Origin of the sequence: Saccharothrix luteola (genome assembly GCF_020859565.1) — a bacterium.
GTDB lineage: Bacteria > Actinomycetota > Actinomycetes > Mycobacteriales > Pseudonocardiaceae > Actinosynnema > Actinosynnema luteola.
The window spans coordinates 57,672-105,003 of record NZ_JAJHUO010000001.1; the positions used below are offsets into that span (position 1 = coordinate 57,672).

39 protein-coding genes (1 of these 39 running past the window's edge) are annotated in these 47,332 nt (G+C 69.9%); 28 read left to right on the plus strand and 11 right to left on the minus strand.

Annotation, left to right across the window (positions count from 1 at the left end):
* The 9 genes from LNK82_RS00210 to LNK82_RS00245 form a co-directional block, all read left to right on the plus strand.
* A protein-coding gene (locus tag LNK82_RS00210; protein WP_230564811.1) for an ABC transporter substrate-binding protein crosses the window boundary here: on the plus strand, positions 1-1,385 show its 3' portion. It extends 154 nt beyond the left edge of the window; only the last 1,385 of its 1,539 coding nucleotides appear in the window; its start codon lies off the left edge, out of view; it ends in the stop codon at positions 1,383-1,385.
* Positions 1,386-1,389: 4 nt separating this feature from the next.
* The gene (locus LNK82_RS00215) at positions 1,390-2,331 is read left to right on the plus strand and encodes an ABC transporter permease (protein ID WP_230564812.1); all 942 of its coding nucleotides are present in this window, start codon (positions 1,390-1,392) and stop codon (positions 2,329-2,331) included.
* Positions 2,328-4,115 carry a dipeptide/oligopeptide/nickel ABC transporter permease/ATP-binding protein gene (locus LNK82_RS00220; RefSeq protein ID WP_230564813.1) on the plus strand — a complete coding sequence of 596 codons (1,788 nt, stop codon included), beginning with the start codon at positions 2,328-2,330 and terminating at the stop codon, positions 4,113-4,115. Before LNK82_RS00215 ends, LNK82_RS00220 begins: the two co-directional genes overlap by 4 nt.
* Positions 4,112-4,975: an ABC transporter ATP-binding protein gene (locus LNK82_RS00225; protein WP_230564814.1), complete on the plus strand. Its 864-nt coding sequence runs from the start codon at positions 4,112-4,114 to the stop codon at positions 4,973-4,975. The genes LNK82_RS00220 and LNK82_RS00225 overlap by 4 nt, the downstream gene beginning before the upstream one ends.
* 236 nt (positions 4,976-5,211) lie before the next feature.
* Positions 5,212-6,807, plus strand: a complete 1,596-nt coding sequence (locus LNK82_RS00230) for a family 20 glycosylhydrolase (protein WP_230564815.1) — start codon at positions 5,212-5,214, stop codon at positions 6,805-6,807.
* A 297-nt stretch (positions 6,808-7,104) separates the two neighbouring features.
* Complete coding sequence (locus tag LNK82_RS00235; RefSeq protein WP_230564816.1) at positions 7,105-7,359, plus strand: hypothetical protein; 255 nt, start codon at positions 7,105-7,107, stop codon at positions 7,357-7,359.
* A gap of 229 nt (positions 7,360-7,588) precedes the next feature.
* A complete protein-coding gene (locus LNK82_RS46430) occupies positions 7,589-7,711 on the plus strand; it encodes a hypothetical protein (RefSeq protein ID WP_268995563.1) in 123 nt (40 codons plus the stop codon).
* Positions 7,712-8,167: 456 nt separating this feature from the next.
* On the plus strand, positions 8,168-9,286 hold the full coding sequence (locus tag LNK82_RS00240; protein ID WP_230564817.1) for a carboxylate-amine ligase: 1,119 nt from the start codon (positions 8,168-8,170) through the stop codon (positions 9,284-9,286).
* Between the two features lie 244 nt (positions 9,287-9,530).
* Positions 9,531-10,754, plus strand: a complete 1,224-nt coding sequence (locus LNK82_RS00245; RefSeq protein WP_230564818.1) for a metal-dependent hydrolase family protein — start codon at positions 9,531-9,533, stop codon at positions 10,752-10,754.
* A 29-nt stretch (positions 10,755-10,783) separates the two neighbouring features.
* Here the strand turns inward: LNK82_RS00245 and LNK82_RS00250 are convergent, their stop codons facing one another.
* Positions 10,784-11,929: a histidine decarboxylase gene (locus LNK82_RS00250; RefSeq protein ID WP_230564819.1), complete on the minus strand. Its 1,146-nt coding sequence runs from the start codon at positions 11,927-11,929 to the stop codon at positions 10,784-10,786.
* Positions 11,930-12,215: 286 nt separating this feature from the next.
* Between LNK82_RS00250 and LNK82_RS47475 the strand changes: the two genes are divergently transcribed.
* The gene (locus tag LNK82_RS47475) at positions 12,216-13,427 is read left to right on the plus strand and encodes a zinc-dependent alcohol dehydrogenase (protein ID WP_230564820.1); all 1,212 of its coding nucleotides are present in this window, start codon (positions 12,216-12,218) and stop codon (positions 13,425-13,427) included.
* A 646-nt stretch (positions 13,428-14,073) separates the two neighbouring features.
* Positions 14,074-14,799 (plus strand): nucleotidyl cyclase domain-containing protein, encoded by a 726-nt coding sequence (locus tag LNK82_RS00260; RefSeq protein WP_230564821.1) that lies wholly within the window; start codon positions 14,074-14,076, stop codon positions 14,797-14,799.
* 235 nt (positions 14,800-15,034) lie between these two features.
* On the opposite strand, the gene LNK82_RS00265 is transcribed toward LNK82_RS00260, so the two are convergent.
* Positions 15,035-16,393, minus strand: coding sequence for a vanadium-dependent haloperoxidase (locus LNK82_RS00265; RefSeq protein WP_230564822.1), 1,359 nt, complete (start codon positions 16,391-16,393; stop codon positions 15,035-15,037).
* An 808-nt stretch (positions 16,394-17,201) separates the two neighbouring features.
* Complete coding sequence (locus LNK82_RS00270) at positions 17,202-18,155, minus strand: helix-turn-helix transcriptional regulator (protein WP_230564823.1); 954 nt, start codon at positions 18,153-18,155, stop codon at positions 17,202-17,204.
* Positions 18,156-18,257: 102 nt separating this feature from the next.
* On the opposite strand from LNK82_RS00270, the gene LNK82_RS00275 reads away from it, so the two are divergent.
* The gene (locus tag LNK82_RS00275) at positions 18,258-18,992 is read left to right on the plus strand and encodes an alpha/beta fold hydrolase (protein WP_230564824.1); all 735 of its coding nucleotides are present in this window, start codon (positions 18,258-18,260) and stop codon (positions 18,990-18,992) included.
* A 94-nt stretch (positions 18,993-19,086) separates the two neighbouring features.
* On the opposite strand, the gene LNK82_RS00280 is transcribed toward LNK82_RS00275, so the two are convergent.
* The 5 genes from LNK82_RS00280 to LNK82_RS00300 form a co-directional block, all read right to left on the minus strand.
* On the minus strand, positions 19,087-19,419 hold the full coding sequence (locus LNK82_RS00280) for a hypothetical protein (RefSeq protein ID WP_230564825.1): 333 nt from the start codon (positions 19,417-19,419) through the stop codon (positions 19,087-19,089).
* The gene (locus LNK82_RS00285; RefSeq protein WP_230564826.1) at positions 19,407-19,739 is read right to left on the minus strand and encodes a hypothetical protein; all 333 of its coding nucleotides are present in this window, start codon (positions 19,737-19,739) and stop codon (positions 19,407-19,409) included. The genes LNK82_RS00280 and LNK82_RS00285 overlap by 13 nt, the downstream gene beginning before the upstream one ends.
* Positions 19,740-19,841: 102 nt before the next feature.
* A complete protein-coding gene (locus tag LNK82_RS00290) occupies positions 19,842-20,150 on the minus strand; it encodes a hypothetical protein (RefSeq protein WP_230564827.1) in 309 nt (102 codons plus the stop codon).
* Positions 20,151-20,724: 574 nt separating this feature from the next.
* Positions 20,725-21,102 carry a non-canonical purine NTP pyrophosphatase gene (locus LNK82_RS00295; protein ID WP_230564828.1) on the minus strand — a complete coding sequence of 126 codons (378 nt, stop codon included), beginning with the start codon at positions 21,100-21,102 and terminating at the stop codon, positions 20,725-20,727.
* 630 nt (positions 21,103-21,732) lie between these two features.
* Positions 21,733-21,894 carry a hypothetical protein gene (locus tag LNK82_RS00300; RefSeq protein WP_230564829.1) on the minus strand — a complete coding sequence of 54 codons (162 nt, stop codon included), beginning with the start codon at positions 21,892-21,894 and terminating at the stop codon, positions 21,733-21,735.
* A gap of 228 nt (positions 21,895-22,122) precedes the next feature.
* Between LNK82_RS00300 and LNK82_RS00305 the strand changes: the two genes are divergently transcribed.
* From LNK82_RS00305 to LNK82_RS00365, 13 genes are all read left to right on the plus strand, one after another.
* On the plus strand, positions 22,123-22,557 hold the full coding sequence (locus tag LNK82_RS00305) for a carboxymuconolactone decarboxylase family protein (RefSeq protein WP_230564830.1): 435 nt from the start codon (positions 22,123-22,125) through the stop codon (positions 22,555-22,557).
* Between the two features lie 48 nt (positions 22,558-22,605).
* Positions 22,606-23,907, plus strand: a complete 1,302-nt coding sequence (locus LNK82_RS00310) for an acyltransferase domain-containing protein (RefSeq protein ID WP_230565127.1) — start codon at positions 22,606-22,608, stop codon at positions 23,905-23,907.
* A complete protein-coding gene (locus tag LNK82_RS00315; protein ID WP_230564831.1) occupies positions 23,904-28,676 on the plus strand; it encodes an SDR family oxidoreductase in 4,773 nt (1,590 codons plus the stop codon). Before LNK82_RS00310 ends, LNK82_RS00315 begins: the two co-directional genes overlap by 4 nt.
* On the plus strand, positions 28,673-29,557 hold the full coding sequence (locus LNK82_RS00320; protein ID WP_230564832.1) for an SDR family NAD(P)-dependent oxidoreductase: 885 nt from the start codon (positions 28,673-28,675) through the stop codon (positions 29,555-29,557). Before LNK82_RS00315 ends, LNK82_RS00320 begins: the two co-directional genes overlap by 4 nt.
* Before the next feature lie 97 nt (positions 29,558-29,654).
* Positions 29,655-31,001, plus strand: coding sequence for a wax ester/triacylglycerol synthase domain-containing protein (locus LNK82_RS00325; protein WP_230564833.1), 1,347 nt, complete (start codon positions 29,655-29,657; stop codon positions 30,999-31,001).
* Between the two features lie 96 nt (positions 31,002-31,097).
* On the plus strand, positions 31,098-31,691 hold the full coding sequence (locus LNK82_RS00330; RefSeq protein ID WP_230564834.1) for a maleylpyruvate isomerase family mycothiol-dependent enzyme: 594 nt from the start codon (positions 31,098-31,100) through the stop codon (positions 31,689-31,691).
* A gap of 91 nt (positions 31,692-31,782) precedes the next feature.
* Positions 31,783-32,691, plus strand: coding sequence for an alpha/beta fold hydrolase (locus LNK82_RS00335; RefSeq protein WP_230564835.1), 909 nt, complete (start codon positions 31,783-31,785; stop codon positions 32,689-32,691).
* Entirely contained in the window at positions 32,688-34,325 is a 1,638-nt protein-coding gene (locus LNK82_RS47480) for a GMC oxidoreductase (protein ID WP_230564836.1), read from the plus strand. Before LNK82_RS00335 ends, LNK82_RS47480 begins: the two co-directional genes overlap by 4 nt.
* 353 nt (positions 34,326-34,678) lie before the next feature.
* A complete protein-coding gene (locus tag LNK82_RS48170) occupies positions 34,679-35,128 on the plus strand; it encodes a molecular chaperone TorD family protein (protein ID WP_372470387.1) in 450 nt (149 codons plus the stop codon).
* A gap of 168 nt (positions 35,129-35,296) precedes the next feature.
* Positions 35,297-37,588 carry a glycosyltransferase family 39 protein gene (locus LNK82_RS00350; protein WP_230564837.1) on the plus strand — a complete coding sequence of 764 codons (2,292 nt, stop codon included), beginning with the start codon at positions 35,297-35,299 and terminating at the stop codon, positions 37,586-37,588.
* Complete coding sequence (locus LNK82_RS00355; RefSeq protein WP_230564838.1) at positions 37,585-38,610, plus strand: glycosyltransferase family 2 protein; 1,026 nt, start codon at positions 37,585-37,587, stop codon at positions 38,608-38,610. Before LNK82_RS00350 ends, LNK82_RS00355 begins: the two co-directional genes overlap by 4 nt.
* Complete coding sequence (locus tag LNK82_RS00360; RefSeq protein ID WP_230564839.1) at positions 38,607-39,020, plus strand: GtrA family protein; 414 nt, start codon at positions 38,607-38,609, stop codon at positions 39,018-39,020. The genes LNK82_RS00355 and LNK82_RS00360 overlap by 4 nt, the downstream gene beginning before the upstream one ends.
* A gap of 64 nt (positions 39,021-39,084) precedes the next feature.
* Positions 39,085-40,551 carry a glycosyltransferase family 2 protein gene (locus tag LNK82_RS00365; protein ID WP_230564840.1) on the plus strand — a complete coding sequence of 489 codons (1,467 nt, stop codon included), beginning with the start codon at positions 39,085-39,087 and terminating at the stop codon, positions 40,549-40,551.
* 85 nt (positions 40,552-40,636) lie between these two features.
* Here LNK82_RS00365 and LNK82_RS00370 read toward each other — a convergent pair whose 3' ends face one another.
* Entirely contained in the window at positions 40,637-41,116 is a 480-nt protein-coding gene (locus LNK82_RS00370; RefSeq protein ID WP_230564841.1) for an RICIN domain-containing protein, read from the minus strand.
* Between the two features lie 131 nt (positions 41,117-41,247).
* On the minus strand, positions 41,248-42,393 hold the full coding sequence (locus LNK82_RS00375; RefSeq protein ID WP_230564842.1) for a glycoside hydrolase family 27 protein: 1,146 nt from the start codon (positions 42,391-42,393) through the stop codon (positions 41,248-41,250).
* A 115-nt stretch (positions 42,394-42,508) separates the two neighbouring features.
* Between LNK82_RS00375 and LNK82_RS00380 the strand changes: the two genes are divergently transcribed.
* The gene (locus tag LNK82_RS00380; RefSeq protein ID WP_230564843.1) at positions 42,509-43,669 is read left to right on the plus strand and encodes a hypothetical protein; all 1,161 of its coding nucleotides are present in this window, start codon (positions 42,509-42,511) and stop codon (positions 43,667-43,669) included.
* 143 nt (positions 43,670-43,812) lie between these two features.
* On the opposite strand, the gene LNK82_RS00385 is transcribed toward LNK82_RS00380, so the two are convergent.
* Entirely contained in the window at positions 43,813-44,862 is a 1,050-nt protein-coding gene (locus LNK82_RS00385; protein ID WP_372470377.1) for an NAD(P)-dependent alcohol dehydrogenase, read from the minus strand.
* On the opposite strand from LNK82_RS00385, the gene LNK82_RS00390 reads away from it, so the two are divergent.
* Both LNK82_RS00390 and LNK82_RS00395 read left to right on the plus strand, forming a co-directional pair.
* The gene (locus LNK82_RS00390) at positions 44,822-45,100 is read left to right on the plus strand and encodes a hypothetical protein (RefSeq protein ID WP_230564845.1); all 279 of its coding nucleotides are present in this window, start codon (positions 44,822-44,824) and stop codon (positions 45,098-45,100) included. The two genes, LNK82_RS00385 and LNK82_RS00390, sit on opposite strands and share 41 nt — an antisense overlap.
* 483 nt (positions 45,101-45,583) lie before the next feature.
* Positions 45,584-47,212 (plus strand): pectate lyase family protein, encoded by a 1,629-nt coding sequence (locus tag LNK82_RS00395; RefSeq protein ID WP_230564846.1) that lies wholly within the window; start codon positions 45,584-45,586, stop codon positions 47,210-47,212.
* The last annotated feature ends 120 nt before the right edge of the window (positions 47,213-47,332 follow it).

Here is a 47,332-nt window from a genome sequence, read left to right on the forward strand (position 1 = left end):
CGGTCACCGCGATCGGCGGGGCGCTGCCCTTCTTCCAGGCCACCTACGACTCGCTGCTCAAGCGCGAGCCCGACGGCGCGTACAGCCCGATGCTCGCCACGTCGTGGACGTGGGACGAGACCCGCACGAAGCTGTCGCTGACGTTGCGCGACGACGTGAAGTTCGACGACGGCTCGGTGTTCGACGCCGCGGCGGTCAAGGCGAACCTGGATCGCTTCAAGGCGAGCACGGGCGCGAACGCGAAGTGGTTCTCCGGCCTCAAGCAGGTCGAGGTCGTCGACGCGACGCACGTCGTGCTGCACCTGGACGCCCCGGACCCCGCCTACCTGCACTACCTGTCCGACGCGGCGGGCCTCATGGCCAACCCGGCCGCGTTCGCGGACGCGGAGAAGCTCAAGACCACCCCCGACGGCACGGGACCGTACGAATTGGACAGCGCACAGACCGTCATCGGGACGAAGTGGGTCTACCGCCGCACCGGGAGCTACTGGGGCGAGCGCCTGCCGTTCGACGGCGTCACGATGACCGCGTTCGACAACGAGACCGCCATCGTCAACGGCCTCAAGACCGGACAGGTCGACACGGCCGTCATCCAGGACGCCAACCAGCAGTCGAGCCTCGACGGCGCGGTCGGCCTCACCACCACCCCGGTGGACTTCGACTACCAGGGCATCCTGCTGTTCGACCGCGCGGGCAAGCTCACCCCCGAACTCGCCGACGTGCGGGTGCGGCAGGCGCTCAACCACGCGATCGACCGCAAGACCATGCTCGAGCAGATCCGCCGGGGCAAGGGCGCGATCACCAGCCAGGTCTTCGGCACCGACACCGCCGGGTACCAGGAAGAGCTGGACTCCCACTACGCCCACGACCCTGAGACGGCCAAGCGGCTCCTGGCGGAGGCCGGGCACGCCGACGGCTTCGAGTTGAAGATGCCGCGGATGAGCTCCATCGTCACGGAGGCCATCGCCTCCTCCCTGCAGTCCGACCTCGCCGACGTGGGCATCACCCTCACGTGGGTGGCCGTCGACCAGGGCGACGCGTTGCGCCGGATCTTCTCCGACCGCGAGTTCTCCGGGTTCGTGATGAACCTCGGCCAGTCCGCCAACGACTGGCTGGTCATCAAGGACCTCGTGCTGCCGGGTACGTTCAACCTGTTCGGCTACACCGACGACACGGTCAAGGCGCTGGTGCCGAAGATCCAGGCCGCGGCGGCCGGTGAGGCCGAGGACGACGCGCGCGCCCTCAACCGCCACCTCGTGGAGAACGCGTGGTTCGTCCCGTTCTACCGGATGTCCTACGCGCTGGTCACCGACAGCGGCGTCACAGCGCTGCCCCAGTCCGGCATGGCCGTCCCCTCGCTGTACAACTACAAGCCGGCCGGCTGACACCATGCCGGGGTTCGTGCTCCGCCGCCTGGCCGCGGGTGTCTTCCTGCTCTTCGTCATCTCCTTCGTCTCGTTCGTGCTGCTGTCGGTGCCGAACCTCGACGTGGCGCGGCAGCTCGTCGGTCAGGCCGCGCCGCAGGACGTCGTGGACGCCAAGAGCGCGGCGCTCGGCCTGGACCGGCCGGTCCTGGCCCGTTACGCGGACTGGCTGGGCGACGCGGTGACCGGCGACCTGGGCACCTCGTGGTTCACCAGCGAGAACGTGCTGACCGCCATCGGCCACCGGCTGCCGGTGACGCTGAGCCTGATGCTCGGCGTCACCCTGGTCACCGCCGTGCTCGCCTTCCTCTTCGGGGTGTGGGCGGGTGTCCGGCGCGGCGCCGTGGACCGGTTCGTGCAGGTGCTGGGCGTGGTCGGGTACGCCCTGCCGGGCTTCCTGGTCACCCTCGTCATCGTGCTGGTGTTCGCCGTGCAACTGCGGTGGTTCCCGGCGATCGGCTACATCCCGCTGACGACGTCCGTCCCGGGGTGGCTGTCCACGGTCGCCCTGCCGATCCTGTCGCTGTCCGTCGCGTCGGTGGCCGGTGTCTCGCAGCAGGTTCGCGGCTCGGTCATCGACGTGCTGCGACAGGACTACGTCCGAACGCTGCGCGCCCGCGGTCTGCCGCCCTGGCGCGTGCTGTTCCGGCACGTGCTGCGCAACGCCTCCGCGCCGGCGCTCACCGTGCTCGGCATGCAGTTCGTCGGGCTGCTCGGCGGGGCGGTGCTGGTCGAGCAGATCTTCGGCCTGCCCGGCATCGGGTCCATGACCGTCACCTACACCACGCGCGGCGACACGCCGATCATCATGGGCCTGGTCATGACGACGGTCGTCTGCGTCGTCGTGATCAACCTGGTGGTGGACGTGCTCGTCGGGTGGCTCAACCCGAAGGCGAGGACCGCATGAGCGAGGCGTTCACGACCGGCGGCCCGGTGCCCGCCGACGCGTCCGGGCGCCGTCGCGGCACGGCGGCACGGCGGTTCCTGCGCAACCCGCAGGCCATGACCTCGGCGGTCCTGCTGGCGCTGATCGTCGGCGCTGTGCTGCTGGCGCCGGTGCTGGCCGGCCACCAGCCCGGCGCGGCCGAGCTGAGCAAGGCGTTCGCCGGACCCGAACCCGGTCACCCGCTCGGGTTCGACTCGGCGGGCCGCGACGTCTGGTCGCGCCTGCTGCACGGCGGCGGCAACAGCCTCGGTGGCGCGCTCATCGCCCTCGCGGTCGCCCTGGCCCTGGGTGTTCCCGGCGGTCTGGTCGCGGGCTACTACGGCAAGTGGTTCGACTCCCTCGCGACCTGGACGAGCAACTTCGTGATGGCACTGCCGGCCATGATCGTGCTGCTCGCGTCCCGGGCCATCCTCGGTCCTACCGTGCCGGTCCTCATGGTGGTCCTCGGCGCGCTCGTCGCCCCGAGCTTCTTCCGGCTCGTGCGCGGCATCGTGACCACCGTGCGCCGCGAGCTCTACGTGGACGCCGCACGCGTGTCCGGCCTGCGGGATCGCCGGATCATCGCGCGGCACGTCCTCATCGTGGTCCGCGCGCCGATCATCATCCAGGTCGCCCTCGTCGCGGGCATCGCCATCGGCCTGCAGGCCGGCCTGGAGTTCTTGGGCATCGGCAGCGGTGACGCGCCGACCTGGGGCGCGATGCTCAACGAGGCGTTCCAGAACATCCAGCGCGACCCCCTGCTGATGCTGTGGCCGGGGCTGGCGCTCGGGCTCACCAGCGGCGCACTCGTGCTGCTGGCGAGCGCGCTCCGCGACGTCCTGGAGGATCGGGGCGTCACGCCCCCGAACCCGCGGTCGGCCCGGCGCGCCAAGGTCGCCGAACCGACCACGGTGGACACCGCGGGCGAACGGGCGTCGTTGCTCTCCGTGCGCGACCTCGCGGTGTCCTACGGCCATGGCGAGACCGCCGTCGAAGTGGTGCACGGGGTGGACCTCGACGTCGCCGAGGGTGAGATCGTCGGCCTCGTCGGCCAGTCCGGATCCGGCAAGTCGCAGACCGCGTTCTCCGTCCTGGACATCCTGCCCGAGGGGGGCCGGGTCACGCGGGGCAGCATCCTGGTCGCCGCAACGGAGGTCGTCGGTCTCCCGGAGAAGAAGTACCGCGCCCTGCGGGGCAACGTCATCGCGTACGTGCCGCAGGAGCCGATGAGCAACCTCGACCCCGCGTTCACCGTCGGCAGCCAACTCGTGGAACCGATCCGGGTGCGCCTCGGCCTGTCCCGCAAGGCCGCGACCGAGCGGGCGCTCGAACTGCTGCGCCAGGTGGAGATCGCCGATCCCCGGCGCGTCTTCGCCGCCCACCCTCACGAGATCTCCGGTGGCATGGCCCAGCGCGTGCTCATCGCGGGTGCGATGAGCTGCGATCCGAAACTGCTCGTCGCCGACGAGCCGACCACGGCGCTCGACGTGACCGTGCAGGCCGAGGTGCTCGACCTCCTGCGCCGTCTACAAGCCGAACGGGGCATGGGTGTGCTGCTGGTGACGCACAACCTCGGCGTCGTCGCCGACCTCTGCGACCGCGTCGCCGTGATGAACGCCGGTCGCATCGTCGAGACCGGGACCACCGAGCAGGTCCTCAAGCACCCGCGTGACCCGTACACGCGAACCCTGGTCGAGGCCGTGCTCGACGACGTCCCCGCGCGGCCCGCCTGGGTCGCGCCGCGAACCGCGGAGGTGCCGGCATGAGCGGCAGCGCGTTGTCCGATCCACCGCCCGCGCCGGTCCTCGCCATCCGCGACCTGCACGTGTCGTTCCCGGGAAAGGGGTGGCGCGCACCGCGCGTGGACGTCCTGCACGGCGTGTCGCTCGACATCCGGCCCGGTGAGACGGTGGGCCTGGTCGGCGAGTCCGGCTCCGGCAAGACCACGATCGGGCGGGCCGTCCTCGGGCTCGTGCCGGTGCGCAGCGGGGCGGTGGAGTTCCGCGGCGAGCGCATCGAGCACGCCTCCGCCCGACGGCGCCGCCTGCTCAGCCGCCACCTGCAGGTGGTGTTCCAGGACCCGTACGCGTCCCTCAACCCGTCCATCCCGGTCGGGGACACGCTCGCCGAGCCGCTGCACGCGCAGGGCACGCCGGGGCGGGAGGCCCGCCGGCAGGTGGTCGACCTGCTGGATCGCGTCGCCCTGCCCGGCGACGCCGCCCACCGGCTGCCGCGCGAGTTCTCCGGAGGGCAACGGCAGCGCATCGCGATCGCGCGGGCGCTCGCGATCGGCCCCGAGCTGGTCGTGTGCGACGAGCCGGTGTCCGCGTTGGACCTCACCACCCAACGCACCGTGCTGGACCTCTTGCTGGAGATCCAGGAGCAGACCGGCGTCGCGTACCTGTTCGTCTCGCACGACCTGTCCGTGGTGCGGTACATGAGCCACCGGGTGAACGTGATCCACCGCGGTCGCATCGTCGAGTCCGGTGGCGCCGAGCAGGTCACCACCGCGCCCCGCCACCCGTACACGCAGCGCCTCCTGCTGTCCGCCCCCGTCGCCGACCCCACCGCCCAGCGGGCCCGGCGGACGGCGTTGGCCCAACGCCGAGCCGAGGAGTCCCGATGACGACGGCGAGCCGCCTGGCGTTCGGGTCGGCGCCGGTTGCCTCTGCTGTGCCCGCAGTCGTGGGGCGCCGGTACCAGTCCGGCGGCCGCGGCGAGGTGGCCGTCATCGGCGAAGGCGGCCAGGTCGCCGGAGTCGATGCCGAAGAGCCGGACGGCCACTGCTCGGGAGCCACCGAGCACAGGACATCATCAGCCACGTCCGGCTCTCCTCGGCCGCATGAAGCTTACGGAGACCCCATGACGCTGCCCCTCGTGCCACTTCCCGCGCGGATCACCACGCAGCCAGGATCGGTGCCGCTCGGGACGTCCGGGACGGTCACGGTCGCCGTGCCGCCCGGCTTGGCTCCCGGGGTGGCCGACTGGTTCCGGACCTGGGCGCAGCGGTTGCACGGGCTCGACGTCCGGGCCACCGCGTCCGGGGTACCCCGGGGTGACGTCACGGTCGTGGTGGGCGCCCCCGTCGCGTTGGGGCTGACGCACCTGCCTCCGCCGGACGGCGTCGATCCCCGCGCGGTGGGAGCCGACGAGAGGTACCGGCTCACGGTTCGCCCCGACGGAGTGCTGGTCGAGGCCGTGGGCGACGAAGCCGCGTTCCGCGGGCTCACCACGCTGCTCCAGCTCATCAACGCGCGCTCGGTCCCCGCCGTCGTGATCGAAGACGGGCCCGCCTACGCGTGGCGCGGCCTCTCGCTCGACGTCGTGCGGCACTACTCCACGCCGGCGGAGATCCGCCGCGTCATCGACCTGCTCGCCTGGTACAAGCTCGACGTCCTGCACCTGCACCTCACCGACTCGCAGGCGTGGCGGGCCGAGGTCGCCGGTCGTCCGGGGCTCACGGGCTCCTCCCCCGGTGCGACCGCGGACTTCTACCCGCGGGAGGAACTCGCCCGAATCATCGCGTACGCGGCGGAGCGCTTCGTCACGGTGATCCCCGAGTTCGACGTGCCCGGCCACGTGGCCGCCGCGTTCGCCGCCTACCCGGAACTGCAGGGCGACGCCGAGCCGGTGCACCCGTACGTGCGCTACCTCGACCCCGACGTCCCCGAGGCCGCCGCGTTCACCCGCAACGTCCTCGAAGAGCTGGTCGAGTTGGCGCCGGGGCCGTTCGTGCACTTGGGGGCCGACGAGCCGTTCGGCATGCCGACGCACGCATACCGGCGGTTCGTGCGGGACGCCCACGCGTTGCTCCGGTCACGCGGCAAACGGGTGGTGGCCTGGCAGGAGGCCGCCCGTGCCGAGTGCCTCGACGGGGACGACGTGCTGCAGTACTGGATCGGCCCCGACAACGCCTTCGACACCGAACGGCTCAAGGAACGCGCGCCGGCCGCGCTGCACCCCGTGATCGAGGACGCCGCCGAGATGTTCGCCCTCGCACCGAACGACGTGCCGTCAGCGGCGGCGGCGGGTGTTCCGGTGCTCGTGTCGTCCAATACGATGCTCTACTTCGACCGCCCCTACGCGGACGCCGCGGCCGACGAGGGATCGGAACGACGGCGTCGACGCGCGGGGCACCCCGACTACGAGGCGCGCAGCCCGGAGCAGGCGTTCGCCTGGCACCCCGGCGCCCTACCGGAGATCACGGCGGCCGGGGCGCGGGTCGCCGGTGTCGAGGCGGCAATCTGGTGCGAGACGGTCGAGTCGTTCGACGACCTGGCGTTCCTGCTGTTGCCGCGACTCGCGGGTGCCGCGGAGAAGGCGTGGACCAGGCAGATCACCGACTGGCCCGATCACGCGTCCCGCCTCGCCCGGCACGTCGGCACGTGGAACGCCCTGGGTTTCCACGCCGCGTACCGGGCCGCTCCTTGCGCCGACGCTTACCGGTCCGGACGTTGATCCCGACGATCCTGCACGCTTCCCGGTCGCCGGCACCCTGACGCATGAGCGCAAGGTGAGCCGCACACCCACGCGTCAGACGCCGACCGCCCAGGCTGACCGACCGGTCCCGAACCTCGAAGTCCATCGCATCCCCCGAACTGGGGTGTCGCGACGACTCCTAGAACCCAAGCTTGCGACGGGTGGAAGGGATGACGGAGAACGGCAACGACTGCGGTACTCGGGCAAAGGCCGCCGTTTCGCCGGGAACACCCAGTTCGTGTCAGCCCCGGACGGCACCCGCTGCAGGTCTCCGATGTGGAGCCCGGCTCGTTCCACGACCTGCGTGTCGCGCGCGCCCACGTGCTGCCGGCGTTATACGAGGCCGCCCGCGACAGGCTGCCGACCCTGGCCAACGAGGACAGGCTCCTGCGCAGCGTCCGGGCCCTGGGCGAACGCACCGCCGCCGAACTCGAGCAACGATGGCACGCCCTGTGGTACGTGACCATCAGTCCCAGCCGCATCGGCGCCATCACCCGAGCAGCCCTCGTCCTTGACAACGCCCGGCACTGAACTTCGTTGAGAAAACGTCATCGGCTCGCCGACCAGACCCGGTTCCGGCCATTGCGCTTCGCCGCGTAGAGCGCGCGACGCCGATGGACGCTGTCCGCTTGCCGATCACCACCGGCTCGGCACCGGGCAGTCGTCGGTCCAGGCGCACCTCGATCCGCTCGATCCGTTGCCGGATGCGCTCCCCCGCCGGACCGCCCCACGACGCGACCTCTGCCACGCAGCCCTCACCTTGTTCCGCCGCCATGGCGCCACCGACGGCGTGGCGGCCACCCTGAACAACCTCGGGCTGACCGCCCACGACACCGTGCTCGCCACGCCGGGGGCAGCCCGACCGGAGGTGGAAGCACCGTGATGCATCTGGGTTCACTCGTTCGGGGAACTGCCGGTTACTCCACGAGTGCAAAGCCTTCGTCGCACAGGTTCCAGTCGGATCCGAACGGGGCACCCCTTCTTCGGTTCCTTCGCAGGGCGGTTCCACGTGAAGACATGGGGTGGGGAATGGACATCGCGGGGATCGGGCGGTTCGGTGCCAGGTTCGGAAACCCCGGATCCGCGTGCCGCCGCGCGATCCGCCTTCGGGTGCGAGCGGCCCACCCCCGGACCGGCGGAACAGGAAGCGGCACCGGGCGGGCGCGGCGTGTCGTCGCGGGAGGAGCCGGGCGCGGTGGGCCAGTCCTCCTACGACGTGCGTGCCGACGCGCGACCACCGCCCACGGCTTCCCCGACCGGAAGGCAGCCGACGATGCAGCGAGGTGAGGCTCCCGCGATGCCGGCGCCGCGGTCGGCATCTGGGCCGGCCGGTGTCACGATGGGGGTGGAAGAGGAGTTCCTCTTGGTGGACCGCACGTCGCTGTGGTCCGCGGGGAACGCCGTGTCGGTGTTGGAGCGGGCGGCGGACATGGGTCTGGGCCACGGCTGCCGTCTCCAGCGCGAACTGTGGGACAGCGAGGTCGAGACGAACACCGGCGTGTGCACGGACCTGGCGGGTCTGCGCGAGGACCTCATCCGGAACCGCCTGACGTTGGCCCGCGCGGCCGAGGCCGAAGGCCTGGCTCCGGTGTCGGTCGGGTACCCCTTGTACGGCACGCGACCCGCGCCGCTCAACCCGGACGCCAGCTACCGCCCGCTGCGGGAGGTGTGCGGGGGAATCCTGGCCGACCAGGAGATCTGCGGCTGCCACGTCCACGTCGGCGTCGACGACCGCGATACCGGCGTGGCGGTGCTCAACCACCTGGCACCCTGGTTGCCGACGCTGCTCGCGCTCACCGCGAACTCACCTTTCCGGCAGGGCCGGGACACGGGGTTCCACAGCTGGCGGATGATGGTGTACCACTGCCTGCCCGGCTCCGGCATTCCCCCGTGGTTCGCCTCGGCCGCCGAGTACGACGCCGACCTGGCACGGCTCAAGGAGTGCGGGCTGCTGCCACCGGACCACGGCGGGCTGCGGCCGGCCCGGCTGTCCGACCACCTGCCGACCGTCGAGGTGCGGGTCGGGGACGCGGCGGCCACCGTCGACGAGGCGGTGCTCTACGCCGCCTTGGTCCGAGGGCTCGTGCGCACCGCCCTGACCGACCTCGACGCGGGGCGGGAGGCCCGCCGCCTGAGCGACGTCGTGCTCGCCGACGCGCTGTGGGCAGCCGCCCGATACGGTCCGCCCGGTCGGGCGGTCGACCCCTGGACCGGTGCAGGGGTACCCGCGACCACCTTGGCTGCCCGGCTCCTCCTGCACATCACACCTGCTCTGGCCGCGTCCGGCGACCTCGACGAGGTGCGATCACTGCTGGACCGGGTGTTGAACGACGGTGGTGCGGCCACCCGACAACGCCGTGCGGCGGCCGAGCACGGCTTGTCCGGCGTGCTCGCCATGCTCGTCCGCGGGACCGTCAGGCACGAACCCGAACCGATCGGCCGGAATGCCGGGACGTGACCGGGCACAGCGCGGCGACAGGCGACGAACCGGTCCTGCTTCCTCCGCGTCGAGCTCTGCACGTCGAACCGCACAGGCAGGACATCCGTTGGTGTTTTCGGGTGATTCCTGTTCTCGTGCGGGTGAAGGAAGTGTCGTACATCGTCGTCATCTCCGCTCGCGGTGAACCTTCCGATAGGGCAAACGGCATGGAGATGATCCGGTTGACCGGCGGTGGGGGCCTTTTCGGGAGAAGTGAGGTGGAATGTCCGACAAGCCGAGACCGACGCTCGTGATCGCGGACCGCTTCTGGGACGGGATGTCCGATCATCCGTCCGGGCCCGTCCAGGTCCTCGTGCGAGGGGAACGCATCGCGGCCGTGGGCGGACACCTGCGCGACCGTGCGGATGCGGACGTCGTCGAGTTGGGGGACCGCACCCTGCTGCCGGGCTTCATCGACTGCCACGTCCACGTCGTGCCGGAACTGCCGCCCGACACCTCAGCCGGCTCCCAGACCCTGGCGGCGTTGCCCGCACTGCGGGCGCTGCTGGACAACGGCTTCACCACGGTGCGCGACCTCGGCTGCCCGGACCAGACCATCACCGTGGACCTGAGGCACGCGCAGCGGGACGGCGTCGTGGAAGGCCCACGGCTCGTCGTCGCTCCGCACATCATCTCCGGCCGAGGCGGCCACGGGGACAAGTCCGCGGGGTTGCCGGACCGCTTCGGCGTCGAGCTGGGCGTGCTCGCCGACGGCATCGACGAGGTCGTCCGCGCCGTGCGCACGGAGGCGCGGCTCGGCGCGGACTGGATCAAGTACGCCGGCACCGGCGGGTTCGGCTCCCCCATCGACGACCCCGAGCTGGTCACCTACTCCCAGCAGGAGGTGGACGCGCTGGTGGCGACCGCACGCGACCTGCGGCGGCCGTGTGCGGTGCACGCCTTCAACGACCAGGGCGTCCTGCGGGCCGCGCGCGCCGGCGTCCGCTCGGTCGAACACGCCTCGCTCGCCTCACCGGGAACGCTGTCCGTCCTGGCCGAGAAGGGGATCTGGCTGGTCCCGACCCAGTTCATCGTCGTCGAGTGCCTCGGCCACCTGGACGACGACGACTTCTGGGCGGACAAGCCCGCCCACCTCAGGGAGGCGTTCCGCCGGCACGAGGACCGCTTGCGTGAGTGCACGCCCTACCCGGCGGCCAGCGATGTCCGGCTCGCGTTCGGCTCCGACGCCAGCGTCTTCCCCCACCGGGACAACTGGCGCGAGTTCCCGGCGATGGTGACCGCCGGCCTCAGTCCGCTGCGGGCGCTGCGGGCGGCCACCTCGGAGGCGGCCGCCCTGCTCGACACACCCGATCGCGGGACCGTCCGCCCGGATCTGCTCGCCGACCTGATCGCCATGCCCGGCAACCCGTTCGACGACATCGACGCCACCGGGGCCGTCGACTTCGTCATGCAGGGAGGGCGGATCAAGCGCAGTCCCGGCCGGTAGCCGAGCGGTGGTGCCGTCGAGCTTGTCCGTCACGACAGGTCGGCGCAGAGCCTGTCGACGTGTTCCGCGGTCACGTGCGGCATGACGACCAGGTGCGCGTGGTCGTGCTGGTTGAGCAGGTGCCACTTGCGCATCACGTCGTCGGTGGGCGGGTCGAACAGCACGACGTTGCTGCCGGGGACCCGGCTCGGGTGCCGACCGGCCGCTGTCAACCGGCGGACCGCGTGGTCGGTCACTTCCAGGCAGTGCCCGACCCGTCGGGCCAGCCCGTCGCGGCCCAGGCGGCGCAGCGCGTACCACAGCAACAAGGGCGACAGCGCGTCGCGGGAGCCCGCGACGGTGTCGTCGTCGCTGCCGACGGCCGCGTCGGGTTGGCGAACGGTCCCCACGTCCGCGGTGCGGGCCAGGACGACACTGCTCGGCACCGGTGACCCGATGATCTTGTGCCCGCTGACCGACACGCTGTCCGCACCGTCGGCGAAGGCCCACGGCCTCGGCGGACGCCCGAACGCCGCCAGCGCACCGCCGAACGCGGCGTCGGAGTGGACGAACACCCCTGGCACCCCCGCTTCGGCGGCGACCCGCCGGATACCCGGTACGTCGTCCATCGCACCGCGGCCGGTGCTGCCGATCGTGGCGATCACGAGGGCGGCCCGGTCCGACCGCTGCCCCAGCTCGCGGGCCAGGGCGTCCAGGCCCATGGCTCCGTCCGCACCGGTGTCGACCGGCACGTGCGGCAGGCGCAGCATCCGAGCGATCTTGGGGACGGAGTAGTGCGCTTCCGCCGAGGCGTACAGCACCGCGTCCGGGTACCGCTCCCTGCCGACGTAGGCGGCGAACAGGTTCGCCTCCGTACCGCCGTGGGCCAGGTGCCCCGAGACCTCCCCCGGCACCCCGCCCGCGAGATCGGCGAAGAAGGCGACGACGGCCTGCTCGAACGGCTTGGAATCTATGCCGTACTCGCTGCTCTGGCCGGGGCTGCCGGCGTTGTTGAGGTGCAGCGACAGGAAATCGGCCAGGACGCGGTAGTCGAAATCGAGGTTCACCGGGAACCCGAGCATCGTTTCCTGCCGCTTCCTGACCGACTCGGCGAACCGCCGCAGCAGCTCCACGTCACCGTCCTCCGTGCCGCCGGTGCCGTGATCCGGTATCCGCAATTCCGCAGGTGTGAGCATGGTGGCCTTCCTCGCCCGCGGCGGGTTACCTTCGGGTGGTCACCACGAGCTTGTCGTCGCTCCCCACGTCCCGACGGTACGAGCACTCCGCCGGTGCCACAACTCGCGATCTCGATGCGCCGAATACCGTTCCCGGGTGGACGATTCCCTTTCATGGGGAAACGTCGCACCGACCGCCGGCAGCAAACGGGTGAAGCGCGACCGGGTGAACCGCGCAGGGTCCTGTTTCCGCGTCGTCGGGCCGGGAAACCGGCCGCGACAGGGCGAACCGTAGGAGGCGAGTGCGGTGAAGGCCGTTGTGTGGCACGGCGTCGGGGACATCCGCCTGGATGAGGTGCCCGATCCGAAGATCCTGGAACCGACCGACGCGGTCGTGAAGATCACCCGGAGCGCGATCTGCGGCACGGACCTCCACCTGGTGCGCGGCACCATACCCGGAATGGTCGAGGGCACGATCCTGGGCCACGAGGCGGTGGGCGTCGTGGAGGCGGTCGGTCCCGCGGTGCGGGGTTTCACCCCTGGTGACCGCGTGGTCGTGACGTCCTCGATCGCCTGCGGCGCGTGCTCGTACTGCCGTGCCGGGTACTTCGCGCAATGCGACACGGCCAACCCGAACGGCCCGTCCGCGGGCACGTGCTTCTTCGGCGGACCGGAGGCGACCGGTCCGGTGAACGGGCTGCAGGCCGAGTACGCCCGCGTGCCGTATGCGATGACGAGCATGGTGCGGGTCCCGGACGCCGTGAGCGACGAGCAGGCGATCCTGCTGTCCGACGTCTTCCCGACGGCGTGGTTCGGCGCCCGGTTGGCCGAGGTGGGCGACGGCGACACGGTGCTGGTGCTCGGTGCCGGCGTGGTGGGGCAGTTCGCGATCGCGTCGGCGAAGCGGTGTGGTGCGGCTCGTGTCATCGTCGTGGACGGCATTGCCTCACGCTTGGACAAGGCACGCGAGCAGAACGCCGAGACGGTCGACTTCAACGCCGAGGACCCGGTGGCGGTGGTCCGCGAGTTGACCGGCGGCATCGGCGCGGACCGCGTGATCGAGGCGGTCGGCGTGGACGCGGAGCGCCCGAAGACCGGTCCCGCCGCCGAGCAGGTCGAGCAGTGGGCCGATCGGTTCGAGCAGGAGCGGCGGCAAGCCGCACCGGACGCCGCGCCCCGAGGCGACCAGTGGGTGCCCGGTGACGCGCCCAGCCTGGCGCTGCGGTGGGCGGTGCAGGCCGTGGCGAAAGCGGGCAGCATCGGTGTGATCGGCGTCTACCCACCCGGGTTCGACGGCTTCCCGATCGGCGAGGCGCTGAACAGGAACCTCACCCTCAAGATGGGCAACTGCCACCACCGCCTCTACCTCCCCCGGTTGCTCGACCTCGTGGTCAGCGGGACCGTGGACCCCACCGCGTTCATCACACGCCGCGAGGAGCCCGTCGACGCGGTGAGCGCCTACGAGTCCTTCGACCGCCGAGAGGACGGCTGGCTGAAGACAGTGCTGGAAGTCGCGTAGTCGGCACCGCCGCGAACGACGTCGTCGAGCCGAGCGCCCTGGGTAAGCCTGTGCAAGGCACAAGAAGCCTGGTGCTCGAGTGCCGGCCGGACCAGCGCGCCACGCCACGCGGTCAACCCAGGCAGCTCGACCCTCGACGGGGCGGTCGGGGGACGCCCGCGGTGACGAACGACCCGGCCGACGACGACCCGGTCGCGATCGCCGTCCAGCGCGGTGCCCCGCCGCACTGGTCGACGGGCTCGGTGCCGCACGGCGATTGCCTGCCTGTACTGCTCCCGGTCGAGGGCTTCGTTGCCGGTGCTGTCCACGGACCACCCTGCGCGCACACCCGTCTCACCGCGGCCGGCTCTGCCTCGACCATCGCGCCCGCGCTGACCTGCGGCGCCCTCGGCCCTGTCCTCCAATCCGGTCCCTGCGGGACATTCACCCACGACGATGTCAGCACGGCAACGGCTACGCGAGGGCTCGTGACCGAGGAAAGGCCGCTGGACAGCCGGAGGTAGTGGCGGCCCGCCACCCGATCGAGTGGACACGTACGGCCGAACGAGCGACCCGTGCCGCAGATGACGTGAACCCGTTCCGCGCCGGTCCGATAGAACTGCGGTCCATCGGCGGACCAAGAGGTCTCGATCGCGAAGGGGTTGACGTGGCAGGCGTGGGTCGACAGGCGGTTCACCGCACGATGGTCCTGGTCGACGTGGAGGAATCCGGTGCCCAGGCATTGCCCCACCAGCTCTGCGTCCGTGCGGGGTTGTACACGATGGTCGCAGAGGCGTTGGCGGCGGCGGGGGTGCCGTGGAAGGCGTGCTACAGCGAGGACCGCGACGACAGCGTCGTGGTCCTCGTCCCGCCCGAGTACTCGAAGGCAAGGTTGGTCGAGGTGCTGCCGGAGGCCTTGGTCCGCGCGGTGCACAGGCACAATGCCTCCAGCCACCACGACGCCCGGGCACGGCTCCGGGTGGCGGTGCACGCCGGGGAGGTCGTCTTCGGCCAGGACGGGGTGGCCTCTACCTCGCTCACCATGGCGTTCCGGCTGCTCAACACCGCATCGTTGACGATGGCGCTGGCCGCTTCGCCCGGTGTGGCGGCGATGATCGTGTCCCGGCTGATCTTCGACGACATCGTCCGCCACTCTGCCTCCATGGACCCGGCCACCTTCCGACCGGTCGAGGTCGCATTCAGGGAAATCCGCGATCTGGCGTGGATTGCCCTGCCCGACTGCCCCTACCCACCCGATCCCACCGTCCTCCAGCGGCCGACCGCCGACCCCGTACCACTCGGCACCGCACCGGGAAGCCCCGCCTCGACCGGGTCCGGCACCGACGGCACAGGCAGAGGGCTGGGACCGGCGCTGCCGAGCCATCCGGCGTGAGCATCGCCGGCGGCGCGCACGGCGGCGAGGGCGGCGTTCCGGTCACGCCCCGGTGGGCCGGTCGAGACGGGTTGGTCGTCATGGCGTGCCCGCCGATCACACGCCGGACCGCGACCGCCTCCAGGAGCTTCGAGTACTTGCGGTACCCATGCCGCCGGCTTCCAGCCCGGCTGTCGGCAGCGCCGGTCGGGACAGTGGAGGTCGCGGCACCGCTGTCCCGACGGGCGCCCGCGCTTCAGCTCCCCGGTGGCGGTGGCGCGGTGCCGTCGACGTGCTTCTTGAGGAACTCGTAGGCGCGGTCACCTACGCGCCTGCCCAAGTCACGGCCGGCGTCGATGGCGGAGCGGAAGTGGACGCCGCCCAGGAGCCTGCTGAGGCCGCACTCCTGCTCCCACTCGGTCAGCGTCTCCCACGGGCCCAGGGTGGTGTCGGCACGCGGGGTGATGCCCGGTTCGACCACTGACGCGCCCCTGGCGACGCGGATCGACAGGCCGAGGGCGTCCGAACCGGTGAACCGGCGGGCCGCCTGGGCGAGCGCGCCGCAGAACGCGGTCGAGGTCGACGGGTACTCGGGGTGGTCCGAGGTCTCGAGGTAGCTGCGCCACTCGTTGCCCTTGATGTCGGTGACGGTGCCCTGACCGGGGCCGCCCCAGGCGGTGACGTTCCGGTCGCCGTACAGGTAGCGGATCGCGGTGAACGGGCGGACCGCGTCGTAGCGCAACTTGTAGTGCCAGGTCGCGATCCCGGCGTCGAACGGGGCCACGTTCGAGAGGGCGTCGAGGAAGACGAACTGGTCGAGGTCGTACTTGTTGGCGGCCGCGATGTGCCGGAAGGCGGGCGGCAGCGCGCGGAACTTGTCGTTGAAGGTCTCGGCGAGGATCTTCTGGTGGTCGGTCAGGTTGGCCGAGGCGTGCAGGATCTCGTCCGCCTGGCGCTTGTACCCGGCCGGGTTGCGGACTGCGTCGCTGTTCACGGGCGGGGGCAGGGGGAATTCCGCGGGGTCGCGGTACGAGTACGGCCGCGTGACGCTCCACTGCGGTGTGGCGAACTCCTGCACGCGGAAGACGCCGTTGCCGTTGGTCACCACGTTCGGTTGCCAGCGGGACGGATCCCGGATGGTGTCGGCGGTGTTGACCGGCCGGTACCCGAGGTAGTCGGCATACGGCTGCCGGTTGTACTTCCGGCCGCCCTCGTCACCGAGCTGGTTCATGCCGTCGTGCAGCCGACTGGCTATCACCGCCTCACCGGCGCGGTTGCCGATGCCCGCGGGCGTGGTGGTGTCGCGGCTGTCGTTGTCCGGGTCGAGCCCGGTCGAGCTGAGCATCTCGCGCCATTGCGCGCGGAACTGGGGCAGCTGGCTGTTGAGCACGCGATAGCTCGCGTACATGATGGCGATGTTGCGTTCCCTGTTGGTCGCCCGCTCGGTCGCCGGCCGGCGACCGAGCCGGGACGCGATGCCCACCGCGGTCGGGTGGTACGGCGCTATGGCGTCAAACCAGGCGTTGTTGAGCAGCACCGTGTACCGGATGACGAGCGACGCGTCGCTGGGGGCCACCGTGGTGCGGAAGAGCGGGTTCTCCGCCGGGATCACCACTTCCGCGATGGCGTTTCCGGTGTCCAGGTCGAACGGAATCCCGGGGTCTGTTCCACCGCGTACGGGTGGTGACAGCAGGGTCAAAGCGAAGACCGCAGCCGACACCCGAGCAATAACCCGCTTGGTGGCCGATTTCGGATACATACCGCCGCCCTTCCGAAGGACGAGACGATTCCAGGCCACGTCGGGACGGCGGCTCCAAGTGGTCCCGAGCGGTCGTTGACCGGCATGTTACGGCAGGTGTCGCCATGGCCACAACGGCGCTTTTCCTGATTCTCGTGGAATATCACCGGCACTTCCGTGAGTGCACGACTCCGCCCCTCAGATGGTCGGCAGCGGGCACACACCCTTAGCCTCGGCGGATTTTCGGCACTCATTGACGATCTTCGACAAAAGAGTGAGTCGTTCCGGGTCATTCTTCTTGCCGTGCAGGAAGATCGGGCGTGCCGATGACCTTATCGGTCCGAAAGTAAATCGACCTGCAGACAGGTGAGCTTTCGGTTCGACATCCTGAGTGTGCGTACTGGTGCTGCGTCCACCGACAGCATCGCCTGGACGGAGTCCTCAACGAGTACCCACCAGGCCGCCCAAGCTGGTCTCGGTCCGGCCGCGTCGTACGGAGCGCAGAGGAAGCCGGGGCGCACGAGGATGTGCTCGGCCCGCCGCCCCGGACGCGTCGCAGGATCGACGCCACCCCCCGGACTCCCAGAGGTCCTGATGAGCGCTCTACGTTCACCGACAACGGTTCCGCGCCCTCGGTCATCCCGTGCAGTCGGGGGTAGCTACACGAGGAGCATGAGGTTCGGCGTCACGACCGTCGTTCTCCCGGTTCTCGCTCTGCGGCTTCGGCGAGCCGGCTGGCCAGTGTCTTGAGGGCTTGCCGTAGTTCGTCGGGGCGGTGGATGGTGAACGGCCATTCCAGGGAGGCGAGCAGGTGAGCCATGCCGTCCAGGCGTTCTGCGCGGGCGTGCATGAGGACGCCGGTGGTGTCGGCGGTGAGAGTTGCCACCGAGCGGGGCAGTCGGCGGGCGATCGCGTCGACGGGTCCGTGGATGGTCACCTCGACTTGCCAGCGGTAGGGGACCTGCGCCAGAGCCGAGGTCAGGTGGGCGACGGGGTCGAAGCCGTTGGGAGCGGTGAAGTCGCGGGCCTGGGAGGCAACGGATTCGATGCGGTCGACGCGGAAGGTTCGCAGGGTCTCTCGGAGGTGGTCGTAACCGACGAGGTACCAGCGGCCGTTGTGGAAGACCACGCCGTAGGGATCGACATCGCGTTCGGTGCGCTGCCGGCGCCACGACTGGTAGCTGATGCAGACAGTCGTGCGGCTGCGGGCGGCTTGGGCCAAGGCGAGCAGGATGCCGGCCCCTGGGGCTTGCCCGATGACGGCGTTGCCGGTGAATGCGAGGGATTCGCGGATGGCGGCGAGCGGTTCGCGCAGCGCCTGCGGCAGCACCCGCTCGATCTTCACAAGGGCGCCCGCACTGGCCAGCACCGTGGTGCCCATGCCGAGGCGTTCCGCGGCGACCAGGCCCAGGACAACGGCAAGTGCCTCGTCGTTGGTGAGGACCAATGGGGGCATTCGGTATCCGCGGGCCAGCCGGTAGCCGCCGTAGCGGCCGCGTTCTGCCTCCACAGGGATACCGAGGTCCCGCAGGTGCGCGGTGTATCGGCGCACGGTGCGGACGTCGGTGCCGAGGCGCTCGGCCAGTTCGGCTCCGGTGAGTCGAGCGTGGGACTGGAGGAGTTCCAGCAGCGTCAGCACACGGGTGAGGGGATGCGACATTGATCACTCAACATTATAGGGCGGATTGTGTCCTGTATCGAGCTTACGCTCCCGGCCAACACCGCACTTCAGGGAGATCACATGGCTACCTTCGTATTGGTTCCCGGCGCCTGGCTCGGGGCATGGGCCTGGGAAGAGACTGCTCGTGCTCTGCGGGAGCGCGGCCACACCGCGGTAGCGGTGACGCTGACGGGCCTGGCCGAGCGCGCCGACCTGGGCGGTCCTCAGACGAACCTGAGCACCCACATCAGCGACATCACCGATCTGGTCGAGCGACAGGACCTGCGTGACATCACCTTGGTCGCCCACAGCTACGCCGCCGCTCCGGTCACCGGGGCCGCGGGACGCCTCGGCCACCGGCTGGAGCGCGTGGTCTACGTGGACAGCGCCCCGTTCGCCTCAGGCATGTGCATGCTCGACCTCATGCCACCGCAGGTGGTCGACCAGCTGCGTCAGCAGGTCGCCACCCTCGGGGACGGGTGGCAGCTGGCAATGCCGCCGATCGACATTCTCGGCATGTCCAGCAGCCTTGACGGACTCGACGAGCCCGAGCTGGAGCGTCTGCTTGCGCGTGCCACCCCGCATCCGTTCGGCACCTACACCCAGCGCCTCGCCGACCCCACCGACCCTGATCCCGGCGTGGACCGCGTCCTGATCGCCTGCCACGACTTCAAGGCCCTGCTCGATGCCGGGATTCCGGTGCTCGCCTACCTGAACCAGCCTCCATGGCGGCGTTTCGGCCTGCCCACGGGGCACTGGCCGATGCTCTCGGCGCCCGCCGAACTAGCCGACCTGCTCGACGCCGCCGTCTCCTGACCTCGCCAGATCGGCACAGACGCATGCCTGGCCACACGCGTGCACGAAGAGACGAACACGTTGCCGTGGTCGATCACGACCTGCTCGGGGACGATCACCGACCGCGCGGCGGCCTGCGCATCCGCGTGTCGATGTCGAGCAGCCGCTCGTGCGGCAGGCCGATTGGGACCTGCTCACCGGGCCGCGCCGCGAGCGTCGCGGTGAACACGCCGTCGGGCCGGTTGGCCAACTGCCGGCGGATCACCGCCGAGCCGAACGCGGGCCGCCCGGCCGACAGGCGTCCGATTGGCGCGTAGAACGCGGTCTTGCCCGGCAGCGGCACCACTCCGGCGCCGTGCAGCTGCTCGACCCGATTGATCGCGCGCCCCATCAACCGCGACCGGGTGCCCGTGGACTCGTCGGTCTCGGCCGTGATCAGCTCGCGCAAGACGTCGACGAGGCGTGCGCCGGCCTGGCCGGCGGCGTCGGAAGTGCGCGCGGCGCGCAGGTCGACGCCGCCGACCAGGCCAACGTCGTGGTCAGCGGGTCGTAGCCAGGACGCGGCCGCGCGCCCGGATCCGGGTTCGGAGGCAGCCCGGTCTCGACCTCGACGAGGTGATCGCGCCACCGTTCGGCCTCGGCGACGACCTCGGCGGGCCGTGATCCCAGCAGCCCGAACGGCTCGACCTCGGGCAACTCGGCCGTGTCGAACAGCTCGAAGTCCGGCGCCGCCGTCAGGTGCCCCGGCCAGGACGACCTGCCCCGCACCGGAATCGGAGCGCAGCCACACCTGCGTGCCCGCCGGCCCTGTGACGACTTCGTCCTCGCCGACCGACCGCGAAACTGGTGGCGGGGCAGCCGCTGGCGGGGTCAGAGTGAGGTGATCTCCAGAGTGGCGACGGCGTAGATGCCGGAGACCGTGCCCAGGCCGGCGGTGCACAGCAGCACGTCGGAGGCCGGGCCGGTGAAGACCTGGAGGACGGTGCTCCCGGTGAACAGGCCCGAGGTGACCGTGCCGGTGGCGGTGTGGTTGGTGGCGATGGTCGAGGTCTGGCCGGTGTTCCAGGTGATGGTGGCGGTGACGGACCCACTGTCGAGCAGGTCGAGGCACGAGCGCCCCGACACCAAGGCGGTCGAGGTGCGGGAGCCGGAGGTCAGGGCCGGGTTGCTCGGTGACACGCACGGCCCGTACTGCGCCGTGACGCCGAGGGTGACGTTCTGCGGGGCCAGGGTCAGTCAGTGGCGGGGTGCAGGTCGAGTGGTCGCTGCCGGGAGGGGTGCAAGTAACGTCCAGCACCCCGGCCGAGGCCAGCCCGGCCGGGCCCGCTACGAGCAGGGCAGGGGTGCAGGCGGCCGTGGTCAGGACGACCGGTGGTGCGTAACGGTTTGATTGTCATCGCTCTCCATCCGGGCGGCACTCACGAGCCCCGACTGGGCACGGGCACGCGTCGGCCACCCAGGATGGCCATGTCCGGACGGCCGCGACGGGACCAGCCGGGCGACCACACGCCAACGTCCGACTCCCCATCCCCATGTAGCCCTGAACTCCGCCCCGCCGACTACCCCTGCACACCGCCATCTTGGGCCGAACCGAACAGCATGCGGACACCTCTCAGCTTGTCTTCAACCCGTTCAGCGGGTTTGGTGCCCTTCTTGTGGTGGGCCGGTCGGGTGTGTGCCTGGTCCGTGGCCAGGAGTAGACCGACCTCGAAGCGTTGCGCGACAACACGATTCTTCGATCCGGCCGGTCGCCCTAGGCCGGGCTGGACAGGTTTCGGCACCCCTGCTGGGCTGGCGATCTTCGCGTGGAGGTTGCGGAACCCGCGATGGACGCGCGCGGGGGTGAGTTCGGCCGGAGTCCCTTGCCCAGCTCTTTGACGGCCAGCCGGCGGTGCGAGATGTCGTTCTTCTGCTCGCTCGACATCTCGACGAAGGTCAGGTCGCCGCCGTCGGGCACGAAGATGGAGTCGTAGCCGAAGCCGCCGGCGCCGCGGCGCTCGGTGGTGAGCGTGCCGGACAGCGAGCCGGTGAAGGCCCGGACGCCATCGACGTCGGCGTAGCCCAGTCCGGTCATGACGGTGGTGCGGTCCTCGAGGCCAGCCACCATGTCGAGAATGCCCTGGGTGCCCATGGTGGACAGGAAGGAGCGTTTCGGGGACCGGATCGAACCGCACCACACGGCCCTGGTCGAAATCCCTCACATCACAGGTGCCCGAGGTCGTCGACGCGGTCTGACCGTCAACGGCCGTGCTGAAGGCGCTCCGCCGAACCGCCTGCCTCCGCGAGCCTGCGAAGCGCGGCGCGGTCGCGGTGGTCGACGGATTGATCACCCCGGGCCAGGCCGACCCTCCGCTACCGCACGGAACGGACAAGTGCGTGCTGTCAGGCGATGATGGCGTGCCCGCACCCGGTTGGCGGGGTTCAGGGCCGCATGGCGGCGGCGATGATAAGCCGAAAGTCGGCATGCAATCCCTCGTATGGTCCTGTCATGAAACGTCTGACCGGAGCATCGTTGGGTACTGGTCGCGTACTCACGCCCCACCCCGGTTTCCGAGTACCGCCCGGATGGAGAGCGATGATGATCACACTGTTACACCCCGGCACGGTCACGCCGATGACGGCTGCCTCCGTTGTGGCGTTGCTCGTGCCGGGCCCGGCGGGGACGGCCTCGGCCGGAGGCTCGATGTCACCTGCACCCCACCCAGCAGCCAGAACGACACCTACACCCCGCCGCTGACCATGACCCCGCAGAAGGTCACCGTCAATTCCACGACGCGGTACGGGCCATGCGTGTTGCTGGGCAACCCTGGAACACCGGCCAGAGCTCGACCACCTCCTCCGACTTCACCTCCACCACGGTGGGAGCCACCCTGGTGGTCACCGACACCGGCACGGTCACCTCCGGCCTGTCCACCGGCAGCACCGTCGTCCAAGTCCTCGCCGTCCCGCAGCAGTCCGCGGCCGGTCGGGCGACGACGAGGTCGTGCGGTTCGGGGCGCCCCACGCGGAGTCGGTCACGGCGTGGGCGCACGTGCGGCGACACCGCACCACGAACCCGCCGATCCACCACGCGGGCCCGGACAACCCGAGCCCACCACCGTCCAGCCCACTTCCTCGTTGAAGTCCGCCGGACTCGACGAAATGACTGGTGATGACAGCAGAGAACCCACTTGAGGCCCGCCACCGGAACCAACCCGGTAGGTACGAGCGTGGCCTGGAAACGGCGAATGAGCTGGCGGGCCACGAGGCCGTGCAGGGATTCCTCGATGATCTGGGAGCGGTCAGCGGGAGCACCGCACGCCTGGTCATCGAGACGGTCTTCGGGACGCTGCACCACGAGCCGGGGCTGGATCACCGTGAACGGGAGTTGGTGACCCTGACGGCGCTCGCCGTCCTGGGCGACACCGAGAAGGAGTTGAAGCTCCACCTGGCGATCGCGCACAGGATCGGCGTCCCTCCCGCCTCCGTTGTCGCGTTGTTCGCCCACATCAGTGCGTATGCCGGGTTCCCGAGGGCGTTGAACGCCCTCGCCGTCGCCAAGGCCTTCTACACCGATCAGGGCCTCCTGCAGCACGAGGATCAGTAGTTTCGTTCGACCTCACGAAAAGGCACACTCATGACTTCACGTTTGGCGGTGCTGTTTCCCGGTCAGGGTGCCTACCTGCCCGGGGTGCTCGCTGATCGAGCACGGCACTTCCCCAAGGCGGTCGAGGTACTCGAGACGATCGACGCGGCGGCTGCCGAGCACGGCTTCGAGCCCGTGGCACCGTTGGTCCTGGAACGTGACGCGGCTCCGCTGGACGATCTCCTCGCCAAGAACAGCGACCAACTGGACCTGGCGATCTACGCCATCAACGCGGCCGGTTTCGAGGTGTTGTCCGGGCTCGGACCGCGGGCCGACGTCCTGGTCGGCCACAGTTTCGGCGAGTTCGCCGCGCTGTCGGCCGCGGGAGCGATCTCGGTCGCTGACGTCGCCCGCATGGCGTGCACCCGGACGGAAGCCTTTCGCCGGGCCGATCCGGTCGAGGGCGGGCTCCTCGCGCTGGACGTGCCCGCATGGCGCACCGAGCACCTCGTGGGGCTGCTCGACGATCCCGGACTCCGCCTGGCGATCGACAACGGGCCGGGACAAACGGTCGTCTCCGGTCCGCTGGCATCCCTGCAGGCGGCGGAGAACGTCGCGACCGGCCTCGGTTTCCGCGCCACTCGGCTGCGGGCCAGATATGCCTTCCACAACCCGCTGTTGCAGCTCGCGGCGGACATCTTTCGCGACTCCACGGCAGATGTGCGGCTGACCGAGCCCCGTGTGCCGGTGTTCTCGCCGATCCTGGGCCGGCACGTTCGAACCGTCGCGGACGTCCGCGAGGTGATCACCCGGAACATGGTGGCACCAGTGCGCTTCTACGACGCGCTGCTCTCCTTGTTCCGGTCGGGTATCACGACCTTCGTCGAGGCCGGTGCACGCCAGGCGCTCACCGGCATCGTCAGATCCTCGCTACCCACATCCGCGCGGGCACTTCCTCTGCTGCCCAGCCGCGGGGACGTGGAGAGCATCACCGCCGCCCTCGACGATGCGGAGATCCCGGTGAGCTGGAGCCCGCTCCCGGCCCGGCTCGGCCCGGACGAGGCCGTCGTAGACGAAGCACAAGGGTCACCGCAGCCGGTGGTCCCCACCGAGCAGGATTCGCCGGCCACCCGCGCCGACGTCCTGGCCGAGTTGGCCGACATGTACGCGGAGGATCTCGGCTTCCCCGTGGAGATGCTGTCCTTCGACATCGACCTCGAAGCCGACCTGGGTGTCGACTCCGCCAAACAACTCGCGCTGTTCGAGCGGGTGCGGAAGCAGTACGGACTGGCCGAACCACCGGCCGAGCGAAGGGTCCGCGCGACCACCCTGCACAAGATCGCCGAGTTGGTGGAGGAGCAGCGCCGATGAGCGCGCCGAGCGGGGCCGACGTCCTGGTCGCCGTGGTGGGCATGGGCGTCGCGGTACCCGGTGCCTGCAGTCCCGGTGAGCTGTGGAGGACGGTCAACGGCGGGCATGACGTCTTCAGCGAACCGGGGGATCGCTTCGAACTGAGCAGGTTCTGGTCGCAGGACCGGCAGGAGCCGGACAGGACCTATGCTCGCCGCGCCGGCTACCTGCACGACTTCCGGCCCCACCCAGCTCTGCTGGAAGCGGAGAAAGACGCCGCTCCCGGCCGCGACGACGCAGTGCGTTGGCTGCGGCACACGGTTCTTCAGGCCCGGTCCGGTGTCCGGATCGAACCGGGTTACCGTTGCGGGGCCTACGTCGGCGCGTGGCCCGGGGGCAGCCAGAGCCTCGTCGAGTCGGTGCTGGTGGAGCTCCTCGCCCGATCGGCGCCGGGCGACGAGCAAGCCGGGAAGGTCCGGGCGGCCTTGCTCGAGCACTACCGGCACGCGGTGGCCCTCGATCGGGCTGCCGGCCCCGACGCCGTGGTGCGCGGTGCCTTCACGGGCCTCACGGAGCGGATGACCGAGGCGCTCGTCGTCGACACCGCGTGTGCGTCGTCCCTCTATGCCGTCGATCTTGGCTGCAAGGCCCTTCTCGCGGGTGAGTGCGAGATCGCCTACTGCGGTGGCGTCAACGTCGTGGATCCGACCATGGCGGTGATGTTCTCCAAACTGAGCGGGCTCTCCCCCCGCGGTCGAGTCCGGGCGTTCACGGGAGCCTCGGACGGGACGCTGTTCAGCGACGGCGCCGGGATCGTGGCGTTGAAGACGCTGCAGAGGGCGCGCGAGGACGGCGACATTGTCCTCGGGGTCCTCCTCGGTTTCGGCGGTGCCGCGGACGGCCGCGGCAAGTCCATCTCGGCTCCGAACCCCGCCGGTCAGCAACGCGCCATTCAGCGAGCCCGCACGGTCAACGGTGTGAGGGCGGAGCAGGTCGACTGGGTCGTCGCGCACGGGACCGGCACACCGGCGGGCGACGGTGTGGAGTCACAGGTCCTCACGACCCTCGGTCCTGACTCCGGTCAATGGTGCAGCAGCAACAAACCGGTTTTCGGCCACACGGGTTGGACGGCCGGCGTTCTCTCCCTGATGCACGCGCTACTGGCCCTGCGCAACGGCTGGATACCCGGACAGCTCGGAGCGGACGAGCCGGAGAGCCGGACGAGTGGCGCGCAGGTCCGAGTACCGGGCAAAGCCGTGCACTTCCCGCCCAGGCAGGACAAGTCCCGCACCGTTGGCGTATCGGCCTTCGGCTTCGGCGGGACCAATGCGCACCTGCTGGTCGCCGATCGACCCGACGCCAACGGTCTGCGCTCCGGTCCGCCGGTCCAGCCGGACACGGGACAGCTGGTGCTGGTCGCCTGGTCGGCTCACCTGCCGGGCGATCCGTCCACCACGTCGGTCCGCGACTGGTTGCGCGGCGCGGCGCCTCCGCCGGAAGCCGGCTTTCCGCTGCCCTACCCCGCGCCGGCACCCGCCGACGTCCGGATGTCGGGGCGCACGATACCGGTTGTCGACCCCTGTCAGCTGATGGCGCTGCAGGTCGCGGCGCGTTTCGCCGCGGAACACGGGGAAATCTGGGCGGACGTTCGGGAGACGACGGGAGTCATCGCCGCGCACACGGGGATGCCACGTGCACTGGTGGGAACGGCAGTGCGCTGCTACGCCCACGACGCGACCTGGCTGCTCGACCGGCACAGCACCGACCCGGCCTTCTCACACGTGGCGCGGAACCTGGAGGCGACCCGTCAGCGGTTCCCGGCGACGACCGAGGATTCGCAGGCAGGCGCGCTGCCGAACGTCATCGCCTCCCGCATCGCGGCCCGCTACGACCTGCACGGTCCGTGCATGGCGATCGACGCCGGAAGGGACGGCACGCTCGCGGCCCTCCGGGTAGCCCATCGCTACCTCAGGACCGGTGAACTGGATCTGGCGCTGGTCGTCGCGGTCAACGGCAACGGGAACACCGAGAACGCCGTCCTGGCGGGGCTCGGGCCGGCACCCTTGGGCGAGGGCGCATTCCTGCTCGCCGTGACGACGAGCCGCACCGCCGGAGAGCGTGAACTGCCGGTGCTCGCCCGGTTGTCCTTCGATGCCGCCCCGCAGGAGCGGTCACCGGCACCAGAGGACCGCAGTTACCTGGCAGCCGACCACGCTCTGGCCCTCCTACGAGCCGTGGAGCGCGAAGCCCTGCCCGCGCGGTTGCCCGCCGAGCACCAGGACACGGCCCTCCTGGTCGAAGCGACCGACGAGGCGCACTCGGGGCAGGAGGACAAAGGCCCTGAGCGCCTGACCAGCCGCTACAGGAAGCAGCTTGTGGCCAAGGCCGCGCCTCGACACAGCGCGGCCGGCATCCCACCGCCACCGTCGCTACCCCGCCGAGGCGTCGTGCTCCTGGCCGGCCCGGATGTCGACGCCACGATCCGCGACGACCTTCACCACAGTGACTCACTCGTCCTGGACCTGCCGTACACCAGCGACAAGTCGATGTCCGAGGCCTCGGTGGACAAGATGCTCACCGCGGTCGACTCGGCGGCTCCCCACGTGACGGTGCTGGGAGACCTGGCGGCGCTCTCCGTGCCACACGCGCTTGCCCTTCATGACGCGGTCTTCCTCGTCACCCAGCGCCTGTGGTCGCGTTGGCAGCCGGAGAGCTCGCTGGCCGTCCTGCTGGGCGGGGCACCGGGCGACCGAACGACGCATCCCGCAGTTTCGCTGTTCGACGGGTTCGTCAAGAGCCTGCGCTGGGAACGCCCGGGCACAGTCGCCTTCACGCTCACCACCGACGAGCCCGTCACGCCCGGTCTGCTCACCCGCGCGGCGCTGGAACGCACCGTCCGCCCACTTCCGCCTCCCTCCGTCTCCTACCTCCAGGGAAGGCGTTGGACCGAAGCACTGCACCCGGTCCCCCTCACGGCCTCCGTCCCGCCCTCGGCCCTGCCGCTGACCGACGGATCCGTCGGTCTGATCACAGGCGGGGCGGGCGACATCGTCCAAGCCCTGCTCGAAGCTCTGGTAGAACACGCACGACCCACTCTGTGGCTGCTGGGCCGCACCGAAGATCGCCTGCCACCGGAGCTCGAAGACATCAAGGACGAGCGGCTCGCAGGGACCCGCGCCGACCTTGTCCGCAGCCTCCGCGAGCGGCTGCCCGAACTGACCCCGAAGTCGGTGATCGCCCGTGCGGACGCCCTGCTGAAGCAACGCAAGCTGCACCGCAGACTGCAGGCGCTCAAGAACCTGTTCGGTGAGGACCGAGTGCACTACCTCGCATGTGACATCCGGGACGAGGAGTCGGTCCGAGGGGCAGTCGGACGGGTGCTGAGCGTCGAAGGGCGGGTCGACTTCGTCGTCCACGCGGCCGGGCAGGTGGCCTCGACCCTGCTCGAGAAGAAGAGTCTCGAGGTGTTCCGCGCGGTACGGGACACGAAAGTGCTCGGCCACCTCCACCTCAGGTCGGCGTTGGGTCCGGGGCAACCAGCCCTGTGGTGCAACATCGGCTCGTACTCGGGATCCGGCGGCGCGCCCGGCGACACGGACTACGCCTCGGGCAATGCCTACCTGGAGGCCACCGCCGAGACGGCCACGGGTTCCGAGGAGATCACCGTCGGCTTCACGATGTGGCGCCAGACAGGCATGGGATCCGACTCCCTGTACCAGGAGCACGTCTCACGTCAAGCGCAGTTCACCCCCATATCCACGGCCGAGGGCACAGCGCAGTTCTTGGACGAGCTCGCGGCCGCGGCACGAGCCGGGGGCACGTCGGTCTACCTGGGGAGCACGGAACGAGACCGGCTGCGGCACCACTTCCCCGGCCTGGTGCACGACGAGCCGTCTACACGTCCCGCGAGCCGCCTGTGGCCGTCCTGGCGATCATCACCGCAGGACCCGCGTCCCAGCGGGGAATGGGCCCACCCGATGGCCCCGGACGAAGAACCTCACCTCTACGACCACCTGGTCAGCGGCAAACCGACCGTGCCCGCGACGTTCATCCTGGACATCGCCGCGCAGGCCGCGGAAGCGTTGGTTCCGGGGACGTTCACCACCGGGTTCCGGGACGCCCGGTTCGACACCTTCATCCGCCCGTTCACCCGGAGTAGACCTGCTCCCTTGCGCATCAGGGCACGGTTGGTGGGGCACCGGTCCGGTGACGAGCCCAGGACAGTCGTGGCGGTGAGCATCCACTCCGACACCCTCGGCCCGAACGGCCGGATGCGGCCGGGAGCACTCCGCCACTTCGAGACCGAGGTGCTGTTGTCCCGTGATCCCCTGCCGGACGCCCCTCTGTGGAACCCTCCGGTCTCTGCCGCCCCCGTGCCCGCCCGGGATCCGTACGCCGTCCCGGAGGCCCCGGTGTCGCTGCGTGGCCCCTTCCGCAATCTCTCGCACTGCTCCGTGGACGGCTCCTTCGCGCGCGGCAAGTGGACCCCCGAACTGGCGGGGTACCCCGGATTGCGCACGATGACGACACCGGCACTGCTGATGTGCGCCGCGCTGAGGACATCCGCTCTGCGTCCCGCCGGTGAACGCGACCACCCGCTGTTCGTGCCCCGCTCCGTGTCGCGCGTCCATCTGCACACCCAGGGCGCCAACGACCACGACCTGCTGCTTCGTCACGGACACGGGCTCGTGGTGTCAGTCGATCGGGACGGCGTCTACCGAGCAGTCACTCCCACCGGCCGGCTCCTGCTGGAGATGTCCGGTGTCGAACTGGTGGAGATGGCGACATGACCACGTCGACTGAAGCCCTGGCGGGCGCGTACTGCGTCGTCACCGGCGCGACCTCGGGCATAGGCAAGGAGATCGCCCGGGAACTCGCCGCGGCGGGCGCTCATGTGCTTTTCATCTGCCGCGACCGCGCACGGGGCGAGGCGACGCTGGTCGAACTGCACCGGGAGAGCCCGTCCGCCGCTGTCCGGATGCTTGTGGCTGACCTCTCGGCTTTGCAGGACGTGCGCGCGGTTGCCGAAGAGGTGTACCGGCAACTGCCGCGTCTCGACGTTCTGATCAACAACGCCGGTACGCACGATCTGCGACCCGAGGTGAGCGTCGACGGGTTCGACAGGATGATCGCCACCAACCACCTGGGCCCCTTCCTCCTCACCAACCTGCTCGCGGACCTGCTGGAGCGGGCAGCGCCCTCACGCATCGTGATGGTTGCCTCCGAGTCGCACCGGAGCGTATTGCGCATGGATCCCCGGACCTTTGCCGAACCAGGCCGGTACGGTCCGATCGGCTCCGTGGCCGTCTACGCCCGCTCCAAGCTGCTCAACGTGCTCGTCACACAGGAGATCGCACGCAGGTGGACTTCACGCGGCATCGTCGCCAACGCCTTCTGCCCAGGCTTGGTTTCCACCGGGCTCGTCAGGAACATACCGATGGGCGCGCGCCTGTTCTCCCTGGCGGAACGGACCCCGCTCGTGCGAAGCGCTCGTCAAGCTGCCGAGCACGCCCTGCGGCTCGCCGGCGACCCGCGATTCGCCGGCCGCAACGGCGGCTTCTACTCCACGACACCTGGCGCCGTTCTCCTGCCACCCTCCCCGCACCGCTTCCGGACAGGCCTGCAACACGCCGTGTGGGAGCGGTCCGAAGAACTGGTTGGTCTCTCATGAGACATCTGCCCAGGGGCACGGCATACGCGACACCGTGCCCGGAGGAGTGACCATGCACGCAACCCGGACGATAGCCGGGTGGTCCTCGCCCGGCCCGATGAACGGCACTGACACGCTCTTCTGGCGCATGGGGGCCAACCCCCTGACCCGTCCGCACGTCACCTGGCTCTGGTACCTCGACAGGACACCGGACTGGAACGCGTTCCTCGACGGCTGCCAGTGGATCGTCAAGAGCCTCCCCCGGCTCACCCACCGGGTGCTCGACACACCGGTACGAGCCGGAACCCCGGCGTGGATACCCGACCCGCACTTCCGCCTCACCCGGCACGTCCATCGGATGCGGCTCCCGGAGCCGGCCGGCCGGCGGGACCTCCTCGACCTCGTCGAGTGGCGCAACGGCGCGGACTTCGACCCCCTGCACCCGCCCTGGGAGGCCACGCTCGTCGAGGGCTACGAGCAGGACCAGGCCGCGATCCTGCTCAAGTGGCACCACAGCATCGGTGATGCCGTGACCATCGTCTCGGTCATGAACAGGCTGCTGCCCGATGCCGCGCCGACAGTTCTCCCCCGCGGGCCGCGGGCCCCCAGCGAGCACACCGTCCCGCGCACTGCCCCCATCACGCGCCTCCCGTTGTCCGCCGCGGCCCACGGCGTCACCGACGGCACGAGAACGCTTCTGCGGCAGAGCGTGCGGTGGCTGACGACACCACGCGCCGCCGGCGACCGGGTCCGCCTCGCCGGCCGGGCCGCTGCGCAACTGCTCCAGCCCGTCACGCCTTCGCCACTTCTGCGCGAGCGCAGCTCCGCGATCCGCTGCGGCATGGTCACCGTTGCGCTGACCGACCTCAAAGCCGCCGGCAAAGCCGCCGGTGTATCCGTGACCTCCGCCTACGTCTCCGCGGTGCTGGACGCGTTCCACCGCTACCACGCGTACCACGGGGTGAACCACAGGAGCGTGCCGACCCTGGTGCCGGTGAACATACGCAAACCCTTCGAGACCGGCGCGGGCAACATCATCGCCTCGGTGCGCATCGCGGGACCGATCGGCGACATGCCGGCCCCGGCGCGCATGGCGGCCGTGCACTCCGCGATCACCGAGGCCCGCGGCGCCCTTGTCCAAGACGTGCACACCACTCTGGCCAACCTCGGGTCCTGGGTCCCGGGCCTGGTCCACTGGTTGCTCTTCCCCCCGGTGCTGCGGAGCGCGGTCGACATCGTGGTCACGAGTGTTCCCGGGTTCTCCCACGCCACCTTCGCCGCGGGCGCCCGCGTGGCGAACGCGGTCGCCTGGGCGCCCAGAGGTGGTGCCGCGGCCAACATATCGATGGCCTCACACGAGGGGACGTGCGCGATCGGCACCAACCTCGACCCCGCCGCCGTCACGGACACGAGCCTCTTCCACCACTGCCTGGAACAGAGCCTCCACGAACTGATCACCGGCTGACCCGGCCGCCACGCGACGGGAGAACCGCCGACGCGGAACGGCCTCGAGGTTCGAGACACCCCAGACCGACCGACGAACCGACAGGAGGCTGGAGCAGTGCGGCTCCCCCTGGAACAGGAATTGCGCGCCGAGAGGTGTCGCCTGATCGCCACCCTGGATCAGCTGTCCGATGACACCTTCGAATCCGGTCGCACGCTGTGCACCGAGTGGTCTCCCCGGGACGTCCTCGGGCACCTCCTGGCGGTGGACAGTTTCGCAGCCTCCTACCTCCCCTACGGCCCCTTCGTCCACGCCGCCAACCGAAAACAGGTGGAGCGCGCCCGCCGGCTGCCGCGGAGCCGATTGATGGCACGCGCCCGGACCTGGGCGGACCAGCCGTCCCTGTCCAGCCGGATCGGTGCTGTGGTCGCCCTGGGGGATCTTGCGATCCACCATCAGGACATCGTGCGGGGACTGGGGTTGCGCAGGGACCTCCCTGCCACCGTGTCCACGTTCATCCTCTGGGACGGGGTGTTGCTGAGCCTGATCACCAACCTGAGGGTCCTGCGGTACCGGGTGGTGCCCACGGACGGGTATCCCGAGATCGGCGCCCGCTCACCGTGCACGCGCGAGGTCCGTGGCACGAGGGAGGCTCTGGGGATGTGGCTCGCCGGGCGGGATTCGGTGACCGACGACCTGGTCTTCACCTGACCACGCCGATACGCCGTGCCCTGTTCCGGGAGCCCGAGCGGCGAAGGCGCCGAGCGCGGCGACCGTCTCACACAGCTCAAGGAGGAATCGCATGAACGACCGGGAACCGACCAAGCGGCGTGTTCTGGTGAAAGGGCTCTCCACACTCTTCTACGACGCCGGAGAAGGCCCGGTGGTCCTGCTGGTGCCCGGTGTCGCAACCAACCCCCAGGACTGGTTCCCGGTCATGAACGAACTCGCCCTGACACACCGGGCCATCGCGCTGTCGTTGCCCGGACTGGGCGGTACCAGCCCGTGCCCGGACGTCCGCCCCACCGCGGTGGCCTCGTTCGTCGCCGACTTCCTCGACGTCCTGGGAGTGGAATCCGTGATCGCGGTGGGCCACTCCTTCGGCGGACTCGTGGTAGCCGAACTGGCCCTGCAGAATCCACGCGCGGTCAGCAGACTGACGCTGGTCGACGCCTCCGGCCTCGGCCGGGCAGTCCACCCGGCGGCCATCGCGCTGGCCGTGCTGCCCGAGCGCGCAGCCGACCTGGCATCCGCTGTCCTCTCCCTCCCCGGCGGCGCCGCCGCGATGACGCTCTCGAGCAATCTCCTGCTGCGCCAGCCCTGGCGCATCCCGGTGAAGACCTGGGCGGCCCAGCTCCGGCTGGCCCGATCACGACAGGCACTGCGGACCTCGCTCAAGGTGCTCCGGGCGTGCGCCGGCATCACCGGCCAGCGCGAGAGCATCACTGTGGCCGACCGCCTGCACGAGATCACCGTGCCAACCCTGGTGATCTGGGGCGGCTTCGACCGGCTTCTCCCCCTGTGGCAGGGATTGGCGGCGGCACGCCGACTCCCGGACGGCCGCTTCACCGTCCTGGCGGGAGCCGGGCACGTCTCCTACTTGGACAGTCCCGAAGAGTTCATGGACGCACTCGGCTCCTTCGTCCGCGACGACCCGGAACTCACATCGCCGAGCGGTCGCTCGAACACCGAGGCGGGAGGACACCCGTGAACGACGACACCCTGGACGATGAAACCCAGGAACGCGCCACACCGGAAACCGAGGTGGCCGGCCGAACCCGCGTCCCAAGAACCGCCAGGAGCGCCGCGCCGTCGTACGCAGGCGACACGCACGCCGAACGCGAGGAACGGCACGAGGTCGTGATCATAGGATCGGGTGTGGGTGGGAGCATCACGGCCTTCCGCCTCGCCGAGGCCGGCGTGGAGAACGTGGTCCTCGAACGGGGCCGGCGCTGGCCTGTCACACCTGCCGGTGACACCTTCCCCGCGTTCCCCTCCCCGGACAGCCGACTGGTGTGGCTGGACGACGACTCGACCCCCCTACCGCCGGCACGTGGGCCTCTGCTGTCGCTGCTCCGTCGCACACTGTCGGCGGCGCTACCGCGCTCGACCGGCCTGCTGGACGTGAACACCCAGGACGGCGTCGTCATCCTCAGCGGCGCGGGCGTCGGCGGTGGGACACTGGTCTACGGAGGCGTCCTCGCCCAGCCTCGCCCCGGCCCCTTCCGACAGTTGTTCCCCGCCGAAGTGGACTACGACGAGCTCGACCGCGTCTACTACCCCCGGGCGCGCAAGCGCCTGGGTGCCGCCCCGTTCCCCGACGACCTGCTCGCCCGGACGCCCTACGAGTCGAACCGCCTGTGGGGCCTCGCGGCGAAACGGTCAGGGCTCTCGGCCGAGACCATCATGAGCAACTACGACTTCGACACCGTCCGAGGCGAACTCGACGGCACCGAGACAGCCTCGGCGGTGATCGGCCAGTACCACTTCACCGGCTGCAACAGCGGCGCGAAGATGAGCGTGGATCGCACGTACCTCGCACGGGCCGAAGCATCCGGCAAGACCACGGTGCGAGCGCTTCACCGGGTGACGCACGTGACCCAGGATCGCAGCGGCCTCTACCGCGTGATCGCCGAACACCTGGACGAGAGCGGAACAGCCGTCGAGCGCCTGGCATTCGTCTGCGACAGGCTGATCCTCGCGGCCGGGGTCCACACACCGCGAATCCTGCTCACCGCACGCGAGACCGGCGCCCTGCCGCACCTGCACGAATCCGTCGGGAGAGGTTGGGGATCCAACGGCGATCACCTGACCATGATCAGGACGTCCTTGATACCGATCGGCGCACCACAGGGCGGTCCACCGGCGGTCCTCATACGCAAGTCCGACGGCACGGCCGGCGTGATGCACTCACCCATGCCCTTCCCGGTAGGCTCAGGGCTCCTCGCCTGTCTCGGAATGGGGATCTCCGACCACTTCGGACAGTGGACGATGACGCCGGACGGCAAGACCAAGCTGCACTGGAAGGCCGAGTACGACGCCACCTCCCGGGATGCCGTGGACGGCCTCGTCCGCCACGTCGCGCGGTACATGCCCCGCGGACGCCCGGTGATACCCAGCCGGCCGACCCGCCCTGTCGTCGCTCATCCCGTCGGCGGCGTCGTACTGGGAAAGAGCACCGACGCCTACGGGAGGCTGCACGGCTACCGCGGCCTGTACTGCCTGGACGGCTCCCTCATGCCCGGTTCCACAGCCGCCGTCAACCCAGCACTGACCATCGCAGCAGTCGTCGAACGGTGCCTCGACGAGATCATCGCCGACTTCACCCGCGCTCACAGAGGTTGAATGGTCAGGATTCAAGTGGCTCTGGATCGAGGGTGAGGCCGGTCTGGGCGAGTAAGCCGGCCAGGAGTTCGGGTCGGTACTGGATGCGTTTGAGCCGGTTGCGCACGATGTCGGCGAGGTGGTCCACGTTGGTGGCGGCGTGTTGCCGAGGCTTCGTTCGACGTGGGACCAGACGCCCTCGGTGGGGTTGAGGTCGGGGGCGTAGGCGGATAGCCGGATGACGTGTAACCGGACCCGGCTGGCGACGAACTGCCTCATCGCGGCGGCATCCAACAGGGTGACCTAGTCGGCGGCGTTCGCCCTCACGGGCGCGGTGGACGTTGACCCGGCACAACAGCTGTCAGATCGGACCCGTGGTTTCCGAGCGATTCAGCCCTTACCCGACCTACTTCGCCTACGGCGACATCCGTAAGCGCGGCATGGCGCTGCTGCGGTTCAAGCACGCCTACCCGGCCACCGGACTCGAACCGGATGATGGCGAGCTGCCCGACCAGCTCGCCATCGTGCTGGAGTTCACCGCCGCCTGGCCGCGACCGGCCCGCCGGAGGCGGAAGGGTGAGCGTCGCCGAGGTCGGGCCGGTGAAGTGGTCGTCGGTCGAAACGGTCCAACCGGGTGGCAGCAGGCACGGGGCCGAGGTGCCGGCGAGTCGGCGATGCGCCGGCGACCACCTCTGGCTGACATCCGCACGAGCACTCCTCACCCTCCGTATCTGCGTCCACGTCGGACACCGGGAAGTCCGCACCGACCGATGCCGATCAGGTCGGTGAGAACCGCCGTCACCGACCCACCCGTTGACGGGTGATCCATCACCTGCGTGGGTGCAAGTCGGCGATGCGCGAATCGTTCCGCTTGCGGGGCCGGACCTGGGCACCCATGCTTCCTCGTGGAAGGGGCTGCCGGGCGTCGTGACCTGGCGCTCCCCGCCGAGCCTGCGACGAATCGTTCCCTTCCACGAGGAGTGATCGGGTCGATGTTCCGCCCGGACCCGTCCGAGCCGCGCGCCGCCGAGGGTGTGGCCGTGGTCATCTCCCTTCGACGGGACGAGGTCGACCTGGCGGCAGAGGTGGAGAAACTCTTGTCCGCTCTGGAGGTCGAGGGTGAGCGGCACTGCGTGCTCCTCCTGCTCCCGCCCGACAGCTCCGCCACCGTCGAGCAGATCGCGGACGGGTTGACGCACCGCTATCCCGATCGGGTGAAGGCAATCCACGACGACTCTGGCCGTGGCGAGGGGCCGTCGCCGCGCACGGACCTGGCTGTGGCCTTGGCGCAGACCGACCACAGACGGGTCTTCCTCACCGAACTCCGTTCTTCCGCCGACCTGCCCGCCCTTCTGACGGTGGCGCGCGAAGAGCGCGCCGAGCTCGTCGTCGGGTGTTCGTGCGACCGCTTCGACGCTCCGCGTCGCGGGATGGCCGCTCGGCTGCGGACCGCGGTCGGCATCATCCAGCCGCGATCGGATCGCCACTCGCCGCGTCCGGCTCACCACCTCGTCGACCGGCGAGCGTTGACTGGCCTGGACTCGACCGCGGGAGCCCCGGTGACGCACGCGGACTTGCTCGCCGGGCTGCGGCGCCGTGACGCGAGGATCCTATCCGTCCCCGTCCTGCACGTGCGCGGGGACGAGCAAGGCGTCGAGTTCGCGTCCGTGCCGGATGCGCGGAGAGGTTCGGTCCGTTCACGCCGGCTCGGCCGGGTCGCCGGTCGGGTGGCTCGGCCATGTGACCCGGTCCTGCGGGCGGTGCTCCTGGTCGCGGCGGCGCTGTCGGTGGGCGCTTGCGCCGTGGTCGCCTCCAGCGGGATGACCTTGGCCTACCCGGACGCGGTGTCGCACCTGCTGATCTCCCGACGGGTACTGGACGCGTCGACACCCGGCGCCGCTCAGCTCGGTGGGGTCTGGCTGCCGCTGTCGCACCTGCTGGCGCTGCCGCTCGTCCTGACCGAGTCCTGGTACCACGCTGGGATCCTGCCCAGCGCGGTGTCGATGTCCGCCTACGTCGCGACGGCGGGATGGCTCTACCGCATCGGCTTCGCGCTCACCGGGCGCCGCGCGGGCGGGGTCACCGCGGCACTGGTCTTCTGCGCCAACTCCAACGTCCTGTACATGCAGAGCACACCGATGACCGAGGCGCTGCTGTTTGCCTGCCTGGCCGCGGCGACGTGGCACTTGCTGCGCTGGTGCCAGGAGGGTCACTACCGCCACCTGCTGGCGACCTCCATCGCCGTCCTCGGCGCCACCCTGGTGCGTTACGAGGGGTGGGCGTTCCTGGTAGCGGTGGCGGTGGTCGTCGGAGTGCGCTCCTGGCAGCGGTCGAGGACGGAGTCGACCCCCTTCGTCCTCGTGCGGGCGGACCTGGTGTTCTTCGGCTGCCTCGCGGTCAGCGGAGTGGTCGGCTGGGCGGTGTGGAACGCCGCGATCTTCGACGATCCGCTGAACTTCGTGCGCGGCGAGTTCGCCAAGCCGGCGCTGTGGGTCGGTGAACAGGAGCGGGCCGTCGGTGACTGGGGCACGGCGCTGAGGACCTACCTCTACGCCGCAGCACACGCTCTCGGGCCGATCGCCCTGCTGACGGCCGGCGCCGGGCTGCTCTGCTTCGCGTGGCGGACCAGGCTGCGCCACCAGGCCCTGGCACCGTTGCCCCTGCTGGTGTTCCCGCCGTTCTTCGTCTGCGCGCTGTACTCGGGTCAACGACCGCTGCACGTGCCCGAGATCAGCGGCGACCTCTACAACATCCGGTTCGCGCTCGTCATGGTCCTGCCCGCCGCGGTTTTCACCGCTTACCTGGTCGTGCTCGCGGATCGGACGTTGCTCCGGTCGGTGCCCGCGGTCGCGGCGCTGGCAGGTTGCGCCCACCTGGGCCTCGTGGGAACCGCGACGGCACAGGAGGCCGCCGCCTTCCGTGCGGGCGCCGCCGAGCGCGTCGACGCACAAGCTGCGGCCTGGCTGCGCGAGCACTACGACGGCGGCCGGGTGCTGATGCAGTCGTGGAGCAACGAGACGGTCTGCTTCGACTCCCGCGTACCCACGCGGCAGGTGGTGTACGAGGGCAGCTTCCGCCAGTGGGAGGCTGCCCTGGCCGACCCTTCGGGGCACGGGATCCGCTGGATCCACCTGCGTCGCACGCCCGGTGGCGAAGACGAGGTGTGGCGACACCTGCACGACAGTCCTTTGATGCACTTCCCGTACAAGCCGGCATACGCCGACGACCACCACATCTTCTACCGTCACGTCGAGGCCCCGGTGACCGATCGGCACTCCCCGTGAACGACGTCCAAGCCACCGGTGAGCGGCGGTCCATCGCCTACGTCTTCCCCGTCTACAACGAGGCGAAGACCGTCGAGCTGCTGCACCGCGCGGTGTGCAGGGTCACGCAGGCGCTCGCCGACCGCTACCGCTTCACCTTCATCTACGTGGACGACGGCAGCCAGGACGACTCCGCCGGACGCCTGCAGGCACTGGCTGACGTGGACCACCGCGTCACCGTGGTCGAACTGGCGCGCAACTTCGGCCACCAGGCGGCGATCACCGCGGGTCTCGACCTCGCCGACGCCGTGATCATCATGGACAGCGACCTCCAGGACCCGCCGCGGGTCAGCCTCGACCTGATCGCGAAGTGGCAGCAGGGCTACGAGGTGGTGTACGCGCAGCGCCGCTCCCGCGTCGACTCAACGTTCAAGAAGGTCACGGCGAGGGCGTTCTACTGGGTCCTGCGCAAGATAGCTTCGGTCGACATCCCGCGCGACACCGGCGACTTCCGGCTCCTCGACCGCAAGGTGGTCGAGGAGCTGCGCAAGTTCCGCGAGCGCGACCGGTTCCTGCGCGGCCTGGTCAGCTACATCGGTTTCCGGCAGACCGGGGTGTTGTTCGACCGCGACGAACGACACGCCGGCAGGACCGGCTACCCCTTGAGCAAGATGCTGGGGCTGGCCGCCGACGGCCTCCTCGGCTTCTCCACGGCCCCGCTCAAGCTGATCAGCCGACTCGGCTACGGCATCTCCTTGCTGAGCTTCCTCGGCATCCTGTACACCGCCGGGGTGAAGATCCTCGCACCGGAGACGGCGGTACCCGGTTGGGCGTTCACGGCCATCGCGATGTTCTTCCTCAGCGGTGTGCAGCTCACCATGCAGGGCGTGCTGGGCAGCTACATCGGCCGGACCTATGCCGAAGCACAACGGCGACCGCTCTACATCGTCGCGTCGGTGCGCACGGCCACTGGTCAACGCATACCGGCGCAAACCGCGGCGGACCCGTCCGAGAGGACGAGCGATCGGATCCTCCGCCCGTGAAGGCGGTCACCGGCACGAGTCTGCGCTTCTGCGCGGTCGGTGTCGTGAACACCCTCGCGGACCTGCTCGGCTACACCTGGCTCGCGGTCCTGGGAATACCGATGTTCCCGGCGAACCTGATCTCCACCTCGCTGTGCATGGCGGTGAGCTACCCGCTCAACAGGTCGTTCACCTTCCGAGCCCGGTCGGGTGCCCTGCGGACCCAGCTCCCGCTCTTCATCCTGTGCACGGCATCAGGGCTGTGGGTCGTCCAACCACTGGTGATCACCGCGACCGCGGATCTCTTCGCCACTACCACCACCCTGACGGCCGTCATGGGACCCAAGCTGACGGCTTTGGCACTCGGACTGGTGTGGAGCTACGTCCTCTGCACCAGGATCGTCTTCCGGTCGTGGCGACCGACCGAGTGACCGCGTCCACCTCCACGAGAAGACCTCTCGGAAGCCCCGACCGACGATCGGAACCACAGCGCCCATGACGACCAGTCCCCCGCGACGCCGAGCGGCCGACCCAGCCCTCCCCGAGCGGTACAGCGCTTTCGCACTGCTCAGCCACGGCCAGAAGGTCGCGCTGACCACGACGTCCATCCTCCTGGCCTGCGCGATCCTCGCGGGCGCCGTCACCGGGATGGCACCGCACCCGCTGTGGTGGGCGCAGGTGTTCGTGGCCGCGACGACGATCGTCTACCTGGCGGTCATCTGCTTCCGGTGCCTGCTGGTGACCGCCGGTCCCGGCGCGCGGATCATCCGGGTGCGGGACGAGGACCTGGCAGCGGCACGGGACCTGCCGCGCTACACGGTGCTCATCCCGCTGCACCGAGAGGAGGTGGTGGTGCCGGGCCTGGTCGAGACGATCCACCGGCTCGACTACCCCGCCCACCGGCTGCAGGTGTTGCTGCTCGTCGAACAGGACGACGAGATCACCCGCCCGGCACTGGACCGCCTCGACCTGCCCCCGGAGTTCGAGGTGGTGCTCGTGCCCGGAGGTGGGCCGCGCACCAAACCGAACGCGTGCAACGCCGGTCTGGGCCTCGCCACCGGCGAGCTGTGCGTCATCTACGACGCCGAGGACCACCCCGAGGCAGACCAGCTGCGAAAGGCCGCGATCGCGTTCGAGGCGCAACCGGACCGGGTGGTGTGCGTGCAAGCCGAGCTGGCCTACTGGAACCCCTGGACGAACTGGCTGACCCGCCACTTCGCCGCCGAGTACGCGGCGAACTTCGCCTTGGCGCTGCGAGGGCTGGACCGCCTGCGCCTGCCCATCCCGCTGGGCGGCACGTCCAACCACTTCCGGGTCGATGCCCTGCGCGCGCTCGGCGGCTGGGATCCGCACAACGTCACCGAGGACGCCGACCTGGGCGTGCGCATCGCACGTCGGGGCTGGGACGTGCGGATCATCGATTCGACCACCTACGAGGAGGCCAACAGCGAACTGCGCAACTGGGTGCGCCAACGCAGCCGCTGGATCAAGGGCTACTGCCAGACCTGGCTGGTGCACATGCGCAACCCGTGGCGGCTGCTGCGGGACCTGGGCGCCTGGGGTTTCATCGGCTTCCAGCTGACCTTCGGCTTCACCACCATCACCACGCTGGCCAATCCCCTGTTCTGGTCGCTGACGTGCCTGTGCCTCGTCATGGGCCCTGAGCGGATCGAACCCCTGTTCCCGCCGGCGGTGCTCTACGCGGGAACCGCCGCCATGCTGGGGGGCAACCTCGCGGTGCTGTACCACTTCATGGCGGGCTGCATGGAACGCGGCCTCCACCGCGCCGTGCCGACCGTGCTCACCGTCCCCCTGTACTGGGCGTTGATGAGCGTCGCCGCCTACAAGGCACTGATCCAGCTCTCGCGTCCCAGCAAGCGCCACCACTGGGAGCTCACGCGCCACGGCCTGGTCGATGATCGCCAGGCCCGCCGCGTCCCGCACCGCTCGCCGCTCGGCTGAGTGCGCGGGCGGACGAAACGCCCGACCGCGAATCCCGGTCGTGCTCCACGGCATTTCCGCGCGAACGCCCGACGTCCGCGCACGGTCAGAGGGACCACCGTTGGTTGGCCCCGCCGTGACAATCCCACAGCCGCATCACGGTGCCGTTTTCGTTGATCGTGCCGGGGTCGGCGTCCAGGCACCGCCCACTCATGTAGTTGATCAGCGCTCCGCGATCGACGTCGTAGTCCCAGATCTGGTTCTCGTCGGCGTGGCAGTCCCACAGCTGGACCTTTGTGCCGTTCTTGGAGATGCCCTCCAGTTCGGCGTCCAGGCAACGCCCGCTCTGGCTGTTGCGGATGAGGCCACCGGGCTCGAAGTCCCACAACTGGTTGTCGTCTCGGTGGCAGTCCCACAGCTGCACCTTGGTACCATCAACGCCGATGGTGCCCAGGTCGGCGTCCAAGCAGCGAGCGCCGGCGACGTTGCGGATCATTCCGGGATCCGCGGCCGACGCGGTGCCGGAGAAGCCGATGAGGGAGCCGCCGAGCAGTGCCGCGGCGACCGTGACGAACGCTTTTCGCATGATTCCGGAAGTCATTGTTGATCAATTCCCGTTAGGAGACGGACCGAAAGCGACCCTACCCGGCAATTGCCGCACTCCCAACGGATCAGCTCGGACGACACTCGTGCGAGTGACCTCTCCATGGTGGTCGCTCACATCAGCCAGACCCGGTACGCCACGACGGAGTGGGCGGGCACGCGGGCGCGCAACTCGCCGGTGGTCACGCCCTCGGCTTTGGTCCACAGGTCGACCACCCGGTACTCCGCGGCGGACGGCAGGCCAACCGCGGCGACGGTGACGCCGATCTCGCGGTCGGTCGACGCTCTGTTGAACAGCACCACGGCGGCCGAACCGTCCGACATCGGTTTCGCCCACACCTCCTGCTCGCCGTCGTCGCGCAACCGGCGCCCCTGCTTCCCGCCCCAGTCCTGGTTGACGGCAATGAGGTCGCGGTTGAGCAGGACGTCCTTGGTCTCCGCGCCCATCGCCCTCAGGTCGTTGCCCGCGATCAACGGTGCGTTCAACAGCGCCCACATCGTGAAGTGCGCCCGATCCTCGTGATCGGCCATGCCGCCGTTGCCGACCTCCAGCATGTCCGGGTCGTTCCAGCCGTTCGGCCCGGAGTGCTCCTCCAGCCCGACCTGGAGGTCGAGCAGCGCGGTCCAACTCGCCCACGAGTCGGTGATGTCACGGGTCGTGCGCCACAGGTGACCACCCGCCTGCCGACCCCAGCCCTCCCACGGCCGCTCGTGTCCCCACTCACAGATGCTGAACACGATCTGCCTGCCCGATTCCCGCAGCGCGCGCCCCATCTTCCCGTACCGGTCCGCCGCCGGGCTGTCGTCGTTGTTGCAGTTGTCGTACTTGAGGTAGTCGACGCCCCACTCAGCGAAGCTGCGCGCGTCGACCTGCTCATGACCCAAGCTGCCGGGGTAACCGGCGCACGTCTTCGAACCCGCGTCGGCGTAGACACCGAACTTCAACCCGCGCTCGTGCACGTAGTCGGCCACGGGCCGGAGGCCGTCGGGGAACTTCACCGGATCCGGCACCAGCCGTCCGTGCTCGTCTCTCTCACGCGCCATCCAGCAGTCATCCAGGTTCAGGTAGGTGTAGCCGGCGTCACGCATCCCGGACTCCACCACCCTGTCCGCGATCTCGCGGACCAACCGCTCACCGATGTCGCAGCCGAAGCGGTTCCACGAGTTCCACCCCATCGGCGGAGTCGGCGCCAGACCTGGCGACGCGGAGCGGCCCGCGAGAGGCTCCACCACGACGACCGCGGAAACCAGCGATGCCACCACAGCCACCCGAACCACCGACCGACGCATGACATCCTCCGGGAAGAGCGACGTGCCTCCACGGAACCAGCAACGCAGCGGGGAGGAAACCCGGAACCCGGATCTTCACCGAGCCGTGGGCCCGGCCGTCCTGGCCCACGTGGGGCGGCCCCGCCGCCACGGCGGCGAGTCAGCCTTCGGCGACCCGTACGGCAACCCGCCGCGCCGCGCGTACACCGGTATCTGGGACATGCTGTCGCGCGGTTCGTTCAACGGTCCGGGCGGCCCGCACTCCCGCTGGGTCATCCCGACGACGGCGGGCGGGTCGATGGGCGCCCAGCACGTGCTCCGCAACAAGATCAAGCTCGGGATCGTCGACGAGCGCAACGTGCTGCGCCTGTCCAGGGAGGCGCTGGCCCACTCCGGGATCGTCGTGGCCGAGGTGACGGCGCGCACCGTCCAGCCGGGGCCGAGCGGCCTGTCGGGTGTCAACATCGCCCTGGGCACGGGTGACCTGTCACCCGCCTGCGACATCCGGACCGACCAGTTCTGCGACGGCGGTGGCTACCAGAACTACACGGTCGAGGTCGTGGACCGGATGGGCGCGGACTCGTTCACGCCGGACGCGGGCGTGCTGGTGGCCAAGACCAAGAACCAGGACCAGGCGCCGTTCGCGTGGGTGGTCGACGCCAACCCGCAGGACATCGGCATGACCGACTACGTCCTGCCGGACGGGACCCGGGTGCCGATCACGGTGGGCGACTACCGACAGCTGTCGGACGCCCTGTTCCACGCCGGTACGAACTCGGGCAGCGAGTACGAGCACGTCGACGCGGCCAACCGGCTGCACTTCTACGTGCTGGACGTCAAGCGCGACCGCCAGGGCGTCCTGTCCTACGTGGTGGCGATCCGGTCGCTGGACGGCGCGGGCCCGCAGCGGCGCGGGGTGCGGGTCCTGCCGACCGCCGGCCGCACCGGCACGGACGGCGTGGCCACGTGCCGGTTCCCGCTGCTCAACACCGGCCGCGCCGCCGCGCCTGCCGGTCAGCACCCGGAGCCCGTGGGCCGCTACCTCGACGGCGACGTGTACCGCGTGGCGGCGAAGGCGGAGGCGAGCGGCTGGTCGGTCGAGGTGCCCAACGCGCTCGCGACGGCGGGCTTCGGCGGCCAGGTGGAGGTGCCGGTGCACGTGCGGCGCGACGGCGGCCCGGCGGTGTCGAAGGTGACCCTCACCGCCAGGTCGGAGAGCGACCCGACCACGACCGCGACCGCTTCGTGCACCGTGGCCGGGAGGTAGTCGCAGCTCGAGTGCGGACGCCGGCGCGGTCCAGGTGATCGCGCCGGCGTCCCCACCTCGACGGCCGGACCGCAGGAGGGGAAGCGGTCATCGCGGTTGAGGACCTCGTCGGCCCTTCGACCACCGCGCGGGCCTCGGGCCGGTCAGGTGGAGAGGGTGGCGATGTCGATGACGAACCGGTATCGGACGTCGGAGTCGAGGACGCGCTGCCACGCGTCGTTGACCTCGTCGGCGCGCACGACCTCGACCTCGGGGGCGATGCCGTGCTCGGCGCAGAAGTCGAGCATCTCCTGGGTCTCGGCGATGCCGCCGATCGTCGATCCGGCGAACGAGCGGCGGTTCGCGAAGAGCGTGAACAGGGTCACCGGGACCGGCTCTGGTGGCGCGCCCACGTTCACGAGCGTGCCGTCGAGGGTGAGCAACCGCAGGTAGCGGTCGAGGTCCATCGGGGCGCTGACCGTGTTGATGATCAGGTCGAAGCTGTTCGCCAACCGCTCGAACGTCGTCGGGTCGCTGGTCGCGTGGTAGTGCTCGGCGCCGAAGCGCAGCCCGTCCTCACGCTTGCGCGGGCTCTGCGACAGCACGGTCACCTCGGCCCCCATCGCGTGGGCCAGTTTGACCGCCATGTGGCCGAGCCCGCCCAGGCCGACGACGGCGACCTTCTTGCCGGGCCCGGCGTTCCAGCGCCGCAGCGGCGAGTACGTCGTGATCCCCGCGCACAGCAGCGGGGCCGCCTTCTCGAACGGGATGGCGTCCGGGATGCGCAGCACGAAGTGCTCGTCGACGACGATGTGGGACGAGTAGCCGCCCTGGGTGACGCGGCCTTCGCGGTCCACGCCGTTGTAGGTGTCGGTGAAACCGCGCAGGCAGTACTGCTCGTGGCCCGACAGGCAGTTCGGGCACTCACGGCAGGAGTCCACCATGCAGCCGACACCGACCCGGTCGCCGACCGCGTGCGCGGTGACCTCCGGCCCGACCTCCGCGACGATCCCGGCGATCTCGTGCCCGACGGTGAGGGGGTAGGACACCGGACCCCAGTCACCCCGGACGGTGTGGATGTCGGAGTGGCAGATCCCGGCCCAGGCGATCCTGATGAGCACGTCCTTCGGACCCACAGCACGTCGTTCCACGACACCGGGAGCGAGCGGGTCGGTGGCGGAGGTCGCGGTGTACGCGCGCGCGGAAGTCATCATGTCCTTCGCGGTGAATCGGGGGGCAGAGCGACGCCGTGCAGCGTATCCGAGGGACACTCCGTGCGGCGGCACGTCACCCCCGGTCAGCCGCGGCTTGGTCGGCGATGAACCAGGCGCGGGGGAACGCTCTGTTCGCGCCGGTAACGGCGACCACGTGCTGATGACCAATCCGGCAGAGGTGAATTCGGCGATCAGCAGCGGCTACGTCTACGAGGGCGTGGCGGCCGACGTCGGCTGATCCGTTCAGACCGCGTGTCCGACGCGCTGCCGGCCTACTTCCGGGTTCACACGGGCGCAGTCAGGACCGCCACTGCCGACCTGAATGCAGCTACTGGTGGCCCTATTGTTCACAAGTGTGACCGAAACCCGTCGTTTCTGTTCACGAGTATGACTGCCCGCATTGATCACACAGCCGGTCGATGATCAGTTGGACCACCTTCGACCTCGGCGTTCGATGACATTCGACACCTGTCCGATGCCAACCGCCGAAAGCGATGTTGACCTGCCACTTCCGAACCATCTAACATCCGACGGGAAAGCGGTTTCCGGCACGACGACGTGAGGAAGCACCTTGGACGCGTGGTATTGGCCATCGCGTGCCGGTGGATTCACGCCCACCGGCCTCCCCCTCGCGTGAATAGTTCGCCAACGCCAGTTCCGGCGCCCAGGTAAGTCAGAAGCGGAGTTGTCAATGAATGTTCAACCTCCCACCACGCGCGCCGTGAGGCCCCACCGCGCGCGATGGCGTGCGGGCGCGGCAGCGGCGGCGGGCGTCACGGCGTTGGCCGCCACGCTCATCGCCTGGCCGGTGACGACCGCGTCGGCGGCGATCGGCGCGGGCACGTACACCGTGAAGAACGCGGGCACCGGACACTGCCTCAACGTTCCCAACGGGGCCACGACCGCGGGCGTTCAACTCCAGCAGGCGTCGTGCGGCACCGCGAGCAGCCAGCAGTGGACGTTCACGGCGGTCAGCGGCGGGTACCGGATCAGCTCGGTCGCCACGGGCCTGTGCGTCGGCGTGCAGGACGCGTCCACGTCGGCGGGCAAGGCGATCCAGCAGGTCGCGTGCACCGGCGGCGCCGGCCAGACCTGGACGGTGACCGCGAGCGGCAGCAACTACCGCGTGGTCGACACCAACAGCACCAAGTGCATGAACATCAAGGACAGCTCGACCGCCGTCGGCGCCGGGGTGCAGATCAACTCCTGCGACAGCGTGGCCACCAAGCAGTGGACGTTCACCCCGGTGAGCGGTGGGCCGACTTCGACGTCGACCTCCACGTCCACCTCGACGTCCACCTCGACGTCCACCAGCACGACGACGTCGACCACGACGTCGAACCCACCCGCAGGCGTCGCGACCGGTTACGCGTCCCAGAACGGTGGGACCACGGGCGGTCAGGGCGGGGCGACGGTCCGGGCCACCACGGGCACCCAGATCCACCAGGCGTTGTGCAGCCGGGCCGCCAGCAGCACCCCGATCATCATCCAGGTCGAGGGCACCATCAACCACGGCAACACCGACAAGGTCTCGGGCGACAGCTGCTCGACCGCCGCCGGGGTGATCGAGCTCAAGCAGATCAGCAACGTCACGATCATCGGCGTCGGCAGCGGCGCCGTCTTCGACCAGCTCGGCATCCACATCCGCGAGTCCCGCAACATCATCATCCGGAACGTGACGATCCGGAACGTCAAGAAGTCGGGCTCGCCCACGTCCAACGGTGGCGACGCCATCGGCATGGAGAGCGGCGTCCGCAACGTCTGGGTCGACCACACCACGCTGCTGGCGTCGGGCGGTGAGTCGGAGGGCTACGACGGCCTGTTCGACATGAAGGACGACACCCAGTACGTGACCCTGTCCTACAGCACCCTGCGCAACTCCGGTCGTGGCGGGCTGGTGGGGTCCAGCGAGAGCGACCGTTCCAACGGTTACGTCACCTACCACCACAACCTGTACGAGAACATCGACTCGCGGACGCCCCTGCTGCGAGGCGGCATCGGCCACATGTACAACAACTACTACGTGAGCCTCAACGAGTCCGGCATCAACTCGCGGGCCGGCGCCAGGGCCAAGGTGGACAACAACTACTTCAAGAACTCCAAGGACGTCCTGGGCACCTTCTACACCAGCGAGGCCGGGTACTGGCACGTCAGCGGCAACATCTTCGACAACATCACCTGGTCCGCCCCGGGCAGCGACACCAACCCGGCCGGCCCGGACGTCAAGTCCACCACCACGGTGAACATCCCGTACAGCTTCCGCCTCGACCAGGCCACCTGCGTGCCGAACGTCGTGAGCCGCACGGCGGGCGCCGGCACGGGCCTGAAGGAGTCGGACGGCGCCTGCTAGCAGCGGGGCTCCACCAGGACGCGGTCGAACCGGACGGGGGGGGCGGGGGGGCCCCCCCCCCCCCCGCCCCCCGCGGGGGGGGGGGGGGGCCCCCCCCCCCCCCCCCCCCCCGCCCGGGCC

Coding starts and splice junctions, on each gene's coding strand:
- LNK82_RS00335 (WP_230564835.1), top strand. CDS start 31,783: ATGAACGACCGGGAACCGACCAAGCGGCGTGTTCTGGTGAAAGGGCTC.
- LNK82_RS00275 (WP_230564824.1), top strand. CDS start 18,258: ATGGCTACCTTCGTATTGGTTCCCGGCGCCTGGCTCGGGGCATGGGCC.
- LNK82_RS00250 (WP_230564819.1), bottom strand. CDS start 11,929: ATGCTCACACCTGCGGAATTGCGGATACCGGATCACGGCACCGGCGGC.
- LNK82_RS00320 (WP_230564832.1), top strand. CDS start 28,673: ATGACCACGTCGACTGAAGCCCTGGCGGGCGCGTACTGCGTCGTCACC.
- LNK82_RS00385 (WP_372470377.1), bottom strand. CDS start 44,862: ATGATGACTTCCGCGCGCGCGTACACCGCGACCTCCGCCACCGACCCG.
- LNK82_RS00230 (WP_230564815.1), top strand. CDS start 5,212: ATGACGCTGCCCCTCGTGCCACTTCCCGCGCGGATCACCACGCAGCCA.
- LNK82_RS00350 (WP_230564837.1), top strand. CDS start 35,297: ATGTTCCGCCCGGACCCGTCCGAGCCGCGCGCCGCCGAGGGTGTGGCC.
- LNK82_RS00365 (WP_230564840.1), top strand. CDS start 39,085: ATGACGACCAGTCCCCCGCGACGCCGAGCGGCCGACCCAGCCCTCCCC.
- LNK82_RS00295 (WP_230564828.1), bottom strand. CDS start 21,102: ATGGGCACCCAGGGCATTCTCGACATGGTGGCTGGCCTCGAGGACCGC.
- LNK82_RS00245 (WP_230564818.1), top strand. CDS start 9,531: ATGTCCGACAAGCCGAGACCGACGCTCGTGATCGCGGACCGCTTCTGG.
- LNK82_RS00315 (WP_230564831.1), top strand. CDS start 23,904: ATGAGCGCGCCGAGCGGGGCCGACGTCCTGGTCGCCGTGGTGGGCATG.
- LNK82_RS00240 (WP_230564817.1), top strand. CDS start 8,168: ATGGGGGTGGAAGAGGAGTTCCTCTTGGTGGACCGCACGTCGCTGTGG.
- LNK82_RS00305 (WP_230564830.1), top strand. CDS start 22,123: ATGACAGCAGAGAACCCACTTGAGGCCCGCCACCGGAACCAACCCGGT.
- LNK82_RS00225 (WP_230564814.1), top strand. CDS start 4,112: ATGAGCGGCAGCGCGTTGTCCGATCCACCGCCCGCGCCGGTCCTCGCC.
- LNK82_RS00215 (WP_230564812.1), top strand. CDS start 1,390: ATGCCGGGGTTCGTGCTCCGCCGCCTGGCCGCGGGTGTCTTCCTGCTC.
- LNK82_RS00220 (WP_230564813.1), top strand. CDS start 2,328: ATGAGCGAGGCGTTCACGACCGGCGGCCCGGTGCCCGCCGACGCGTCC.
- LNK82_RS00370 (WP_230564841.1), bottom strand. CDS start 41,116: ATGCGAAAAGCGTTCGTCACGGTCGCCGCGGCACTGCTCGGCGGCTCC.
- LNK82_RS00325 (WP_230564833.1), top strand. CDS start 29,655: ATGAACGGCACTGACACGCTCTTCTGGCGCATGGGGGCCAACCCCCTG.